Raw genomic sequence first — 53,970 nt, forward strand, 5'->3', positions numbered from 1 at the left:
CGACCGTCACCTGGAGTTGTGGGAGCTGAACTGTAAAGTTCACCGCCGCGGCATCGAGCTGATTAAAGCCGGTACCCGCTGCTGTGATATCGCCCACGAGCTGAACGAAATCTTCGCCGAGCAGGATGCACTGAAATACCGCACCTTCGGCTACGGTCACTCGTTCGGTACCCTGAGCCACTACTACGGCCGTGAAGCCGGTCTGGAACTGCGTGAAGATATCGAAACCGTACTGGAGCCGGGCATGGTGGTATCCATGGAGCCGATGATCATGCTGCCAGAGGGCCTGCCAGGTGCCGGTGGTTATCGTGAACACGACATTCTCGTCATCAGCGAAAGCGGTGTGGAAAACATCACCCGCTTCCCGTTTGGTCCCGAGCACAATATCATCAAGGGCTAATTGATTTGGGGCTCGCCGGTTCAGGCGGGCCCCTGCTGTATCAGACGCACTATCATTGACATCTTCACATCGTAATACCCCCCCATATTGGTAATAAAGAGACTGATTATTGCCAAACTACTTCTGGTGAGGCCGGTGCAAATCGGTGGAATCAGGGAATATGTAACCGGCGTAGCAATACGCGGCTCAAGAAGAGGTAGAAATTATGTTGTCTCAATCCTGGACCATGGAATGGTTCGTCTATTTGAATGTTGGCATTCTTGCCTGGTCCTTACTGGCTTACGGCTATCGGGAGTTTATTTACAAAGGTGGCCGTGGTCGCTGACCCGGGCTGCTGGTTCGGACAAATCTGAGTTAAAGGGAATTTGTGATGGAAAATTATCAATTTTTAAACTGGTCTTTGCTGTTGGGGTCTTTTGGTATTTTGATCCTGATCGGCTATCTGTCGAGCAGGGCAATCAAAGACAGCGACGCCGCCGGCTTTCTGGTGGCAGGACGCAGCCTGGGGCCTTTCGTGGGCGCGGGTACCATAGTGGCTACCGGCTTCAGCGGTTGGGGCTTCATGGGTTCCCCCGGGGTGGCTTACGAGTTTGGTTCGATAGAAGTGCTGGGTAATTTCTTCTTTGCCCCGGCCATGGTGATTGCGGTACTGTACTTTGCTCACTTTCTGCGCAAGCGTGCCGAAGAGCTGGGCAGCTGTACCATACCCGAGTATGTGTCTCAGGTGCACGGTGGCGGCACCGGCATAGAGCGTTGGGTCAAGGGCGTTGCTGCAGCCATCACCATAGTGCTGCTGCTGGTGTTCCTGACCAGCCAGATCAAGGCGGTGGGTCTGCTGGGAGCTTCCTGGCTGGGCATCAGCCTGACGGAAAGCGCCATCCTGATGATAGGGGTCATCATCCTCTATACCATGCTGGGTGGTCTGGCTGCCGTCGCCTGGACCGATACCCTGATGGTGGTGGGCATGTGCGTTGGCGCCGTGGTGATGATGGTGCAGATTTTTACCGACGTTAACCTGAGCGAGTTCGTGGAACGGCTGAACGCAGTGGACCCTGAGCTGCTCAACCCGTCTACGGCGGCGCCTTACGGCGAGAGCAAGAGCTCGGTGTTCCTGGTATTGCCCTATGCTTTCCTGTTTACTGCTGTGTTGCCTTATATGGCGGTGCGTTTCCTGGCGTTCAAACCGTCGGTGAAGATGCATCATGTAGCCATTTGGGTTGCACCTCTGGGCTGCTTGTTGAGCCTGGTGCCGATTATCGGTCTGTATGTGCGTATTGCTCATCCCGAACTGGCTGACTCGGATCAGGCCATGCCGGCCTACCTGGCGACCTTCCTGCATCCGGCGCTGGCAGGGATTATCACCCTGTTCATCCTGTTTGCCATGAAGTCCACCGCCAACTCGCTGCTGCATACGGTATCGAGCGCCGCGTCTCATGACCTGCGTACTGCACTGTTCCCCAACAGTAACGCCAGCAACCAGCGTATCCTGTGGGTCAACCGCAGCTGGGTGGCCATACTTGGTATCGTCGGCTTCCTGATGATGCTGTTTGCACCGCCCTTCATGTTGTCCTGGTTGGGTATTCTTGGCTCCGGCACCCTGTTGGCAGTGATGATAGGCCCCGTGTTTATCTCTTCCTTCTGGCAGGGCAATGCCTACGGTGCGCTGGCCGCCATGTTTACCGGCCTGGTCACCAGTGGCAGCTTCCTGCTGTTTACCGATGTGGGCTGGGTAGAAGGACCGCTGTACGGTTGTGCGGCTTCCAGTGTGGTTTATGTCACCGTCAGCCTGCTGACGAAAAAATCAGGCGCTGCCGCCATGGCGCGGAGCTACTGATAACATAACCTTGCTTGTTTAATGAAGCAGTTGCATAAAAAGCCCGGATATTCCGGGCTTTTTTTATGTGTGCCGACAATCGTCATTCCCGAGGGTGTTCCGGGCTGGTGAACATCAGAGTGCGTGGAGGCCGTGCTTGAGGTAGTCGAGCAGCATGCGAGTGGCTGAAGTAAGGCCGTTGTTGTTGTAACAAAAGCCCACCGAGACGCTGCCAAGTGTGGGGCAGGGCGGATAGGTCACGGAGGCTTGCAACCCCTCTGGTACCGTACTTTTAGCCAGTACACTAACTCCCAGACCCGCCTTGATGGCAGACTGGATCCCCAGCAGGCTGGCGCTGCTGTACACAATGCGCCAGGGCTGGTTGGCTTTGGACAGGGCATCAAGAATCGTCTTGCGATACAAGCACCCCTTGGGGTAGAGAATAAGGGGCAGTGGCTCGTCGGGGGGCAGCGTCAGGCTGGGGCTGCGCACCCAGACCAGCGGCTCCAGAATGTAGTCGACAAGCCGAGGTTGGGTCAGGCTGCTTTCTTCTATTGCCATCACCAGATCGTAGTGGCCCTTGTTGTAGTCTTGCAACAGGTTGCTGCTGATGTCACTGCTGACATCCAGCGTGACATTCGGGTAGGCCTGAGAAAAGCGCCCGAGCGTGGTCGCGAGAAAAGACACTTCAAAATCGTTGGGGATCCCCAGGCGCACCGAGCCGGTGACCTTGGGCGTGCTCAGTCGTGACACCACGGTATCATTCAAGTCCAGCATTTTTTGCGCATAACTCAACAACAGCTGGCCCCCTTCGGTCAATTGCAGGCCACTGCTGCGATGAAACAGCTGAATGCCGAGTAGTTCTTCCAGCCGCTTTACTTGCAGACTGATCGCCGGTTGCGAGCGGCCCAGGCGTTCACCGGCCGGGGTAAAGCCCCCCAGCTGATTAATGGTGACAAACGTGCGCAGCAGATCCGTGGGCAGATTCTTCATCCTGAAATCTCATCATTGTATAAACGAATGGACACAATATTAACATTAAATTAATAAATGAAAGCCCCGAATAAGAAAAACAGACGAAGTTAGTCGAGTTTTTGGCTGGTAGAGATCCAGGATGCGTCACGGGCAGGATAAGTTGTTCCCTTTGGCTGCAGCTGCCGAGCCCTTGAGAGCGGGTTTCTTGGCTGTCGGTTTCCTCACTAGGATAAATGTGCAAGGTCAGGAGGCCGTTATCGAGTACAAAGGCGTCGCAAATGAGACCATCTCAGCTCTCTTGCCCCATCATACTCGAGTTGACGCACTTTACTCCTGGGGGATGTTTATATATGAGAAATTCACTTTCGGCCCTTGCCCTGGCACTTTCAGCACTGATGCCCATCCACACCCTGGCTGAAACCAGAATGGACTTCTCCAACGAATATAATTACAGCTCGATACACGCCGAAGGTGACAGTTACTTCATCGACAAGGTCAACGAGCTGACGAATAAAGAGGTGAATATCACCCTGCACACAGGTGGTGCCCTTGGTTTCAAGTCGGCTGATCACTTCTATGCGGTAGCGGACAATGCCATCCAGATAGCCGACACCCTGGCCGGTACTCTGGGAGGAATAGATCCAATTTTTTCCCTATCGTCCTTGCCTTTTCTGGCAAGTAATGAAGATCAGGCAGAAAAGCTCTATCGGATAGCACGACCACACTATGAAAAAGTGTTCACTGATAACAATCAGGTGTTGCTGTATGCCTCTCCTTGGCCTGCCAGCGGCATCTGGGCGAAACAGGAAGTGGCTTCAAAAGATCATATTAAAAACCTGAAAATCCGTACCTATGACAAGAACGGCACTATAACCCTGCGGGAAGCCGGCGCCTCGCCGGTGAACCTGTCTTGGGCCGATGTGGTGCCCCAGTTATCGACCGGCGGTATTGAAGCCGTACTGACTTCGGCCGAAGCCGGCGCTAATGCCAGCTTTTGGGAACACCTCAATCACTATAGCGCCATCCAGTATGCCATTCCGCTCAATATGGTGCATATGAACAAGGATGAATTCGACGGACTCGATGAAGCCCAGCAAGAGGCTATTCTGGATGCGGCCAGGCTGACCGATGAACATAACTGGCAGGAAGTCCGCGCTAGGGTGGTCAAAAACTATCAGCAGCTAGTCCAGCAAGGTGTGAGCATCAAACAGCAGTTGCCTGAAGAATTCACTAGAGAACTGAATCAGGCCGCAGAAAAAGCCATCGAAAGATGGATGGAGGAAACCGGCGAGCGCGGTCAGGAAATCTTGACCCGATTCAGGCAGGAAGGCTGAGAATGGTGCGCTTTTTTTGCTTAGTAAGCCGCAAGCTCAATCAGTTGGCAGGACTGCTTGCCATGGGACTGATCCTCTACATAGCGGGTCATATTCTGCTGGAAATCGGTATGCGCCAGTTTGGCGCCTCCACCTTCGTTCTCGACGAATTTGTAGGCTATGCGGTAGCTACTCTGACCTTTCTGGGGTTGGGGTATTCGTTGGAGCGGGGGGCACTAATCCGGGTCAATGTGCTGCTGGACAGGTTACCCGAGCGGCTGCACTGGCTACCTGATTTGGCGGCAACTCTGCTGGCACTGTTTTCCTTTGTCACTCTCGCCTGGTATTGGGGCCACAATGTGTGGCGTAGCTATCAACGCGGTACTGTCAGTGTAACCCTGGCCGAAACCCCGTTGTGGCTGCCTGAAAGCATGGTGTTACTGGGAATGCTACTGCTCTGCTTGACGCTGCTTGCCCGAGCACTGAATCTGGCCGCCGGCCAAGTACCGGGCACTGACAAAAGGGCTCACTGATGGAAATTGTATTGATAGCGGCCGGAGTGATCGGCCTTATTTTTCTGGTGCTGAGCCTGGGCACTTGGGTCTTCGCCGGCCTAGTGGCGGTTGCGCTGGGATCATTGGTCTGGCTGGGTGGTCTTGATCTGGATCGCGCTGGGGTGATTTTAAGTCGTATTCTGTTTCGTGCCGGCAATTCTTGGGAGCTGTCGGCGATTCCCTTGTTTATTTTGATGGGCGAACTGATTTTCCGCTCGAATATTTCAGAGCGGCTGTTCCGAGGGCTGGAGCCCTGGGCACAGAAGGTGCCCGGCGGCATACTGCATACCAATGTATTCGGGTGTGCCATCTTTGCCGCCGTCAGCGGCTCCAGCGCCGCCACCACTGCCACCATCGGAAAAATAACCACTAACGAACTGTCTCGACGGGGCTACGATCGCAACCTGTCTATTGGCTCATTGGCGGGCGCTGGCAGCTTAGGGTTGCTTATCCCGCCCTCCATCGTGATGATAGTCTACGGCGTACAGGCCGAGGTATCGATCAGCCAGTTGTTTATGGCCGGGGTGATCCCGGGCCTGCTGATCGCTTTCTTGTACTCGGGCTATATCGCCACCGTCGCCTTGCGGAGGCCGGAGAAAGCTCCGTGCCAGCAGACTTCCGGCGTGTCTATATTATCAAGCCTCACGTTGCTGGCCCCGGTTATCATACTGATCCTGCTGGTGATGGGCTCCATCTACTCGGGAATTGCCACACCCTCTGAGGCAGCGGCGGTCGGTGTTGCCGCTACCCTGGTACTGCTGGCGGTAGAGCGGCAACTGAGCTGGTCTTTGTTCAAAGAGTCGCTTGCTACTACTGTGCTCAATTCCACCATGGTGTGCAGCATCCTCGTTGCAGCCGCTCTGCTTTCCACTGCCATGGGCTATTTGCACCTGCCTCGGGAGCTGGCCGGCTATATTGCCAGCCTAGAATTATCCCCCGTACTGCTCTTGGTAGCGTTAGCGTTCTTTTACGTGATGCTGGGTCTGTTCCTGGATGGTATTTCCATCACAGTAATGAGCCTTCCGATTACCCTGCCCATCGTCATCCAGGCTGGCTTCGATCCTATCTGGTTTGGTGTGTTCCTGGTCATCATGGTGGAGCTTGGCCAGATCACGCCACCGGTTGGCTTTAACCTGTTTGTATTGCAAGGCCTGACCGGCGAAAGTATCGGCCGCGTTGCCTACTCAGCCATCCCCTTCTTTGTATTGATGTGTTTGGCAGCTGTCATGGTCAGCATTTATCCTGAAATTGTGTTGTGGCTACCACAATACCTGTCAGGCTGAGTCAAGGGGACAGCAAGGCCATGATAAAGGTGTGAGGGGGAAGTGGGAGGAAAGAAAGGAGTGAGGAATACGTGAGATAAAGGCCGGGGCGCTGGTGCGCTACGGCCTTTTGTTACCGCAATCGGTTGGGTTGCAAGCGGGATCAGTCGTTGCTGGTCGGCTTTTTACGCTTCAGTGGTGCCATGCCGTCGGCGGAGCCCAGACCGGTGCCGGTCGGCAGGCGGTCGCTGCGATCTTTCTGTGCCTTGACCGGCTTCTTGGCTGGCTGATAGGCGTTGGGACCACCTTTGCCCTTGTAACCGTTGCCTCTGGCGGCGGGCTTGTTGGCTCCCTTGGGGCCGGACTTTCTGGCTGCGGGTTTCACACCCTTGAACTTGCCTTCCAGGCCTTCGATGGTCGCGAAGCTAATATCCTGCTGCAGGAAGCGTTCGACCCGTTTGAAGGCGTCCCAGTCTTTGGGGCCCACCAGCGACATGGCGGTGCCCTTGGCGCCGGCACGGCCGGTGCGGCCGATGCGGTGCACGTATTCTTCGGCCTGTTTGGGCATGTCGAAGTTGACCACCAGCGACACCTGCAACAAGTCCAGACCGCGGGAGGCCACATCCGTGGTGATCAGCACTTTTTGCTGGCCGCGACTGAAGCTGTCCATAATGCGGTTACGCTCCGACTGGCTCATGTCGCCACTGAGTGCCGCCGTGGTCAGCCCTTGTTCTTTCAGCAAGGCTGCCAGACGTTCGGTATCGGGCCGGGTTGCGGTAAAGATAATCGCCTGCTGATAGCTTTCGCTGGTCAGAATGTGCTGCAGCAGCGCCTGTTTGTGATCCAGGTGGTCACACAGGTAAAAGCGTTTTTCAATATCTGCGTGCTCGGCGTTGGCGGCCCCCACGGCGATGCGTTTCGGGGCTTTCAGCAGTTTATCGGCCATGTCGTTGACTTCGGCATGATCGAGGGTGGCCGAAAACATCAGGGTCTGGCGGCGGCGGTGATCGGCGGCATCGTTAATCTGGTTAAGCTCTTTGGCAAAACCCAAATCCAGCATGCGGTCGGCTTCATCCATGATCAACAGCTCCAGGCCGTTGAGCATTAATGAGCGCGCATTCAGGTGGTTGGCCAGTCGACCAGGAGTGGCCACTATGACGTGTGGTTGTCTGCGCAGCAGCTTGATCTGATCGTTGAAGTTTTCTCCACCCAGCAGCAGCGCTATGTTGATGGAGCTGCCACTGGTCAGCGAGCGTAGCTGCTCATACACCTGCTTGGCCAGCTCTCGGGTAGGCGCCAGTATCAGTGCCCGCGGGTCGCGCTTGCTCAGAGCCTTGGTTTTAATTAATCGTTGCAGTGACGGCAGCAAAAAAGCCAGGGTTTTGCCCGATCCGGTTTTGGATGATGCTATGAGATCGTGGCCAGTCAATATCACGGGAATGGCTTGGTCCTGGATCTCGGTGGGGGTGTGTAATCCCAGGTGATCCAGGGCGGCCAGCAGACGGGTGTCCAGACCAAGATCTTTAAACTGTTCGGGTTGTTGCGCCAAAGTACTGCTCCGATTGAATACAAAAAAGTAAGATAAACCAAATGAAGAAGAAAACAGCGGCTATTGTATAAGAGTTTTGCCCGCATGTATTGCCCGGCGCAGCCGAGCGGAAAAACCGCAACTATCCTGCACCAATATAGAGCCCTCTTGAGCCGATTGGCCAGGGGCCAGTGTCTTTGCAGACGATCCGAAGGCTGACAGTTCGGTGCTATATGCCCTGGGTTCCCGCCTTCGCGGGAAAGACGGCAGTAAGTTCGCGGGAGTATCATACGTAAGTCGTCACCCTCGCGAAGGGACGTCATCCTCGCGTAGGGACGTCATCCTCGCGAAGGAACGTCATCCTCGCGTAGGCGGGGACGGGGGGCCAGTGTCTTTGGTCTTTGCAGACGAGGCTACCTTTACCTCAGCTGGCTGTCTTTACTGGCGCGCCGGTTGATGCCCTCGGTGCCTTTACGTTGTTTTTCCAGTTTGGACTGGCATTCGATGCACAAACGCACTCCCGGAATGGCCTTGCGGCGAGCGTCGGGAATAGAGGCATCGCACTCTTCGCAATGGCTCAGGCTGTCGCCCGTATTAAGATGGCTTCTGGCATCTTTTACCGCATCTTCCACACTGGCATCAATCTGATCCTGTACGGCTCCGTCTCGTGACCAACCACCGGCCATAATGATATCCTCCTGTCATACCACAAAGGAATGTAAACCTTGTTGTAAATTGCTCTTAAAACATCCAAGACATTTTTGCCACGGAAGAACACGGAATGCACGGAAAAATCAAGATTAAGGTCAAAACGAACATTGAACGGCACGGCAGCGGGTAAGACCTTACAAAAAATATGCTTTTGATTATCGCTCTTCGTCCGTGGTTGCTGTGGATTCCGTGGCAAATAGGGTTTCAGGCTTGATGCTATCTCGTCTCTTCACTCTTCACCCTAACAGATACTTACTTACCCAACAGCTCACCCAGGGGTCTCAGGTTGGTCACGTGATCGCACAGTGACTTGGTGACCATCAGCAGCGGGGTGGCAATAATCAGCCCCACCGGGCCCCAGATCCACCCCCAGAATAACAGACCGACGAAGATGGCGACCGGGTTCAGGCTCGACAGATGACTGGTGAGCCAGGGGGTAAGCAGGTTGCCTTGAATGCTGGTGATCACCAAAGAGGTGCCCGCAATCATCAGGGCCATGTCCAGGGTGCCAAACTGCAAAAAAGCCGCCATGCCGGTGCCAAAGAAGATCAGTATCGGGCCCAGATAAGGAATACCACTGGCGATACCGGCCAGCAGGCCCCACAAACCGGCCTGCTCTACCCCCAGATACCAGAAGGCCAGCCAGGTAATACCCCCCACAAACACGGCGCTGAGCAGCATGACGAACAAAAAACGCCGCACCTGATGGTGAAAGTCTTCCATGATATGAGCGGCCTTGCGCATGCGCTCAAACGAAGGCCCCGAAATACGGATTACCTTGCGCCGATACAACTTGCCTACCGCCAGCAAAAAGTACACCAGCAACAGCGCAGACAGGCTTTGCGACACCATGACCAGCGCCGCCGAGGCACCCCCCATTAGATACTCCTGCACGTTAAACGGCTTTTCGACAATACGCACCATGGTCACGCCCGGTGTGCGGACTTTTTTCTCGCTGGTGCTGTCTTCAATTTGCTTGGCAGCCTCTTGTGCTTTTTCTATCAATCCGGCTTCTGCAGGTGGCGAGCGGGCGGCAGTACGCTGAAACTTGCTGATGGCCACCGGTACCTTGTCGAGCATGGCAATGGCTTCCCGTTGCAGGGGAATACTGGCACTGACCATGATGGCGAGCAGGGCCACAAGCAACACGGCTGCACTGAGAGGGCGAGGAATGCTGATTTTGTCGAACGGCGAGAGCAAGGGGTCCAGGGCATAGCTGATGAACACCGCCACAATCAGCGGCAGCAATACCGACTGTGCCCAGTCGATAAAGAAAATGCCGGCCAGTGACGCCAATATGATGAGCGAGGCATTGCGGGCGTTAAAGGCATCGATCAGAGGCGGCTGCTGATCCGTTTCTCTGCGGCTATAGGAAGCGTCCTGATGTTCTGTCATGTATTACGTCCAGGCTGTGGATTTTATCAGTGTAATCGTGTTTTGGCCGATGCGCAGCAGAGGCTGCCTGGCTCGGCCGAACGACGAAAGCGGTTGTGATCATGACCGGCACGGGCTTTGTCCGCAACATTGTGGCAGGCACCATGGAGTATTCACTCGAATCGAGGGCGGCTTTTGGCTAACATCCCAGTATAGCGTGCCAAGGAGGCATCAGAATGGCGACACCATTTGCATCACACTCAGGCTCGGTTCGGGGCCTGACCAGAGAGTTGATTGAAATTGTCTTTCCCATGTTCGAGCAGGCAAGTGCCGGCGCGATTGCGGTCGACAAGCACAGCTGTATTACCTGGATTAACAGCCGTTATGCCAAGTTGCTGGGGCTGGCCGACACCCATGGCGTGGTCGGGCGCCCGGTATTGAGTGTGATCCCTCATAGCCGTATGCCCGAGGTGGTCGACTCGGGCCGCCCCATGTTGCTGGATATTATGGAATATCACACCCAGCAGCTGGTGGTCACCCGGTTGCCTTTTTACAACGATGAGGGAGAGATCAGTGGCGCGGTCGCCTTTGTGTTATTTGATGACTTGCAGCCGCTCACGCCCCTGGTCAGCAAGTATCGCCGTTTGCATAAAGACCTGCTGGCCGCCAAGCGCGCCCTGGCCAAAACCGGACGCGGCACCCGCTATCAACTCGGTGATTTTATTGGCGCCAGCCCGGCCGTACTGGAGGTGAAGCGTCGTACCCGGTTGGCGGCGGGGCGAGATATTCCGGTGTTGCTGTTAGGTGAAACCGGCACCGGTAAAGAGGTGCTGGCGCAGTCGCTTCATGCGTTATCTGCCCGTATGGAAGGGCCCTTCGTGGGGGTGAACGTGGCGGCGATTCCCGAAAGCCTGCTGGAGGCCGAGTTTTTTGGCGTGGCCCCCGGCGCCTTTACCGGGGCCGACAAACGGATGCGCGAGGGAAAGTTTCAACGCGCTCAGGGGGGCACCCTGTTTTTGGATGAAGTGGGAGACATGCCACTGGGCCTGCAGGCAAAATTGCTGCGCGCGCTGCAAGAGCGAGAAATAGAGCCATTGGGCTCAAATCAGGTGATACCGGTGGATGTGCGCGTGATTGCCGCTACCAGCCGGGATCTGGCGGCCATGGTGGCGGAAGGACACTTTCGTTCGGATCTTTACTATCGCCTCAACGTATTGGAAATACAGATACCGCCACTGCGCGAGCGGCCCGCCGATATCGGTATATTGTGCGAATTTTTGCTGGAAGATATCTGCAGCGGGCAGGCGCGCACCGAAATTACCGATGAGGCGGTGGCACTGCTCAGCCGGCATCACTGGCCGGGTAATGTGCGCGAACTGCGTAATGTGCTGGAGCGCGCCTTTACCATGAGTGAGGGCGCCGAGGTACTGGATGTGGCCACCTTGCACCGAGTATTGCCCGAGGCCAGCTTGCCAGGCGCCGTTGAATCCGATGGCGCAGAAGCCGACGCCTTGCCAAAGGAGCCGGCTGGCAGTGACAGCGCGGCAGAGCCGGCCCCGGTTCGCCCGCTGGCGCAGGTGTTGGCCCAGGCCGAAGCCGAAGCGATTCGCGCGGCCCTGGCACAATGCCAGAATAACAGGAGTCAGGCAGCTCGGTTGTTGGGGGTGTCACGCTCGGTGTTTTACGACAAGCTGTCAAAGCTGTCCTGAAATCAGAACAGGTGTCCGATAATCAGGATGCCTGGTTCACCCCTTATTTCCTTTGTTGTCCGGTAACTCGGACGGTCTGCGATGCGACCCTGCTCGAGCCCACTCATAACTCCTTGTTTAACAAGTTATTTACATAACTGGCATGTTTGGTGCTAGCTTGTATGGGCAAGCACTTGGCAACAGCAAGTGAAGATGAGTAGCGTGCCTCGCCATTATGATTGACGAGGCCAAAGGACTGCATAAAGCAAAAGGAAACATCTATGACCATCAAGCATAAGTTGTCTAGGTTAACTCGGGCCATGGCGGGTGCCGCCCTGTGTGCCACGGTAATCAGTGCCCCTGTGGCGGCCAGCGAAAAAGTTCGCTGGCAGGTTCCCCTGGCTTTTCCTTCTCACTTGATAGGGTTGACCACGCCGGTCAAGCACTTGTCTGAATCTTTGTCGGTTATTTCGGGTGGTGACATAAAACTGCGTTATTACGAGCCCGGCGAATTGGTGCCCCCCTTTGAAATTATGGATGCCGTCAGCTCGGGCAAGTATCCCGCCGGCTATACCTGGGTAGGATACGATCAGGGCACCATTCCCGCGCTGCCCCTGTATTCGGGGGCGCCCTTCAACATGGAACCACCGGCTTATCTGGCCTGGTATTACGAAGGCGATGGCAAGGCCCTGCTGGAAGAAATTTATGCCGAGCGCAACATTCATCCCATGCTGTGCAGCATCATAGGTCCGGAAGGCGCCGGTTGGTTTAAACAACAAATTACCAGCCTGGATGATTTTGACGGCTTGCGTATTCGTTTTGCCGGCATTGGCGGCAAGGTGCTCGAAAACCTGGGCGCGTCGGTCACCATGGTGCCGGGGGCGGAAATATTCCAGGCGCTGGAACGTAATACCATAGATGCCACCGAGTTCTCTCAACCCGCCATCGACAAGATGCTGGGCCTGGATCAGATCGTCAAAAACTACATCATGCCCGGCTGGCATCAAACCCTGACCACCTCGCATCTGCTGGTGAACCAGGATGTCTGGAAGGAACTGAAACCGGAAACCCGCGCGCTCATCGAAATGGGCTGCGAGTCAGCTACCCTGAAGGGCTTTGCCCAAAGCGAATGGGCCCAGCCCACTGCGCTGCGTGACTACGAAAAAGAAGGGGTGACCGCTCAGGTGTTGCCCGAGCCGGTGTTACGCGAACTGGAAAAAGTCACCAATCAGGTGATGGATGACATGGCCGCCGAAGACGAAATGTTCAAGCGGGTACTCACCAGCCAGCGTAACTTTATGGAACATCACTCCATCTGGCACGGCAAGGGCTACCTGCCGCGCGACTTCTACCAATACGACTGATTCAGGCTGACGGCGGCGGGCTATTGTGCCCGCCATTTCAATGGCTATTTCAGTGGTATTGTTTGGAGGTTTTATGTCTCACGTTCCAACTCAACCGGGTTCGTCTAATCCGTCCCCTACGCCTGCTATCAGCACCCAAACAGAATCGCTGCCCAGCAACTGGCTGTCACAACGGCTGGACGCCTTTGTGCTGGCCGTTGGCCGGCTGAGCTCCTGGCTGTGGCTGGCCGTATTGCTGGTGGTGCTGGGTAATGTGTTCAGCCGTTTTGTACTGTCGGCAGGCTCCATTGCACTGGAGGAGTTGTCCTGGCATCTGTTTGGCATCGCCATGATGCTGACCCTGGGGTTTGCGGTGGTAAAAGACGACCACGTTCGGGTGGATGTGCTGCGGGAAAAGTTCTCGTTGCGCACTCAGGCCATGATTGAATTGCTGGGCATAGTGCTGCTGGCGCTGCCCATTATCATATTGATGGTTGATGCGCTTCTGCCCTATGCCTGGAAGGCGTATGTGTATAACGAACGCTCTCAGGCACCCAGTGGTTTACCCTATCGTTTTATTTTTAAAAGTGTGTTGCCCATCGGCCTGCTGCTGGTGGCCACGGCGCTGTTTTCGCGTGGTTTGCGCTGCATGACACTGTTGTTTGCTTTTCCCAAAGCGTTGCGGACCCCGGCCGAGCCGGGTCGGTCTGCGTCTTCCCAAATAAATTAAAGAGGTTGCTATGGAGCTGGAAACCTTATTGGTGATAGCCATGTTTGCCTCTTTTATGGGGCTGTTGCTGCTGGGTTTTCCCGTGGCCTGGGTGCTGGCGGGAACCGGGTTGTTGTTCGCCATGGTGGGCCACGTACTGGTAGAGCAATTTGATGCCAATCTCTGGTTTACCTGGAACGGCACCATAGGCGTACTGGATGCTCGCATCTTTGGCATTGTGGCCAACGAACTCATGGTGGCGCTGCCGCTGTTTATCTTCATGGGCATTATGCTCGACCGTTCCGGCATTGCCGAAAAGCTGATGCACAGCCTGGTGCGCCTGCTGGGGCCGTTGCGCGGCGGTTATGCCATTACCGTGGTCATAGTGGGCATGTTGCTGGCGGCCTCTACCGGCATAGTGGGGGCGTCTGTGGTCTTGTTGGGCATGTTGTCGCTTGGCCCCATGATGCAGGCTAATTACAGCAAGAGTCTGGCGGTGGGCACGGCCTGCTCTGTGGGTACCTTGGGGATCCTGGTGCCGCCCAGCATCATGCTGGTGTTAATGGCCGACCGGCTGGGCACGCCTGCTGCCTCGGTGGGCAAGTTGTTTATGGGAGCCTTGCTGCCCGGGGTGATGCTGGGGTTGATGTATGTGCTTTATATCGTGCTGTTGGCCTGGTGGAAAAAAGACGCAGCGCCGGCGCCCATTTACAGCGAGCGCATGGATGCCCGCGCCTGGCTGGATGTGGTGGGGGCCGTGGTGCCGCCCATGGTGTTGATCGTCGCCGTGCTGGGCTCCATTTTTATGGGGATTGCCACCACCACCGAAGCCTCGGCGGTGGGAGCGGCAGGGGCCTTGCTGATGGCCCTGCTGAGCAAGCGCCTGAACAGGGATGTATTAAAAGAATCCTTGTATCAAACCAGCCGAACCACGGCCTTTATCTTTGGCATTTTTATTGGTGCCACCGTCTTTGCGGCGGTATTGCGTGGGCTGGGCGGTGACGATGTGATCCGCGATGCCATTACCGGGCTGCCGTTTGGTACTTCCGGCATCTTGATCACCATCTTGTTCATCACCTTTTTGCTGGGCTTTTTCCTCGACTGGGTTGAGATCACCCTGATTATCTTGCCGCTGGTGGCCCCTGTAGTGTTTTCACTGGGCGTGGAGCCGGTCTGGTTTGCGGTGCTGTTTGCCTTGTGTTTGCAAACCTCGTTTTTAACCCCACCGGTCGGTTTTGCCCTGTTTTACATTAAAGGCGTGTGTCCACCGGGCATCACCACCCGCCATATCTACCTGGGCGTCTTGCCCTTTATCGCCCTGCAACTGCTGGGCCTGGTGCTGGTGTTCTGTTATGAGCCGCTGGCTACCTGGCTGCCCACACGAATTTACGGCGGCCAGTAAATGACCCAGTACATGATTCAGTTATGAAAAGGAGAAATACAGATGCGCCTAGCAGATAAAGTGGCCTTGATCACCGGGGCCGGCCAGGGAATAGGGCGGGCTATTGCCGAGCATTATGCCAAAGAAGGTGCCAAAGTAGCGGTGGCCGATCTCGACCTGGGCCGAGCCGAACAAGTGGCGCTGGCCATAGTGGCGGCGGGCGGCAATGCCATTGCCCTCGAGATGGACGTGACCGACGAAGCGGCGGTCGAACAGGGAGTTGCCCAGCTGGTTCGCCACTGGGGCCGGCTGGATATTGCGCTGGCCAATGCCGGCATTCAGCACATAGCCCCCTTGCACAAGCTGGCCTTTGCCGACTGGAGTCGGGTACTCAATGTGCACCTGGGCGGGGCCTTTCTGGTCACCCGTTCCGCTCTGCAGCAGATGTATAAAAATGGCGGTGGCACCATGCTGTTTATGGGGTCGGTGCACTCCATGGAAGCCTCGCCGCTCAAGGCGCCTTATGTGACGGCCAAGCACGGCATGCTGGGGTTGTGTCGCTCGGTGGCCCGAGAGGGGGCAGAGCATGGCGTACGCAGCAACATTATCTGCCCGGGCTTTGTGCGTACGCCTCTGGTCGACAAGCAAATTCCCGAACAGGCCAAAGAGCTGGGCATCAGTGAAGAAGAAGTGATTCGCAACGTGATGCTGAAACATACCGTGGATGGCGAATTCACCACCCTGGCCGATGTCTCCGAGGTTGCAGTGCACCTGGCGGCGTTTCCATCGGCGGCCCTCACCGGACAGTCGGTCGTGGTCAGCCACGGCTGGCATATGCAGTGATGTGAGGTGAAGAGTGAAGGGTGAGGAGTGAAGAGTGAAGAGATAAAGATAGCGCCCAGCGAAACCAAAAACGGTGTGTTTTGTAGTGTGCCGCTTTAGCTGGCACTCCCGTCTCGGCGGGATTTAAAAAACCTCCTGCTAACGCAGGGGCGAGCCTACCTCGCCGTGACGAATCATTTCAGCTTAATCGAATATCCAGTGAATATTCGCAGTGGGCTGAAATGGTGAGTATCAACTTCTCAAAGCGCCGGGCTACAGGGTGGCGCTTTTTTGCCGTCATCCAGACGAACGTCAGGGTCTCGCTTTTTGAGTGTTTGGCTGGCCTGCAATTCGATAGGGATAAAGTGTTTACAAATGCTAATGGTTGGCAATACCATTAGCATCCCTTGTTTTTACCCTCTTCGAGACCGTTTATGTTCAGAAAGTGCCTGTTGTTGCTATGTGCCTGTTTTATCACGCTGCCGGCATTGGCGGCCGAGCGCCAGATAACCGATCTGTTGGGTCGCACCGTGACCCTGCCGAGCCAGGTAGACCGCATCATTCTTTCCGAAGCCCGCCTGATGTACATACTGATGCCGCTGCAAAAGGACGACCCCTTTGCCCATGTGGTGGCCTGGTCGGACGATATGGAGCGGGCCGATCCCGATACCTACATCAAGCTTGCCGAGACCTTTCCCGATACTGTCAATACGCTGCCGCGTTTTGGCCATCCCGGCAAGGTGACCTTCGACATCGAAAAGGCTCTGACTCTGGATGCCCAGCTGGTGGTGGTCAACCAGGCCTATCATCAGCTTTGGCAGGAAAACGGCACCCTGGACAAGCTGGAGAAGGCGGGCATCGCCACCCTGTTTGTCGACTTCCGTGATGCGCCGACCGAGAACACCCTGCCCAGCATCCGTATTCTGGGTGAGGTGTTGCACAAAGAAAAAGAAGCCGAGGCGGTCAACACCTTTATTGCCGACAAAATGGCCCGGGTGGCCGAGCGCATGAAAGGGCTGACAGCAGAAGAACGCCCGCTGGTGCTGATGGAACGCGCCTCCGGCATGGGCGACTGTTGTCAGGTGTTTGGCCCCAACAACTTCGGCCATTATGTGGAGCTGGCCGGCGGCAACAACTGGGGCAGTAACAAGACCCAGGCCCTGTCGCTGGCCATCAACCCGGAAGCCCTGGTCACCGAGCCTTTCGATCTGATCATCGGCACCGGCGCCAACTGGCAAGAGGCTTATCCCGAGGCCACCAGCCTTAATCTGGGCTACAAGGCCGAGGACGAGAACCTGCAACGTGGCTTCCAGGCCCTGAGCCAGCGCGCCGGCTGGCAGGCCATAGACGCCGTTGCCAACAAGGCGTTTTACGGTATCTGGCACCAGTTCTACAACAGCCCGACCTATTTTGCCGCCATCGAAGTCATGGCCCAGTGGATGCACCCCGAGCGCATGCAGGGCATAGACGCCGAAGCGGATTTTCGTGAATTTCACGAGCGCTTTATGCCGTTCCCTTATGAAGGTCGCTTCTGGGTGAAAATGCAATGAGAACCAACGCCATCATGGCCCGTCAGGAAGACCGGCATCACTATCGTCAACACCAGGGACGGCGCCTGCAGTGGGTGGCCATCGGCGCCATGCTGCTGCTGGGACTCTTTCTGCTGGACATGACCCTGGGCCCAGGCAAACTGGGTCTGACGCAGGTGGCCGCCACCCTGATGGATCCGGATGGCGCAGATGTGAAATCCCGCTTTATCATCTGGGATATCCGCCTGCCGGTGGCGCTGATGGCGGTGCTGGTCGGCGCGGCCCTGGGCGGGGCCGGCGCCCTGATGCAGACCATTCTCAACAACCCGCTGGCCGAGCCCTTTACCCTGGGCATCTCTCATGCGGCGGCCTTTGGTGCGGCCCTGGCCATCGCCTTCGGCGCACCGCTGCTGCCCTGGGAGTGGGCTCAGGGCTACATGATTACCCTTAACGCCTTCATTTTTGCCTGTCTGAGCGCCGGGGTCATCTTTCTGGTCAGCCGCATGCGCGGCTCCACCCAGGAAACCATGATCCTAACCGGCATCGCCATCCTGTTCGTGTTCTCTGCCCTCAACGCCATGCTGCAGTTTGCGGCCAGCGCCGAAACCCTGCAGCAGATTGTGTTCTGGGCCATGGGCTCCCTTGGCCGAGCCACCTGGCCCAAGGTGGGCGTGACGGCGGCGTTGTTGCTGCTGGCCTGCGTGTTGCTGTCGCGCAGCGCCTGGCGTCTGACCGCCTTGCGCATGGGGGACGAGGCGGCGGAGGCCATGGGGGTGAACGTGACCCGCATCCGGCTGGTGGTGCTGTTGCTGTCATCCTTGCTGGCGGCGGTGGCGGTGGCCTTTGTCGGTATCATCGGCTTTGTTGGTCTGGTGGGGCCGCACATGGCGCGCATGCTGCTGGGTGAAGATCAGCGCTTCTTTCTGCCCGGTTCCATGCTGTTCGGCGCCATTCTGCTGACTATCGCCGAAATTCTCTCCAAGAGCATCATCCCCGGCATACTGCTACCCATCGGCATCACCACTTCGCTGATCGGGGTGCCGTTCTTCGTATTTTTGCTGGTGGTGGTGCGTAGAAGGAGCTGGTCATGAGCCTGATACTGGAACATCTGAGCCTGGGCTATCGCCAGGGGCTGATAGTGGACGATTTGAGTCTGACCGCCGAGGCCGGTCGGTTAAGTATGCTGCTGGGCCCCAACGGCACCGGCAAGTCGACCCTGCTCAAGGGCATTGCCGCCCTGCTGGATCCGCAGCAGGGCAGGGTGGTGCTGGACGGTCAGGATCTGGCCACCATGAGCCGCGCCCGTCGAGCCGGGCAGCTAGTGTACCTGCCCCAGACCACCCCGGTGGGCGTGCGGATCACGGTATTTGAAGCGATATTGATGGCGCTGAAGGTGCACGGCAAGGTGCGGGTGACCGATGACGATCTGGCGCTGGTTCGCGGGGTGCTGAACGAGCTGGAGATTGAGCACCTTTCGTCCCGTTATCTGGAGCAGCTGTCCGGTGGCCAGCGTCAGATGGTAGCCATCGCCCAGGCGTTGATCCGCCGGCCAAAGGTGCTGCTGCTGGACGAGCCCACCAGTGCGCTGGATCTGTACCATTCGCTGCATATCATGGCGGTATTGCGTCGCCTGACTCGGGAGCAGAACATGGTGACTCTGGTGGCCATTCACGACTTGAACCTGGCGGCCCGCTGCGCCGACGACGTGCTGGCGGTGAAGGGCGGCAAGCTGCAGGCCTTCGGCCCCTTGCACCAGTGTCTGCAAGCCGAGCTGATCCAGACGTTGTACGGAGTAGAAGCTGAAATTCTGCCCGGCCCGGACGACAGCCTGCTGATCTACCCCCGACTGGCGGGCTGATAGGCTTAATACCAATTTGAATAAACATCTGATAACGATGAGTGTCATCAATCGGCAGCGGGTCGGTGGAGCGGGCCCTTGGTCCGATATTGGCAGGCCCGTCAAAAATATCGAATGTTTAATGCGATGGGCATGAGTAAGCAGAGCCTTCAACACAAAAACGGGCCGAGTGGCCCGTTTTCTATACTTGCGGTGTGTTATTTCGCCGGTATCGGCTCAGGGGCGAGTTCGGCTTCTTGTTGTTGCCATTGTGCGGCTTCTTCCGCGCTGAGTTTAGGCGAGAACCAGCCCAGGTGGGCGTAGGTGATGCCGATCAGCGGCGATAGCCAGCAGGCAAAAGCCAGGGGGATGTAAAGCAGGTTCTCGGTATTGCCTTCGGAAATACCCAGGCCCAATGCGGTAATCACCACGGCGCCACCGGCGTTCCAGGGAATGAGGGGCGATATCAGGGTGCCGCCTTCCTCAACCGCCCGAGACAGGTTCAGCGCCGAATACCCCTTGGCCCGGTAGGCGGGGGCGAACATGCGTCCGGGCAGGGCGATGGACAGATAGGGGTCGCCGCCAATCACGTTGGTCATGGCCGAGGTGCCAATGGCGGAAGACTGAATGGCACCAAAGCTTTTGGCGCGAGTCAGAATTTTTTCCATGATCACTTCCAGGCAGCCGGTGCGCTCCAGCACGCCGCCAAACGCCAGCGCCACCAGCATCAGGGTAATTACCCAGGTCATGCTCTGTATGCCGCCGCGGTTGAGCAGGGCATCGATTTCGCGCACGCCGGTATCAATCTGATAACCGCTGAACATAAAGTTGAACGCCTGCTGCAGACCCACGTCCTGGGTCAGCATGGCGGTGGCCAGCCCCAGCATGGCGCCGGCAAACAGGGTGGGCAGGGCGGGCATTTTCTTCAGCGCCAGCAGCACGGTTATACCCAACGGCAGCAACAGGGTCCAGGACAGGTTGAAGTGCTGATCCAGGCCCTTGATGATGGCCTCGATGCGACCGAAGTTCACTTCCTGATCGCCAATCAGGCTGAAGCCGGCAAACAGATAGATGACCAGGGCAATCAGCATGGCCGGAATGGTAGTCGGCAGCATGTTGCGGATATGGTCGAACAGGTTCACTCCTGTGACAGCCGGAGCCAGGTTGGTGGTGTCCGACAGCGGCGACATTTTGTCGCCGAAGAAGGCTCCCGACACCACGGCGCCGGCGGTCCAGTACATGGGAATGTCGAAGCCGCTGCCGATGCCCATCAGCGCCAGACCCACGGTGCCTGTGGTGCCCCAGGAGGTGCCGAGTGATACCGATACCACGGCACAAATCAGCACGCTGGCAGCCAGAAACAGCTCGGGGGAGATCAGGCTCAGGCCCAGTTTGATCAGGTAAGGCACTGTGCCACTGGCAATCCAGATGCCGACGATCATGCCCACGATAATCAGTATGCCTACCGACTGCAGCCCCAGGCGCACCACGTGCATGATGCCGTCTTCCATTTCCGGCCAGCGATAGCCGCGCAACCAGCCGATAAGGGCGGTAATGGCCACGCCGATGGCGAGCGGAATATGGGGGGTGAAGTTGCCAAAATAAAACAGCTGCACGCCCAGCACGACAAAGGTCAGTGCGATGGGCAGGCAGGCCAGCAAAAAGCTGGGTTTGCGAGGGGGTGATGTGGTCATGGTTCTCTCTCCTTGAGCCTGTGAAACGGGCCGGTTGTGTTTCCGGCCAGTGCCATATATCCCGGGGGATGCTGTCAGACTAAGGCAGCCATGTATAAGAGTTATGCGGTAAATGTAAAAAATTGTAACAAGGTTGTTTCGATGGTCGCTACTAAGCAATGCTGCGTAACTTATGTGGATACTAGGGCTCACTTTTCTTTCTCGTCACCCTCGCGAAGGAACGTCATCCTCGCGCAGGTGGGGACGGGGGGCCAGTGTCTTTGCAGGAGAAGCGCAGGCTGATAAATCTGCGCCACAGGCCCTGGATTCCCGCCTTCGCGGGAATGACGACAGAACCACACCAGTTATGTGTGATTACTTAATGGTCGCTGCCAAGGCGGGCGATGAGCGCAGAAATTCCTCTTTGAGTCTTTTTTATCGCCTGGTCCAGTTCGATGGCGAGGTTGTGTGCCATCGGGCTCTGCTCCTCGGCCAGCTGTTCCAGTCGTTCCAGCACCTCGGCCAGCCGGGTCTGATCCAGCATGCGGGCGGTACCGGCCAACCGGTGCGCCAGCTGGCCCAACTCCAGGTGATCTGCTTCCGTCAGCGCCTGTTCAAGGGCCTCCTGCTCGGCCGGCAGGGTGTCGGCAAAGCGGCTCAGCATGGCGTGCAGCCGAGGGCGCCCCAGCACCCGCAGATGTTCCTGCAACAGGGGCTGCTCCAGCTCGGGCTGGACGTGTATACCCAGTGCCTGGCCCAACGCCTGCATGAGCCTGGGCCATTGCACCGGCTTGGCCACCACGGCTTTGAGTCCGGCGGCCAGGTAACGGCGAATGTCGTCGGGGCCTACGCTGGCGGTCAGGGCAATCACGGGTGTCTCCCGGTTCAGCCCCTGCGTCTGACGGCGAATGCTCTGGCTGGCTTCCAGGCCATCCATGCCGGGCAGATGCATGTCCATCAGAATAAGGTCAAAGGCCTGGTGGCGGGATAGCTCAAGTGCCTGTTCGCCGCTTTCCGCCTGACAGACCAGGTGACTGTGCTGCTCCAGCATGGTGGCAAGAATGGTCCGGTTGATGGCCACGTCTTCCACCAGCAACAGACTGAGGCTGGGCAGGGCGGCCAGCTCGGTCTCTGGTGCTGTGGCGGGTGTCCTGGTCGGTGCCAGCGGCAGGGTAAAGAAGAAGCGACTGCCCTGGCCGGGCGTGCTTTGCAGGCTCATGTTGCCGCCCATGGCCTCGATCAGCCGGATCGAGATGGCCAGCCCCAGCCCGGTGCCGCCATAACGACGACCGATACTTTCATCGGCCTGGGTAAAACGCTGAAAAATGCGGTCTTGCTGTTCGGGAGCAATGCCGATGCCATTGTCTTCTACACAGAACTGCCAGCCATCGTCCACCTCTCTGGCGCCGAGTGTGACCCGGCCGCCCTGGTCGGTGAACTTGATGGCGTTGGACAGCAGGTTGATCAGCACCTGCCGTAGCCGGCCGGGGTGACCCGAGCACCAGAGTGTGGCGTCGGGCGCGTCCAGTTGCAGTCGAATTTGCTTGGCTTCGGCGTAGCCCTGCATGATGGCGACACTGCTCTCCAGCAACTCGGCCAGGGCAAAGGGAGCCGGCGCGTCGGGCAGCGGCCCCTGCTCCAGTGCCGCATAATCGAGCACGTCGTTTAGCAGCATCAGCAGGTGCTCGGCCGAGTCTTGTAATATGTCGAGCATTTCCTGGCTGGGGCTGTTTTTCAGTGCCGGCCTGAGCAGGGTAAGGGTGCCCAGAATGCCGTTCATGGGGGTACGAAGCTCGTGGGTCATGTTGGCGATAAAACGGCTTTTGGCCATGTCGGCCGCCTCTGCCGCTTCTTTGGCCTGGCGCAAATGATGGGTACGTTTGTCTACCAGAGCTTCAAGCCGAACCTTGTCGTGTTGCAGCTCGTTCTGACGACGCTCGACCGAAAGGCGCATGGTGTTGATGGCGCCTACCAGGGTATCCAGCTCGTCGGGCCGCTGCCTGGGGGGGCGGGCCAGCGCCAGCGGGGGGCCGTCAGGCGAGCCTTCGCCAATCTGTTCCACATGACGGGCCATCCGCTCCAGATGGCGGGTCACCCGGCGCTGAAACAGCAGCATCAGGCAGAAGGCGATGGCCAGTATGGTCAGGGTCTGGCTCACTAATATGGTTCGGGCGTGGTCAATCAGCTGTTGGCGAATACTCCGCTTGCTGAAGGCAATCTCCAGCCGGCCCACTCGCTGGGGCCCCAGTACCGAGCTGGGATAGATTAAATCGAAATCGTATTCATGCACGCCCTCGGCGTCGTTATGACGGGCCAATACCAGCGGAGCCGCGAGGGCGTCACCGGTCACCGAGAGTCGGGCCATGTGTGGCATGTCGAGCATGCTCTTTAGCTGCAGCCGGGTTTGTGGCAGGTTCAGATCCCACAGACTCTGGGTCAGGCTGTCGAGGTAGCTTTGTTCGATGAGGCTGATGCGGTCGTTAAGATCCTGCCTTATCTGGCGATGGTCGAGCCAAAGTTGCAAGGCGGTGGACACCAGCGACAGGGTCAGGCTGACGGCCAGCACCAGCAGAAACAGGCGAAAACTCAGGGGGTGCCGCCGCCGATAGCGGGGCAGCAGGGTCAACAACGCCTTCATTCGGCAGGGACCAGATAACGGCGTTCAAAATAGGCGGTAATGCGGTGAATATACTGGTCGTCGGCAAGGGCTTGCAGCCGAGCCGACAGGGCCGGTAGCAAGGGCGCAAGTACCGAATTTCTGGGTAAGGCCAGGTGATAATATTCCAGGGTAAGCAAGTCGGGCAGGGGAAATACCTGCTCGGTCAGCCCGAGTTTTTGTGCCTGCAACCGGCCGGTAGACAGCCCGATAGGCATGTAGTCGATGCGGCCCAACGCCAGCTTTTGAAAGTTTTGTTCGCCGGTCGACACTCGCTCTACATGAGGGTGACGGGAGGCGGTCCGGTCGAAATCGTCACCGAAGCTGTCGCCAAACAGCAAGCCCAGGGTCTTGCCGGACAGGCTCAAGGGCGGCGACTTGTCGTGGCCGATCTGGGTAAAAAGCACCACGGGATCGGCAACGATGGGGGTATCGGTGAATATGAAGTCCCGTTCCCGTTGGCGGGTTTTGTAGGCGGCTACAATCAGGTCTACCTTGCCCTGGCGTGCCGCCAGCTGGCAGCGTTCCCAGTTGCCGAATACCTGCATGTTTATCGAGTAGCCGTGCTCGGCCAACAGCTTGCGGGCCAGATGGGGCGCAATGCCGGTCAACTCGCCATTTTGCTCCCACGACAGCGGCGGATACATGGGGTGGCCGCAGGCGGTGAGTGTGCGCACCTTGGCTTGAGGCTGAGCCAGGGACGGCAGCGCCGGCAACAGGGCAAACAGCAGAGCCAGGATCAGTGGCATGGCACCGACCTGGGGGTAAAGACGTAACCGGCACCGTGCACTGTGAGAATGATTCTGGGATTGGCCGGGTCATCTTTCAGCTTGCGCCTGAGCCGGCCCACCAGCACGTCTATGGTTCTGTCGTTGGGAGCCCATTCCCGGTTTTTGATCTGATCCAGCAGCTGATCCCGTGACAGGGTCTGGCCCGAATGATGCAAAAAGGCACGCAACAGCTGGTATTCGCCGTGGGTGAGCGGCGTGGGCTGGTCGCGTTCATCGAGCAGCACCCGCCGGTCCAGATCGATGCGCCAGTCATCAAACCGATGAATGTTGTCGGGAGGAGCGGCGACGTTTCGCGGCGCGGCGGCCCGCACCCGGCGCACCAGGTTCTTGGCCCGGGCCAGCAGCTCGCGGGGGTTGAAGGGTTTACACACATAGTCGTCGGCACCGCATTCCAGGCCGATAATGCGTTCTATGTCATCCTGGCGGCCGGTCACCAGTATGATGCCCACCTCGGAGCCGGCTCGCAGCTCTCGGGTCAGGGTCAGACCATCCTTGCCCGGCAGCCTGATGTCCAGCAGGATCAGATCGATATCTTGCCTGCTCAAAATCTGCTCGGCTTCTTCCGCACTGCGGGCTGCAAACACCTGGTGCTGCTCTACCCTGAAATACTCCACCAGGCACTCCCGCATGATGTCGTCGTCTTCCACAATCAAGATGCGGATATCCATATCGTATGTTCTCATTGTCATTGGGGATTGCATACATCCGTTAGCCGGGCAACTTCTAACACCGCCGATGCAGCAGTGTCAATGTTGCCGCCTGTTCCCCCTGCCGTTCTCCATGAGTCGCTAACGAAAGTCCGTTTTGCCGTTTGTGACAGTTTAACCGCCTTTTGTCGGAGGATACATGGTCAGGGTACGGACGAAAACGGACCGCGCTTCCGTTACGGCCATGTCGGGCAAAGGGCTTCATGATGTCTTGTTTTGGCATGTGAGTGTCTTAAACAGCAATGTTGCCAGGGGGGAACGGATGTTTACTGTCGGTACCCGAGCAGGGGTACCGATATGGCTGCCTGTTGCGGTTTTATAATGCCTGGCCAAGTGCCGGCGTTGACTCCCGTTCAGTAAAAAGGATGCTGATTTATGTGCGCAATTCATGGAAACAGAGGTGTTGTCTATACCGGTCCGGGCAAGGTCGAGGTGCAATCCATTGCCTTCCCCGAACTGGCCATCGGTAATCGAGCCTGTCACCACGGGGTGATCCTCAAGGTGGTATCGACCAACATCTGCGGCAGTGACCAGCATATGGTGCGTGGGCGAACCACAGCCGAAGCCGGTCTGGTGCTGGGCCACGAAATCACCGGGCAAATCATTGAATGCGGCCGTGATGTCGAGTTCCTCAAGGTGGGTGATATCGTTTCCGTGCCCTTCAACATCGCCTGTGGCCGTTGCCGTAGCTGCAAGGAAGGCAAGACCGGTATCTGCCTGAACGTCAACCCGGCTCGTCCCGGCGCCGCCTACGGTTATGTAGACATGGGTGGCTGGGTTGGTGGTCAGTCCGAGTATGTCATGGTGCCTTATGCAGACTTCAACCTGCTCAAGTTTCCGGACCAGGACCAGGCGATGGAAAAAATCCGCGATCTGACTCTGTTGTCCGACATCTTACCCACCGGTTTTCACGGCTGCGTGACCGCCGGCGTGGGCCCCGGCTCCACCGTCTATATTGCCGGTGCCGGTCCGGTCGGCCTGGCCGCCGCCGCCGCGGCCCAGTTGCTGGGAGCGGCCTGCGTCATCGTCGGCGACATGATCCCGGAGCGTCTGGCCCAGGCCCGCAGCTTTGGCTGCGAAACCATCGATCTGCGCGAAGAAGGCTCCATGGAAGACAAGATTGAACAGATCCTGGGGGAGCGCGAGGTGGATGCCTTCGTCGACTGTGTCGGCTTCGAGGCCCACGGTTGCGGTTGTGACCATGGCAAAGAGCAACCGGCCGCCGTGCTGAACTCGGCCATGGCCCTGACCCGTGCCGGTGGCCAGATTGGTATTCCGGGCCTGTACGTTACCGAAGATCCGGGTGCCGTGGACGAGGCTGCCCGCCAGGGGGCCCTGAGCATGCGCTTCGGCCTGGGCTGGGCCAAGTCCCACTCCTTCCATACCGGTCAGTGCCCGGTGATGAAGTATCACAGACCCCTGATGCAGGCGATTTTGTTCGACAAGATAAAAATCGCCGATGCGGTCAATGTGCAGGTGATTACTCTGGATCAGGCGGTGCAGGGGTATGCCGACTTTGACGGTGGCGTATCGAAGAAGTTTGTGATCGACCCCCATGGCATGGTGCCGGCATAAAGGATAGAGTTGACTGGTTCATGCCTTCCACCCTGGGGTGGAGGGCATGTTTTGGTTGATAAAATATACCCGGCCAGGAGCGGCCGGCAGGACAGTACTGTTCATGGTGGTGGATACAGACCCGCCGCCATGACCGTTTTAACAAGGTTGATGATATGGATGAGACTCAAGCAGGCGTTCTAGACACTATCGAAGAGATAGTGACGTCGACAAAACACAAACCCGGCGCGCTGTTGCCCATCCTGCATCGAATTCAGGACCAGTTCGGCTATATCCCCGATGCCGCCATTGCGGTGATAGCAACCCATTTACGCAGCACCGCAGCCGATGTGCACGGTGTGATCAGCTTCTATCACTTTTTCCGCAGCGAAAAACCGGGCCGCCATGTGGTCGAGGTCTGCCGGGCCGAGGCCTGTCAGGCCCAGGGAGGTCGTGAGTTCGAACGCCATGTGCGGGAGACACTGAATATCGACTATGGCCAGACCACCCCGAGTCAGGACATCAGCCTGAAGCCGGTGTATTGCCTGGGCAACTGCGCCACCGGCCCCTCCATCAGGGTAGGGGACAAGATCAAGGGGCGCATGAACCCGGCCAAGTTCGATCGTCTGGTAGACGAGCTGACCACCTTCAAACTGGAGCTGAAATAATGACGCTGCGAGTTTATGTACCCTATGAAACCACGGCCCTGTCTCTGGGCGCCGACGAGGTCGCGACCCTGATCCGGCGTGAGGCCGAACGGCGCGGCCAGGATATTGAAGTGATCCGTAATGGCTCCCGAGGCCTGTTCTGGCTGGAGCCGCTGGTGGAAGTTGCCACCGATGACGGCCGTTATGCCTTTGGTCCGGTCGAGCTGGACGATGTGGCCTCCCTGTTCGACGCCGGCTTCGAGCGCGGTCAGGTCGAGCATCCATTGGCCCTGGGCCTGACCGATGACATTCCCTATCTGAAAAACCAGCAGCGGGTGACTTTCTCCCGCATCGGCATCACGGATCCGGTGTCGCTGGACGACTACCGTGAGCTGGACGGTTTCAAGGGCCTGGAAAAAGCGGTGACGCTGTCGCCCCAGGAACTGGTCGACTACGTGAAAGAGTCCGGCCTGCGCGGCCGGGGTGGGGCGGCCTTTCCCACCGGTATCAAGTGGCAGACGGTGCTGGATGCGCCGGGTGAACAGAAATACATCGTCTGCAATGCCGATGAAGGTGACTCCGGCTCCTTTGCCGACCGCATGGTGATGGAGTCCGATCCCTACATGCTGATTGAGGGCATGATCATCAGCGGTCTGGCGGTGGGGGCGACCCAGGGCTACATCTACCTGCGGGAAGAATACCCGCTGGCCCATGAATTGTTGAATATCGCCATCGAGCGGGCCTACGCCGCCGGCCTGCTGGGCGAGAATGTCGCCGGCAGTGGCCGCGGTTTCGAGCTGGAAGTGCGACTCGGCGCCGGCGCCTACATCTGCGGCGAAGAAACCTCCTTGCTCGAAAGTCTGGAAGGCAAGCGCGGCATGGTGCGTGCCAAGCCACCACTGCCGGCCATTGTCGGTCTGTTTGGTCAGCCGACCGTGGTCAACAACGTGCTCTCTTTGGCCGCCATTCCCGCCATCCTGAGCGAAGGCGCCGACCATTACGCCAGCTACGGCTACGAGCGTTCCAAGGGCACACTGCCGTTTCAGCTGGCCGGTAACCTCAAGCGGGGCGGCCTGGTCGAACTGGCGTTCGGCCAGCGTCTGCATGATCTGATTTATGAATTTGGCGGCGGTACCCGCAGCGGCCGACCGGTACGCGCGGTACAGGTGGGCGGCCCCCTGGGTGCCTATCTGTCGCCGGAGCAGTTTGATGTACTACTGGACTACGAGTCCTTCAGTAAAATCGGCGCCGTGCTCGGTCACGGGGGCGTGGTGGTGTTTGACGACACGGTCAACATGGCCGAGCAGGCGCGGTTTTCGATGGAGTTCTGTGTTGAAGAGTCCTGCGGCAAGTGTACCCCCTGCCGAATTGGCTCGGTGCGCGGCGTCGAGGTGATCGACAAGATCATCGCCAACGACAACAGAGCCGCCAATATCGAATTGCTGGAAGACCTGTGCGAGACCATGATCCAGGGCTCCCTGTGCGCCATGGGCGGCATGACGCCGTTTCCGGTGCAGAGCGCACTCCAGTATTTTCCCGAAGATTTCAACGACTCGAAGGGGGCGTAAAAGATGATTGAACATTTTTATCCCGAGAAGGATTACGGGACGCCAGCCCGGCTGTCGGAAAAACTGGTCACCCTGAACATAGACGGCGTTGACGTTACCGTGCCCGAAGGCACCTCAGTGATGCACGCCGCCGCTCGGGCCGACATCAATATTCCCAAATTGTGCGCCACCGACAACATGGAAGCCTTTGGCTCCTGTCGGCTGTGCACGGTAGAAATTGAAGGGCGGCGTGGTTATCCCGCCTCCTGCACCACCCCGGTCGAGCCGGGCATGGTGGTACTCAGCCAGACCCAGGCGCTGGCCAAACTGCGCCGCAACGTGATGGAGCTGTATATCTCCGATCACCCCCTCGACTGCCTGACCTGCCCGGCCAACGGCGACTGCGAACTGCAGGACATGGCTGGCGCCGTGGGCCTGCGCGAGGTGCGCTACGGCTTCGACGGCGAGAACCACCTGGATGCGGCCAAGGACGAGAGCAACCCCTATTTCAGCTTCGATCCCAGCAAGTGCATCGCCTGCTCCCGTTGTGTGCGGGCCTGCGGCGAGGTGCAGGGCACCTTCGCCCTGACCATAGAAGGCCGGGGTTTCGACTCCAAGGTCTCCGCCGGCAAGAACACCAATTTCGTTGAATCGGACTGCGTATCCTGCGGCGCCTGCGTGCAGGCCTGCCCGACCTCGACCCTGATGGAAAAATCGGTAATCGATCATGGTCAGCCCGAGCACAGCGTGATCACCACCTGCGCCTATTGTGGCGTGGGCTGTTCGTTCAAGGCGGAAATGAAAGGCACTCAGGTTATTCGCATGACCCCCTGGAAGGGCGGCAGCGCCAACCATGGTCATTCCTGCGTCAAGGGTCGCTTCGCCTTCGGCTATGCCACTCACAAAGACCGACTGACCAAGCCCATGATCCGGGAGTCCATCGACCAGCCCTGGAACGAAGTCAGCTGGGAAGAAGCCATCGCCTTTTCCGCTCGCCGTTTGCGCGAGGTGCAGGAGAAACATGGCCGCAAGAGCGTGGGCGGTATTACCTCGTCCCGTTGTACCAACGAAGAAACCTATCTGGTGCAGAAGCTGATCCGTGCGGCGCTGGGCAACAACAACACCGACACCTGTGCCCGGGTCTGCCACAGCCCCACCGGCTATGGCCTCAAGATGACCCTGGGCGAGTCGGCGGGCACCCAGGACTTCGACTCCGTGATGGAAGCCGATTGCATCATGGTGATTGGCGCCAACCCCACCGACGCCCACCCGGTGTTCGGCTCCATGATGCGCAAACGTCTGCGCGAAGGGGCCAGCCTGATCGTGGCCGACCCCCGTGAGATTGACCTGCTGGACACCCCCCATGCGGGGGAGGGCATTCATCTGCCTTTGCGCCCGGGAACCAACGTGGCCCTGATCAACGCCCTGGCACACGTCATCGTCACCGAAGGACTGGAAGACGAAGCCTTTGTGGCCGAGCGCTGTGAGCCGGAAGATTACCGCGCCTGGCGTGAATTTGTTGCCGAAGAGCGCCATGCTCCCGAGCAAATGGCGGACGTGATTGGCGTGCCGGCCGAGGCTCTTCGCCGAGCGGCGCGTCAGTATGCCACCGCCGGTAATAGTGCTATCTATTATGGTCTGGGTGTGACCGAACACAGCCAGGGTTCGACCATGGTGATGGGCATCGCCAACCTGGCCATGGCCACCGGCAACATCGGCCGGCCCGGGGTGGGGGTCAACCCGTTGCGGGGCCAGAATAACGTCCAGGGCTCTTGCGACATGGGTTCTTTCCCCCACGAGCTGCCCGGTTATCAGCCGGTTAACAACGACCAGATCCGCGGCCGGTTCGAGGCGGCGTGGGGCGTGAGCCTGGACGCCGAGCCCGGGCTGCGTATTCCGCACATGTTCGATGCCGCCATCGCCGGCGACTTCAAGGCCATGTATGTGCAGGGTGAAGACATCGCCCAGTCGGATCCCAACACCCATCATGTGGAGGCGGCGCTGCGCTCGCTGGAGCTGCTGATTGTGCAGGATCTCTTCCTCAACGAGACCGCCAAGTTCGCTCATGTGATCTTGCCCGGCTCCACCTTTTTGGAAAAGAACGGCACCTTCACCAACGCCGAGCGCCGCATCAACCGGGTGCGCAAGGTGATGCCACCACTGGCGGGCAAGGAAGACTGGGAAGTCACCATGGCGCTGGCCAATGCCCTCGGCTACCCCATGCATTACGATCATCCTTCCGAGATAATGGATGAAATTGCCAGCCTGACACCCTCGTTCACCAACGTCAGCTTCGACAAGCTGGACGAGCTGGGCAGCATACAGTGGCCTTGTAACGACGAGCACCCGGAAGGGATGCCGATCATGCACGGCGACAGCTTCCCCATCGGCCTGGGACGCATGGTGGTAACCGAGTTCATCCCCACCACCGAGAAGGTGTCGGAAAGCTATCCGTTGCTGCTGACCACGGGGCGTATTCTCAGTCAGTACAACGTGGGGGCCCAGACCCGGCGCACCGACAACAACGTCTGGCACAGCGAGGACGTGCTGGAGATCCACCCGCATGACGCCCAATTGCGGCAGATAGCGGACGGCCAGCCGGTGACCATCGCCAGCCGTACCGGCAATACGGTGCTGAAGGCCAGGTTGAGCAAGCGCATGCAACCGGGGGTGGTGTATACCACCTTCCACTTCCCGCACAGCGGCGCCAACGTGATCACCACCGACAACTCCGACTGGGCCACCAACTGCCCGGAGTACAAGGTAACGGCGGTGCAGGTACTGGGCACGGATGCCCATGCCCTGTCGGACTGGCAGCAGAAGTTCTACACCTTTACCCGCGAGCAGCTGGAGCACCTTGAGGCCGGCAGTGAGCAGGGCAGTCGGTAAGTCTCCGTTATAGTTTGAACGGACATCAGAATAGGGGGCGGCTGCCAGACAGCCGCCCCCTTTTTTATGCCGACATTCCCGATGATTTTCCATCCACGTTCCCGCGATCTCTCTGCCGTCATTCCCGCGAAGGAACGTCATCCTCGCATAGGAACGTCATCCTCGCGAAGGCGGGGACGGGGACGGGGACGGGAATCCAGTGACCTTTGCCGTGAATTTTCGTTCCCGCTCGTCATTCTTGCGAAGGAACGTCACCTTCGTGTAGGCGGGGGCCAGTTCCTTTGCAGGCGTCTCGCAGGCTGACAGTTCTGCACCACAAGCCCTGGGTTCCCGTCCCCGCCTTCGCGAGGATGACGTTCCTGCGCGGGAATGACGGTAAAACCATACTTTTATGCGGTATTACTTATCCCCCTTGATCTCGCTGATGACATATCCACATGACTCTCTAAACCCGTAGTTAGCCTTTTAAATGTCGCATACAGACAAAAAAATGTCGTACCAATGTTCGTTTGATGAACTATGTTATATAAAGTTTAAATTGATTAACTGTTCAATCAATGGCCGCTAATCAGTTATCAACAATCGGTGGCTGCCGTCAGGCAAGCCGGATTATGTTCGCAACGGAGTACACACAGACCATAAATACCAAGGGAAGATACAAGCTAATTTGACGATGTATCATGGAATCGACACAAGAGGATGTTACTCATGGAAATGCTGTTATCTGTTGCTATTGTTTTTACCCTGCTGGCGACGGTGGTGATCCTGCTGCGCTACGGGAACCTTCGTTGCAAGGGCGATATGCCTACCTCCTTGTTCACCTTTATCGCCATCCTGTTTACCTCGGGCCTGGATGTGGGCCTGATCATGTTTCCGCTGACCGAGTTTCCGGTTTATGCCAGCGAAGCCGAATACGGGTTCACCAATCCCCTGGCCATCGAGTTCGGCTTCTGGGGCTTTCTGGTATGGGGCTTCTATTTTCTGACTACCTTTTACTTTGTGCTGATCGAGCCCAGGGTCCGGCTGTTCGAGCTGCCCCTGGTCAAGTTTGTCAATAACATGGTGATCATTGGCACCTGCGCCTTCACCGGCTTCCTGTTTCTCAGCTATCTGCCCACTTATATCGAAGGCATAACGCCGGTCATGACCTATGGCCTGGTGGCGCTGGTGGTGCTGGCGGCGGTCTGGTCCAGCTCGGACGTGCGTTATGTCAAACTGCTGAGTGTGGCCTCGACCTGGCTGTTTATCGCCCTGATTGCCGCCATGTGGCTGAATACCGGAGCCGGTGTGCAGGGACTCGGCAGTACCATGGCCGGCATCGGTGGGTATTTTTCCAATATCCATCAATTTGTGGCGCCCATTACCGACTACCATGCCTTCTACCTGTTCTGGTGGTTCTCCTGGAGCATCATGATCGGCCAGTTCGTGGCCCGGTTTTCTGGTGGGCTCAAGGCCTGGCAGCTGTGTGTTTCCATGCTGGTGGTGCCGTCCATTCCCATCGCCATCTGGTTTTCCGTCCTCTATCTGCACTTCGAACAGAGCCTGGCCATCGGCGGCCTGCTGAACCTGGCGATGGTGGTGGTGGGCGTTATCTTCGTGATTAACTCTCTGGACTCGCTGATCCGCCTTTATACCACCAACCTGCGCATCGAGGCGGAAAAGCTGGGAGCGGTGCGTTATGTGGTCTTTAACTGGACGCTGATGTTCGGGCTGGTGCTGTTGTTCCAGTTCACGCCGCTGAAGATAGAGTGGATAGGGCTGGTGGTGATCGGCCTCTATGCCCTGATCACCGTGCAGCTCTGGCGCCGGCGCCGTCAGCTGGGTAATTTGGGGCAGGAGTCTTCTTCTTTGAATGCCGCCGCCGACAAGGCTTAATCACCACACTTGCCGTTATATTCCCATCTGCAACAGGCCGCCGAATGGCGGCCTTTACCCTCGCCAAGGAACGTCATCCTCTCGTCGCGGGGACGGGAACCCAGAGCAGGTGGCACTCAACGGTCAGGCTGGGCGTGGTTTGCAGAAAGCACTGGACCCCCGCCTTCGCGAGGGTGACGGCATACGCGTCGTTCCCGCCAAGGAACGTCATCCTCGCGTCGGCGGGGACGGGAACCCAGAGCAGGCGGCACTCAACGGTCAGGCCGAGCGTGGTTTGCAGAAAGCACTGGACCCCCGCCTTCGCGAGGGTGACGGTATATGCGTCGTTCCTTAGCGGAGATGACAGCCTTAACCCCTAATGCTGCCATCGCCAGACTGGCGGGCTCGACCCGCAGGCAGGAAGCCTTTACATTATCATCAGTATTTCGTCGCCGTGCCTGGCGAACCCATCGGCCGGGAGGGCCAAACATGAGATCGTCACCCAATCAATTACTGGCCCGGGTTTCCGTCGCCCATCTGATCAGTCACCTGTATATCATGACGGTACCGGCCATGCTGCCATTGCTCCCCGGCGCCATGCAGGTCAGCTTTTTAGAATTGGGGGTGGCTATCGGCGTGTTCAATATAGTATCGGCGCTGGTGCAGGCACCGCTGGGATTTCTGGTCGACCGATTGGGGGCCAAGCGGATGCTGATGGCGGCGCTGGCGCTGGGCAGTGCCAGCTTTGGACTGGTCGCCCTGCTGCCCAGCTATTTCTGGCTGCTGGTCGCCATGGGCCTGGCGGGGTTGGCCAACGGCGTTTATCACCCCGCAGACTATTCGCTGCTGTCGCGTGGCATGCCATCCGAGAGGATGGGCCGCGCCTTTTCGGTTCATACCTTCGCGGGGTTTTTAGGCGGTGCACTCGCGCCTCCTTTGATGGTGGGCGTGGCCCTGGCCTGGGATCCGCGCTGGTCTTTTGCCATTGCCGCACTGGCGGGGGGCATGGCACTGGTTTTTGTCGCTACCGGTTCCGCCTTGCAGGCGTCTGAAAAGTCGGTGGGTGTCGGCAGTATCAAGTCAGGCAGTGCACAGGCCCGGCCTCTCTCCACACCCATTGCCACCCTGGCGTTATTGACGCTGCTGTTTACCATGCTCAGCCTGAGCACAGGCGCGATAGAGAGATTTTCCGTCTCGGCGCTGGTTCAGGGCTTCGATGTTGCATTACCGGCGGCCAACCTGGCGCTGACCAGCTTTCTGTTTGCCAGTGCCTTCGGTGTGTTGGCGGGCGGTGTGCTGGCCGATAAAACGGAACGGCATGGTGATGTGGCGGCGCTGGCCTTCGCCCTGGCCGCCGTGCTGGTGGTAATGGTCATTATGGTGTCGCTGCCGCCACTGCTGCTGGCCATGGTGCTGGCCCTGGCCGGTTTTCTGACCGGCATGGTGGCGCCCTCGCGAGACATGCTGGTGCGTGCCGCCTCTCCCGAGGGGGCAGAAGGGCGCACTTTTGGCATCGTTTCGACCGGCTTCAACTTTGGTGGGGTTATCGGCCCCGTTCTGTTCGGTTTTCTGCTGGACTGGGGGCTGGCCAGTGGCGTCTTGTGGTCGGCCGTCGGGTTTATGGTGATCACGACTTTCATCGTGCTGTATCAGGAGCGGCGGCAGCGGGTACGGGCCGCCGTGTCTGCCGGATAAACAAAAAAGCCTGAGCCCACAACCCGGGCTCAGGCAAAATGAGTGGACCTGTCGTACCTCCCCTCAACCAACTAGAATGCGATTGCCACATGGCCCTGGGGCACGCTGCAGCAGCTCAGTACATACCCCTCGGCGATGTCTTCCTCCGTGATGCCGCCGTTGTGCTCCATGGTGACGTCGCCTTTCACCACCTGTACCTTGCAGGTGCCACAAATGCCCATGCCACAGGCCTTGGGAATGTGCAGGCCCACCTGGGCGGCGGCGCTGTGCAGGGTTTCGCCCGGCATGATATCTACCTGCAAATCGCTGTCCTGAAACGACACCGTCAGCCGGTCTTCGGTACGCTCCAGCTCTTCGGCCTGCTCGACGGCATCGCGGACCTGCTCCTCGACGCCTTCGGCCACCTCCACCGGGGTCTCGCCGAAGCTTTCCTCATGGTAGTGCTCCATCGGAAAACCGCTGTTTTCCAACAAGGTGCGTACCGCACGCATATAGGGGGCGGGGCCACAGCAGAATATCTCCCGCTCCATGAAGTCCGGGGCGATCAGGGCGAGCATGGAGCCATTAAGATACCCCTTGAAGCCACTCCAGGTTTCGCCAATATCGGTTCGCTCGCAGATCAGGCTCAAGTGGATGTTGTTCAGCCGCGAGTCCATGTGCTGCAGCTCCCGGTAGAACACCAGATCCTTGGGGGTGCGGGCGCTGTGTATAAAGTGAATATCCACGTCGGCATTGGTATCGAACCACCAGCGGGCCATGGACATCACAGGGGTAATGCCCACGCCGCCGGAAAGCAGCAGCACCTTCTCGCTGGGGTAGTCGATACAGTTGAAGTTGCCGACCGGGCCATGTACCGCCAGCGCATCTCCTTCATTCAGGTTGTCGTGCAGCCAGTTGGAGACCTGACCGCCGGGTACCCGCTTGACGGTAATGGAGAAACTGTAAGGCACGGAAGGCGACGAGGCGATGGTGTAGCTGCGCATCACCGTCTCTCCCTCTATTTCCAGCTCCAGGGTCACAAACTGACCGGGCTTGAAGAAGAACAGCAGGGGGCTTTCCGCCATAAAGCAGAAAGTCCTGACGTCCCAGGTTTCCTGTATGACCCGGACGCACCGTACCGGATGGCGTCCGTTGCTCCACGTTTGGGTATTGATGGGTGAGATAAAATCCTGATTCATCGCTGCTCTCCGACTGGGCTGTGCCAGATTGTCCTTAATAGCGACATTCTTGTGCACTTTGGCCGTTGGCAATTGCCCAAAAACGACATGAAGATGTCTGCCAGCCCCGCTTTTGAATATTCGCCGACGCATATTGGCAAGGGCGATGGCGGCAAGGTCGGAAACCATATACAACCGAGTCGTTTTCAGACAATCAGCTCGAGGAGACTTTGGTGATGATGGAGCCTACGGTGGGGTTCCCGCTTTGGTGGCAGGGACACACGGCTCAATTTCAACAGCAAAGGAAGCAGCATTCATGGAGCAGATCAACACCGCATTGTTAGGCACAACCCCCGGCTTGGGTGATGCAGTGCAGATGTTGCAGCAGCGTCGTCCCGGTTATTCACTCCCCCAGGCGTTTTATAACAGCCCCGACGTCTTTGCCGCCGACATGGAGCAGATCTATGGCAAGGAATGGCTCTTTGTCGGCCTGACCTGCGAGATCCCCAAAGAAGGTAATTACATCACTCTGGAAGTGGGTAACAACCCCATTACCATAGTGCGCAACAAGCAAGGCGTTCAGGCTTTCCATAATGTCTGTCGACACAGGGGCTCGCGGCTGTGCACCGAGAAGAAGGGCAAGGTGGCCAAGCTGGTCTGCCCTTATCACCAGTGGACCTACGAGCTGGATGGCAACCTGATTTATGCCGGCACCGACATGGGGGACAGCTTCAACAAGGCCGACTTCCCGCTGAAGCAGGTGCATACCCGTACCGCCGGCGGTTATATTTTCATCAGCCTGGCCGACAATCCGCCGGTCATCGATGACTTTCTGGCGTCGCTGGAGCACTACCTCGAGCCCTACGATCTGGAAAACGCCAAGGTGGCGGTGCAGTCGGAAATCGTCGAGGATGCCAACTGGAAACTGGTGCTCGAGAACAACCGCGAGTGTTACCACTGCAACGGCTCTCACCCCGAGTTGCTCAACAGCCTGCTGGAGTTCGATGACACCACGGACCCCCGTGCCACCGACAGCTTCAAGGCGCACGTGGCGCGTATGGCCGAGCAGTGGGATGCGGAGAAGATTCCCCATCAGCATGTGTCGTTCGGATTGCGTAACCGCATGGTGCGCATGCCGCTGGCCGAAGGCAAGGTGGCCATGACCATAGACGGTAGCCAGGCCTGCGAGAAAACCCTGGGCCGGATCATCAACCGGGAACTGGGCTCGCTGCGCATCCTGCATCTGCCCAACTCCTGGAACCATTGCCAGAGTGATCACATCGTCACCTTCCAGGTGGTGCCCCTGGGCCCCCAGAAGACCAAGGTGATCACCAAGTGGGTGGTACACAAGGACGCGGTGGAAGGGGTGCACTACGACGTGGAAAAACTGCGCCGGGTATGGGACGCCACCAATGCCCAGGACAGAACCCTGGCCGAAAATAACCAGCGTGGTGTCAACTCCGTCGCCTACGAACCCGGACCTTATTCGCCCACCTACGAATTCGGGGTGGTGAACTTCGTCGACTGGTATGCGGACAGCTTTATCCAGAATGCCGGCGGCCAGACCCTGGCCGTCACGTTACCCGAGTAAGGTCAACTCAAAGGGGGAGCCACTGGCTCCCCCTCGTCATTCCCGCGCAGGAACGTCATTCCCGCGCAGGAACGTCATTCCCGCGCAGGAACGTCATTCCCGCGAAGGAACGTCATCCTCGCGAAGGCGGGGACGGGAATCCAGTGACCTTTGCGATGGTTCTCTTCTCCGTCATCTTCGCGCAGGCGGGGACTCACTTCATGCAGGCGTTCAGCACGTCCTGTACCTCGGGGTGCAACAGCTTCTGCTTGACCCGCAAGGACGCCAGCCGCTCCTGCCAGACTTTCCGCTCCGGACCAGACAATAGCTCGCCCAGTCTGTGACGGCACTCCGCCAGTGACAGCTGCTTGCCCCCATCAAGCCCCCATGCCTGCAACTGGGCACGAAAATCGTCCTGATCGATCAGTTCCGTAATCATCATGGTGTTGTTCTCCTCGGTTCAGCATAACGATAGCCTAGCAGTTGCCCGGCGTGCGGCAACGGGTCATCGGCTTGGGTGTCGCTTTCGGAACAGTTGCCGACTGACAGGGCGCACAAACACAACTGGATGTCGTATTGGGAAAGCTGTATCGGGGGGATAGCTGTTGTTATAGGGGCCGGTTTTTGCCCATAACGACGGCTTTCGCCGTTATTGGCAAACTCTGCACCGGCAAGCGCAGGACCTTCAGGACTTTAGGCCCGCGCTGCCGTTAGATGTTTATTAACCCGACGGAGACCTTGTCCTATGTTAGCCAAAGATGGACTTTTGAAAGGAATGAGCCCGGCGGCGACGATCAGTTCCATGATTATCGTTACCTTGTTTGTGGTGGGCGGCGCCTGGTACCCCGATGCGGCTGCCAACCTGTTTGACAGCGTATCGGGATACCTCATCAATCACTTCAAATGGTATTACATTGCCATTCTGTCGTTGATGCTGGTGTTTTGTGTGGTACTGGCCTTCAGCCGATTTGGCAGTCTGCGCTTGGGAAGCAATGATTCCCGACCGGAATACAGCCTGTTTTCCTGGTTTGCCATGTTGTTCAGTGCCGGTATGGGCATTGGCCTGGTGTTCTGGTCGATTGCCGAGCCCATCTACCATTTTCAGAGCAACCCCTTTATTGCCGAGGGCATGACGCCGGAAGCAGCCGAAGTGGCCATGCGACTGACCTTCTTTCACTGGGGGCTGCACCCCTGGGCCATTTATGTGGTGGTGGGGCTGACTCTGGCCTATTTTTCCTACCGCAAGCAGTTACCTCTGACCATTCGCTCCGCGCTCTATCCCTTGATAGGTCAGCGCATCTACGGCTGGATGGGGCACACAGTGGATATTCTGGCGGTATTCGGCACCATCTTCGGGGTGGCAACCTCCCTCGGCCTGGGCGTGGCCCAGATCAACACCGGTCTGAACCAGCTGTTCGGCATGGAAGTCAGTACCAGCAGTCAGCTGATACTGATAGTGGTGATTTCGCTGATTGCCACCCTGTCGGTACTGTCCGGGCTGGGACGGGGCGTGAAATGGCTGTCGGTTGCCAACATGTGGTTTACCGCCGCCATTTTGCTGTTCCTGCTGTGCTACGGTCCTACCCGTTACCTGCTGCAGAGTTATGTGCAGGGCATTGGTGACTACCTGACCCATGTGGTGGCGCTCAGTACCTGGACCGATGCCAGTCAGGACAGCCAGTGGCAGTCCTGGTGGACCGTGTTCTACTGGGCCTGGTGGATGTCCTGGTCACCCTTCGTCGGCATGTTTATCGCCCGCATCTCCAAGGGCCGTACCATTCGCGAGTTTATCTGTGGCGTGCTGCTGGTGCCGACCCTGCTGGGCATGCTCTGGCTGACCATGTTCGGCAGTACCGCGCTTTATCTGGAGCTGACCCATACGGTGACCAATGCGGCCGGTGAAGTGGTAGCGGCCGTGGGGCAGGCCGGCATAGTGGCCGCGGTGGGCGAAAACGTCACTTCGGCTCTGTATGAGACTTTATCTCAGTTGGACGGTGGCATCATGGGCACCCTGGCTGCGGTATTGTCGACCCTGCTGGTGGCGCTCTATTTCATCACCTCTGCCGACTCCGGCACCCTGGTGGTGACTACCATACTGTCGCTGGGTAACGAACATCCGCCCCGCAGTCAGCGGGTATTGTGGAGCATGGCGGTGGCGGCAGTAGCGGCCATACTGATGCTGGCCGGCGGCCTCAAGGCGCTGCAGACCGCAGCCATTATTGCCGCCTTTCCCTTCTCGTTCGTCATCCTGGTAATGATGTGGGGCCTGTATCGGGCTCTGCATCAGGAAGTGCCCGAAACCCACCCGGTGACGGTCGATTCTCCGGTCGCTATAGAAGCACAGGTGAAAGTGCCACCGGCATCCTGAACCTGATAGCAGACGGTAACCAAAGGGGCGAAAGCCCCTTTTTTCATACTTTTTTGCAGTGCATCAGAGCCGGTCAGGCATAGTGTCGGCCATTTGAGCGTTCTTGATTGTGAAGGCAATAAACTCAGCGAAAGTCTTCGATAAACGTCAGTATGTAACAGGATTCATTTGTATTTCGAGGGTTTGAAAAAGTTAAAAAACGACTGCATATTCCTAAGTTGTATAATGGAAGTATCTGTATTGTATTGATTTTTTGTTCATTGCGGAGGAGGGATAATACCAAGGCAGGGTGAAAATGATGGAATTATCATGGCTTCATCACACATTGGCACCGAACAGATGAAAATACCCATGATGAGGTTTACGAAATCGCACTTATGGTATATGTTTCGCTGATGTGGGTATTTGTTTATTAAATGTTTACAATTCGTTGCATTATCGGGGCAAGAACAAGCGGAAACCCGATACATTTACAGGGAGTAAGCGCAATGACTCAAACACAACGTGTTGGTTTCCTGTTGGTGGACAATTTCACCATGATCTCCTTGGCTTCGGCCATTGAGCCCTTGCGTATGGCCAATCAACTGTCGGGCCAGCCTCTATATGAATGGGTCATGCTGACCGAAACCGGGGCACCGGTACGGGCCAGTGACCATATACTGGTCACCCCGGATCACAGCATTCAGGATTGTGGTCATCTGGACATGATGATCCTCTGCGGTGGAGTAGGGGTCGTCAATGCTCGCAGCCGTAACCTGCGAGTCTGGCTGCAGACACTGGCCAGACGCCGGATCAAGCTCGGTGCCGTTTGTACCGGCAGTTACCTGCTGGCCGATGCCGGTGTACTGGCCGGTTATCGCTGTACCCTGCACTGGGAGTACATGGCCTCGTTCAAGGAAGCCTTTCCCCAGCTGGAAACCAGCAACGCTCTCTATTGCGTCGACCGGGATCGTCTGACCTGCAGCGGCGGCACTGTGCCGATGGACATGATGCTGCACCTGATCGAGAAGGAACATTCCAGCGCCCTGAGCACCGCCATTTGCGATATGTTTCTGTGTGAGCGTATTCGCGAGGGGCAGGAAGAGCAGCGAGTACCACTGCGGCACATTGTGGGGACGGCCCAGCCCAAACTGGCCGAAGTGGTGGCACTGATGGAAGCCAATCTGGAAGAGCCGATCACCCTGGACGAACTGGCCAGTTATGTGGACCTGTCCCGGCGTCAGGTGGAGCGACTGTTTCAGCGCCATGTGCAATGCTCTCCCTCCCGCTATTACCTCAACCTGAGGCTGGGAAGAGCCCGGCAGTTGTTGCGCCAGACCTCGTTCTCGATCATCGACATCGCCACCGCCTGCGGTTTTGTGTCGACGCCTCATTTCAGCAAGTGCTACCGGGAGAATTTCGGGGTGCCGCCACGAGACGACCGCTGTAGCCGCTCTGCTCCCAAATCACTCACCCCGGAGATCTCCGACTTGCTCAAGCACATTCAGCTGGAATCCGCCAAGGGGGAACCGACCTTTGCTTCAGTGACACTGTAACTTTTCTCTTTCTTTAAAAGGCTCCTAATGGAGCCTTTTTGTGCCTGCTAAATCGCACTGTATTTGTGCCGTCATCCTCGCGCAGGAACGTCATCCTCGCGAATGCGGGGATCCAGAGCTGGTGGCACCATTCTCGATAATGGTTGCTGGTCTGCCAGGGTCACTGGGCTCCCGCCTTCGCGGGAGTGACCAAAAATCAGAAGTCAGTACTGTATTTATGCCGTCATCCTCGCGAAGGCGGGGATCCAGGGCAGGGAGCACAGTTCTCGATAATGGCTGCTGGTCTGCAAAGGTCGCTGCAACATCACGCAGCGTTAAATGATATCGGTCCACAGATCCCGCCAGCCTGGGTTTTGTTCTTCAATCAACCTTAGCTTCCAGCTACGGTTCCATTTCTTGAGTTGTTTCTCGCGGGTAATCGCCGCGTACATATCGGCATGGAATTCGAAGTACACCAATAGGTGTAACCCGTGGCGAGCGCTAAACCCAGCCACCTCTTGCTGTTTGTGTTGCCATATACGCTGTACCAGGTTGCTGGTCACGCCGATATACAGGGTGCCGTTTCTACAGTTGGTAAGCATATAGACGGCAGGCTGCTTGGACATTGTGATGACCTTGTCAGTGGTTGACCCCCAAGTTTAGGCTCAGAAGCATTAACAGGCCTCCCGCCATTGCGTCTTTCTGCTCGTTTACATCAACCCTCCATTTAGAATCTTGTCACTCCTGTGAAGGGGGCCTGGTCTCGATAATGGTTGTTGGCCTGCAAAGGTCACTGGGCTCCCGTCCCCGCCTGCGCGAGGATGACGTTCCTTCGCGGGAGCGACCAGAAATCAGAAGTCAGTACTGTATTTATGCCGTCATCCTCGCGAAGGCGGGGATCCAGGGCAGGTGGCACCATTCTCGATAATGGCATTGGGTCTGCAGAGATCACAGGCATCCAGTAACGGCGGGGCCTGGCAGTTTTCGGTATCTGTCGTCAGAAGTGACGTTTTTGGCTATGTGGTCGTCGTTTTTAGCCAGCGTGCGAACAAAGCCCCGGGCTAGACTGCCCTTGAATCCGGTGGACACCCTACCACCAGCCACATTTACTCAAGGAAGGTCTGGCTATGCAACATGCAGCTGAACTACATAAACAAGCGGTCGTCATCGACGGCCTGATTATCGCCAACTGGGGGCGGGAACTGTTTGAGGACATGCGTCGTGGCGGGCTAACGGCTGCCAACTGCACCGTGTCGGTATGGGAAGGGTTTCAGGACACGGTCGACAATATTGCCGCCTTCAACCGCTATTTCCAGGAGCACGCCGACCTGATCCGTCCGGTACGTACCACGGCCGACATCCTCAAGGCCAAGGAAGAAGGCCGCACCGGCGTGATCCTGGGGTTTCAGAATGCCCATGCCTTCGAAGACCAGCTGGGCTATGTGGAAATATTCAAGCAGCTGGGCGTGGGCATAGTGCAGATGGCCTACAACACCCAGAACCTGGTGGGCACCGGTTGTTACGAGCGCGACGGTGGTCTGTCCGGCTTTGGCCGTGAAGTCGTGGCCGAAATGAACCGGGTCGGCATCATGTGCGATTTGTCTCACGTTGGCGCCCAGACCTCCAAGGAAGTGATCCTCGAATCCGGCAAGCCGGTGTGCTATTCCCACTGCCTGCCGGCCGGGTTGAAAGATCACCCGCGCAACAAGTCCGATGAAGAGCTGCGTTTTATCGCCGATCATGGCGGTTTTGTCGGCGTGACCATGTTCGCCCCTTTCCTGAAAAACGGCATCAACTCCACCATCGACGATTATGTTGAAGCCATCGCCTATGTGATGGAGCTGGTAGGCGAAGACTCCATCGGCATAGGGACCGACTTTACCCAGGGCCATGATCAGAATTTCTTCGAGTGGCTGACCCACGACAAGGGCTATGCCCGCCGCCTGACCCGTTTTGGCGAAATCATCAACCCCGAGGGTATCCGTACCATCGGCGAATTCCCCAACCTGACCGAAGCTCTGTTGCGTCACGGCTTTTCTCCGCGCCAGGTAGAAAAAGTCATGGGCGGTAACTGGATGCGTGTGCTGAAAGACGTCTGGGGCGAATAAACCATCATAGGTAAACAAAGGAGAATCACAATGTCAGTACATGCACCCGAAATGCCCATTGAAGTGAACGCCGAATCCGGCATCTGGACCACAGACGCGCTGCCCATGCTGTATGTGCCGCGCCACTTCTTCGTCAACAACCACATGGCGATAGAAGAAGAACTGGGCCCGGAACGCTATGCCGAAATCCTGTACAAGGCCGGCTACAAGTCTGCCTGGCACTGGTGCGAGAAAGAAGCCGAGTGTCACGGCCTTAGTGGTGATGCGGTATTCGAGCATTACATGAAGCGCCTGTCGCAGCGGGGCTGGGGTCTGTTCACCATTGAAAGTCTGGATATCGCCGCCGGCACCGCCAAGGTTCGGCTGGATCATTCCGCCTTCGTTTATCAGTACGGCAAGGTGGATCGCATGGTGGACTACATGTTTACCGGCTGGTTTGCCGGCGCGGTAGACCAGATAGCAGAAAGCCAGGGGCTGGCGGTGCGCACGGTTGCTCGCCAGACCCAGAGCGGCGCCCAGACCGGCTGTGATTACGGCCTGTTCGAAGTCAGCCCGCTGTAGTTCATGCCGTCCTCCTCGCGCAGGAACGTCATTCCCGCGAATAAACGTCATCCCCGCGAAGGCGGGGATCCAGGGCAGGGAGCACACTTCTCGATAATGGTTGTTGGTCTGCCAAGGTCACTGGGCTCCCGCCTTCGCGGGAGTGACGAGGGGGGAGGCGGGAGTGACGAAGGGGAGACGGGAGTGACGAGTGAGGTTTGGGAGTGACGAATGAGGGGGCGGGAGTAGCGCCTCGCTAGTGGCACCAGGGTATTAATTTTCGGCGGGCCGGTTGCCGGCCGCCAAGCAAGTTAGCAGAGGGATCTACGATGGGACAATTTGACGCCTTATTTCAACCCATGAATATCAACAAGCTCACCATTCGTAACCGGGTGGTGAGTACGGCCCATGCCGAAGTGCATGCCACCGACGGCGGTATGACCACAGAACGTTACGTCAAATATTACGAAGAAAAGGCCAAGGGCGGTCTGGGACTGGCCATCTGCGGCGGCTCCAGTGTGGTGTCCATCGATAGTCCCCAGGAGTGGTGGAGCTCGGTCAACCTGAGTTCCGATCGCATTATCCCTTACTTTAAAGATTTGTCTGAAGCCATGCACAAGCATGGTGCCAAGATCATGATTCAGATCACCCACATGGGCCGTCGTTCCCGTTGGGATGGTTATAACTGGAGCACACTGCTCAGCCCGAGCGGCCTCCGTGAACCAATCCACCGTGCCACTAATAAAACGATTGAGCCGGAAGAAATCCAGCGCATCATCGGCGATTTTGCCCAGGCGGCTCGCCGTGCCAAGGAAGGCGGTCTGGACGGCGTGGAAATTTCCGCCGTACACCAGCACCTGATCGATCAGTTCTGGAGCCCACGGGTTAACAAGCGAACCGACGAGTGGGGCGGCAGCTTCGAAAATCGCATGCGCTTCGGCCTGGAAGTGATCAAGGCGGTGCGTGCCGAGGTTGGTCCCGACTTTGCGGTGGGGATGCGCATGTGTGGTGACGAGTTCCACGTGGACGGCCTGAACCACGAAGACATGAAACAGATCGCCAAGTATTACGACGACACCGGCCTGCTGGACTTCTTCGGTGTGATCGGCTCAGGGGCGGACACCCACGCCACGCTGGCCAACGCGATCCCCAACATGAGTTACCCGCCAGAGCCTTTCCTGCACCTGGCAGCAGGCATCAAGGAAGTGGTCTCGGTACCGGTGATCCACGCCCAGAACATCAAGGATCCCACCCAGGCCCAGCGTATCATCGAAGGCGGTTATGTCGACTTCGTAGGCATGACCCGGGCGTTCATGGCCGACCCCCACCTGATCGCCAAGGTCAAGCTGGGCCAGGTTGATCAGATTCGCCAATGCGTGGGTGCCAACTACTGTATCGACCGTCAGTATCAGGGGCTGGATGTGTTGTGTATTCAGAACGCCGCCATGGCCCGTGAAAGCACCATGCCCCATATCATTGAGCCCAGCAGCGGGCCCAAGCGTAAGGTGGTGGTGGTGGGTGGCGGCCCTGCCGGTATGGAAGCGGCCCGGGTTAGTGCCGAGCGCGGCCATGAGGTGGTGCTGTTCGAGAAAGCGCCCGAGCTGGGCGGACAAATCACCCTGGCGGCGAAGGCGCCCCAGCGGGATCAGATTGCCGGCATCACCCGCTGGTTCGCCATGGAGTTGCCGCGCCTGAAGGTGGATGTGCGCCTGAATACGGCGGCCGACGTGGCGAGCATCATGGCGGAAAATCCGGATGTGGTGATTCTGGCGGTGGGTGGAGCTCCCTTCATCGAGCAAAACCCGGAATGGGGCGCAGAAGAAGGGCTGGTGGTCAGCAGTTGGGACATCCTCTCGGGCAAGGTCGAGCCGGGCAAGAATGTGCTGATCTACGACCCCATTTGTGAATTCACCGGCATGTCCACGGCCGATTATCTGGCCGCCAAGGGCAGTCTGGTAGAGCTGGTCACCGACGACACCAAGCCGGGGGTGGCTGTGGGGGGCACCACTTTCCCCACCTATTACCGTTCGCTGTACGAGCGCGACGTGATCATGACGTCTGACCTGTCCATGAACAAGGTGTACCGGGAAGGGGACAAGCTGGTAGCGGTGCTCGAAAATGAGTACAGCCACCAGCAGGAAGAGCGGGTAGTGGATCAAATCGTGGTGGAAAACGGTATTCGCCCCGACGAGAAACTCTACTGGGAAATGAAGGCCGATTCCGTCAACAAGGGCCAGATCGATATTGAAGCCCTTTATGCGGCCAAGCCTCAACCCAGCCTGTCTCACGGCGGTCAGGGATACCTGCTGTATCGCATTGGTGACTGCGTATCCCAGCGCAACACCCATGCCGCCATCTATGACGCCCTGCGCCTGTGCAAGGACTTCTGATTTGAAAGGTGCCGGAGCCTGCTCCGGCGCCATGAGGTAAGCCGCTATGTTTGAGCCTGTGATCCCCTATCTGTTATTACTCGCCTTCGCCCTGGCCGTAGCCGGGGCGGTGCGGCGTGTTCGTCTCTGGCGTCAGGGCCAGTCCAGCCCGGTTTCGTTCTGGCGAGGGCTGGCTGCCATGCCGAGACGTTATCTGGTTGACCTGCACCATGTGGTGGCCCGCGACAGCTATATGTCCAACACCCACGTTGCCACCGGCGGCGGCTTTGTGCTGGCGCTGGTGCTGGTAGTGCTGGTGCATGGTGTGGGTTTGAAAACCGCCTGGCTGACCTGGCCGCTGCTGGCTGCCAGCCTGTTGATGATGACAGGCGCGTTTTTTGTGTGGAAGCGCCGTGCCAAGCCGGCCGCCGAGCTGCCCCATTCCCGTCTTTCCCGGGGGCCCTGGCAGCGTCTGCCCAAGAGCCTGATGGCCTTTTCTATCGGCTTCTTTGTGGCGACTCTGCCGGCCGCCGGCATCTTGCCCGACGGCACCGGCAGCACGCTGCTGGCCCTGTTGTTGCTGGCCGCCTGTATCTGGGGCCTGGGCGAGATGGTGTTCGGCATGACCTGGGGCGGCCCCATGAAGCACGCCTTCGCCGGCGCCCTGCATCTGGCGTTTCATCCTCGTCCGGCCCGTTTCGATGGTGGCCGCGACACCGGTATCAAGGCGCTGGATTTGAGTGACGCCAAGCTGGGAGTGGAAAAGGTTACCGACTTCAAGTGGAACCAGCTATTGGGCTTCGACGCCTGCGTGCAGTGTGGTCGTTGCGAAAGCAAGTGTCCCGCCTTTGCCGCCGGCCAACCCCTTAACCCGAAGAAGCTGATCCAGGACATGGTGACCAGCCTGGCCGCCCAGGAGGAAGTGAACTACCAGGGTAGCCCTCACCCGGGCCAGGAACAGGCCGCCCGCACCGGCTGCCCCGACCTGCCGCTGGTAGAAAGCATTCTCGACAGCCAGACCCTGTGGTCCTGCACCACCTGCCGGGCCTGCGTGGAAGAATGCCCCATGATGATAGAGCACGTGGATGCGGTGGTAGACATGCGCCGTTACCTGACCATGGAGCGCGGTGAAACCCCGGGCAAGGGCCAGGAAGTGCTGGAAAACCTGATCGCCACCGACAACCCGGGCGGCCTGTCTCCGGCCAGCCGCAGCCACTGGGCGGCGGACTTGTCGATTCCTCTGCTCAAGCAAACCAAAGCAACCGACATTATGTTCTGGGTCGGTGACGGTGCCTTCGACATGCGCAACCAGCGTACCCTACGGGCACTGGTCAAGCTGCTCAAGGCGGCGAATGTGAACTTCGCCTTCCTCGGTGACGAGGAGCTGGACTCCGGTGATCTGGCCCGCCGCCTGGGCGATGAAGCCACCTTTCAGCGGCTGGCCAAGACCAATATCCAAACCCTGAGCAAGTATCAGTTCAATCGCATCGTCACCGCGGATCCCCATGCCTTGCAGTGCCTGGGCACCGAATATGCGGAGCTGGGCGGGGACTACCAGGTGGTGCACCACACCGAGCTGCTGGCTGAACTGCACCAGCAGGGGCAGTTGCAATTTACGGCCAACGGCAATGCGCGCATGACTTACCACGATCCCTGTTATCTGGGTCGCTACAACGGTGTCTATGACGCCCCCCGTTACCTGATCGATCAGCTCGGTTACGAGCGTACCGAGATGGAACGCAGCGGCTTCCGCTCTCGCTGTTGCGGCGGCGGCGGCGGTGCACCGATCACGGATATTCCGGGTGAACGCCGTATTGCCGACATGCGCATGGACGACGCCAGGGCGGTGAACGCCGACTTGATGGCGGTGGCCTGCCCGCAATGTACCCACATGATGGAAGGGGTAGTAGAGCCGCGCCCCGAAGTGAAGGATATTGCCGAGCTGCTGCTGGAGGCGCTGATCGTGCCCGCATCGCCGCAAACAGCGCAGCTAAAAGTGCAGCAGCCAGAGGAGGAACTTGCTCATGTCTGAATTGAATCGTCGTGATCCGCGCCTGAGCTGGATACTGCGTAACCGGCTTCACCCTCAACATGGTGAGCAGAGTGGCGAGCCCACCCGGGGCCCGACCGGTTTGCTGCGCAAGAACCCCAGGCCCCAGTGGCAAGAGGGCCCCAGCGGCCTGCGCCGACTGGAGCGCCTGAACATGGGCGGGGCGGCCGGCATTACCCAGTTGAACTCGAAGAAACGCAACGAGCAGCCGGTGTTACCGCTGCATCAGGTGGTGGAGCCTCAGGCGTATATCGCCGTCTGGTTGCAGACCAGCGGCGGTCGCCTGACCAGCCACTGCAAGGATGTGTTGGGCCAGGCCCAACAGCTGGCGGTGGCTCGGGAGCAGCCAACGGCGGTACTGGGCGTGCTCTGTGGCGAACTGAAGGACAGCATAGAGGGGGCCGGAGTCGATCGGCTGTTGCAGGTGCAGGGGCCGGAATACGACGGCTATCAGCCGGAGGCCTGGAGCCAGTTGTGCAGTCAGGTGGACGCATCTGTGCAACCCCTGTACTGGCTGCTGGCCGACAGTGGCGAGTCTGCCGAGCTGGGCCGCCGACTGGGCGTGGCCCTGGGCGAGCGTCCGGCCACCGGGGTATGGAAGCTGGAAGCCGACAGTTTGCTGGCGAGAAACGGCGCCGGCAATCGGGATATCAGCCGCCCCTGGTCGCGCATCATGCTGTTGCTGGAAGAATGTGCTCTGCCGTGCGGCGAGTATCGCTTTGATGCCAGCCCGCTCGAACTGGAACAGAAGCTGGCACTGTCGGCGCCCACCGGCTCCCGACTGGACGATCTGGGGCGGGTGGCGGTGGATCCCGCCGAAATTCCCATGGCCGAAGCCGAGTTTATTCTGTCGGCGGGTAACGGTATTCATGACTGGGACCAGTTTCATCAGGCCGCCGCCTTGCTCGGCGCCTCGGAAGGGGCCAGCCGGGTGGCGGTAGACGACGGCTTTATGCCCCGCAGCCGTCAGGTGGGGGCGACCGGTACCTGGGTGAGTGCCCGGGTTTATATCGCGGTGGGAATTTCCGGTGCTGTGCAGCACCTGCAGGGCATCGGCAAATGTGAAAAGGTGGTCGCCATCAATAAAGATGCCGACTGTGACATGGTCAAACGGGCCAGCCTGGCCGCCATTGGCGACAGCAGTGAAATACTGTCTGCGCTGATGAAGCTGGTTGAAGCCCAATCTCTCCAGGAGGTGAGTGATGCAGCCTGATACCCTGAATATTGCCGTGCTGATCTCTCAGGGCCAGCATCCGGTATCCGGGCGCGCGCGTCGCGCCCATCAAGACGCCTGCGCCCTGGAGCTGGCGATGTCTTTGAACGAGTCGCTGCCCCAGCCGCTGAACAGCAAGGTGAGCGCCATTCACGCCGGCGATCCCAAGCAGGAAGCCCTGCGCGATTACCTCGGCATGGGCATCGACGGCCTGACGGTGTTGAACCAGACGGAAGAAGACGATGCCCTGGCGGTGCTGACCCCTTATCTGAGTGAACAGCAGCCGGATATTCTGCTGACCGGGGTGCGTGCCGAGTATGGCGAAGGCTCCGGCCTGCTGCCTTACCTGCTGGCCGAACGCTTGGGCTGGCCCCTGGTAACCGGCATCGCCGCTATAGAAAGTATCGAACATGGCGAAGCCAGCCTGCTGCAGGCCCTGCCCAGAGGCCAGCGCCGACGCATCAAGGTCAAGCTGCCCTTCGTCGCCAGCGTAGAAAGTGCCGCCGCCGAGCCCCGGCAAATCGCCTTTGCCAAGGCCAGACGCGGCAACATAATACGGCTGACCCCGACCACCGAGGTCGATCAGGAGCGGACTGAATGGACGCTATCGGCGGCCAAATCCCGGCCCAAACGCCTCAAGGTATCGACCGCCAAAACTGCCGCCGACCGCCTGAAGCAGGCCACGGCCAAGGCCCAGGGCGGCAAGGGCCAGATCATCCGCGATGATCCCCAGGCCGCCGCCAAGGCCATCTACGACCTGCTGGTAGAAGAGGGCGTATTGCGCAAGTAAAATGAATAAGGTTTGTCTTGGGGAAGACAATGCAAAACGCCGGCAAAAGCCGGCGTTTTTTTAATAGTTTGTCATTCTCGCGAAGGAACGTCATCCTCGCGAAGGCGGGGATCCAGGGCAGACAGCACCAAATCTGGCCCCGATCACCATTATTCCCAAAAAATCCGATACCCAAAACTACCACCCAAACCTCGACCTCACCCAGCCAAAGAGTCGAACTATTTGGCTGCCCTGCAAAGGTCGGACAAAGGGCCAGCTCCACCGACTCGCTCAAGCACATCCATGTGACGCTCAGCACATGACATCCCTGTCATGTGATGGTCGGTGGAGCAGATCCCTTTGTCCTCCCTGATGCTGCGGAGCCGCCAGTTGACGTCGTCCATACCCGCGGATTTCCCATCGTCATCCTCGCATAGGAACGTCATCCTCGCGAGGGCGAGGGCGAGGGCGGGGACGGGAATCCAGAGCAGACAGCACCAAGCCTGGCCCCGTGCACCGTCACCCCCCAAAAAGCCGACATCCGAAAACACCATCAAACCTCAGCTGAGCAGATTTCTTTATCCTCCCTGATAACAGGGAATGGCCAGCGGCCCGCATGGGCTTGAACGTGTTGGTGGAGAGGTATTTTGAACGAGTGGGGAAAGAGGATAACGCTGGTGGAGTCGTTTGTTATATTTTTGCCAGCCATTTATACATGACTAAAGCGTCTACGTAACCTTGCGAAGGGTGCTTGAATGCTTTTGGTAATTGGCCGACCGTTTCAAATCCGAGTTTGTTCCATAAACGAACGGCACCCTCATTGCTTGAGGCTACAAAATTAAACTGCATGGCTTTGTAGCCTAATTCAAGAGCCACTTCTTGAGAATGCTCACACATCGAAGTGGCCAGACCTTTACCTCTCGCCATAGATGAAACCATATAGCCACAGTTACAGACATGATTTCCAGGGCCAGCTTGATTGGTTTTGAGATAGTAAGTACCAAGAATGTTGCCGTCATCCTCAAAAACAAAGACCTTTCTTGGTGTCTCCAGCCAAATTTTTTCAGCCTCATTCTTAGTCGTTGCTGGATCATATGCGTATGTTTCACCAGCAGAAACTACTTCACTGAAAATAGCCCAGATGCTTTCCCAATCTGCTTTTGTTGCTTCTCGAATGTTCATAGCTCAACTTCTCTAAGAAAACATAACGCTTGGTTTAGGAGTATGGCGGGTGCTAAATGGGGCTAGATGAGTGCGCCCAGCATGGGTATGAACTAATGAGATGAAAGTCCTCTGTAGGAAGATCACTATCTCTAGCGATTTATAATCGATATTAGATGCGAACTACTAGCGAATGGCAAGGGCAGCTCCGCGAGCGTCTGTCTGAAGGAAGTCGGTCGCAAAACTGTGAGCTGATGAACAAGAACATTATATGAGGCGTAGGTTGAAGGCGAGGTTTGGGCTCGCTCACTGAATCTACGCAGAGTACGAATGGCGCTCATATAGTTGGCAGAGCGGGTCCTTTGCCCGAAGTGCCAGACCTCTGTCGTCTGCAGACATAAGCTTCATTCAGAGTCTCCTTGGTCACCTAACGCCGCATTAAGATATGAGCAATGCTACCATCAAATATAAATCATTACGCCATAAACAAGGAACCCAACCTTATTTAAAGTAAAACTTATCTGCACTGCCCTTGCCAAAATACTTTTCATATTCCTGTGCAGCATAAGAATCCATCATGCCTGAGATGTAATCAGTAACTAGACGAGTCTTGCAGTCAGTGATTGAACGCAACTCTGGTGGTAGCAAGATATTGTCTTTGTTGTATTTTTCATCAGAGTATACCCCAAATAGGCCCCGAATAATCTGCTCACCTCGGCGCTCATAAAGTTGAATATCCTTTTTGCGGAGTATTGCCTTAAACAACAGCTTTTTAAGCCCTTCAGCCAATTTAGCATGTTGTTTGTAACCTAAACAACCATTAACTAAACCAATGTCAGAGCATAGAGTATTAACTATTTTTGACGTCAGTTCTTTCTTCAGAATAATTGCATACTCTTCAGATGTTCCACTTCGACTAGCTTTCATTGCGACAGTTTGTACATCTTTCGAAATCTCGACCATCGTTGGATATGCATCTTTAAATTTTTCGCTAATACTAAATTCATGAACTATCTCACCTAAGCTAATCATGCCAAAGCTTAATGCGTCTTCTAAATCATGTGCCGCATAAGCAATTTCGTCAGCTAAATCCATTATTTCCGCATCGATACTCTTAGTGACACTAATATCGTTACGATCTAGTTCAGCTTTCAGAAAGGCATAATCGGCGTCATATAAAAATTTATTGCTGTTCTGACTCTTATTAAAGAAATATTTAGTAACAGCCATTAGAGTACGTACATTTAAGTTTAGCCCTTGATACGCATAATGCTTCATTTCTAAAGTACGTAAAATTCGGAATGCTTGAGCATTCCCCTCGTAACCACCGCAACCTAGACTTAAGCTATTCAGTACAACTTCGCCATAATGCCCAAAAGGTGGATTACCAATATCATGTGCAAGTGATGCCGTTTCGGTTACAACCGTATGTTCTAGTTTTAGGTCATAAGCGATAGAACGAGCTATTTGTGCTACCTCTAGACTATGAGTGAGACGATTTCGATTAAATTTATTAGCATCAACACCAAGAAGCTGCATCTTTCCTTGTAGACGTCTGAAAGATGATGAATATAAAACTCTTGCATAATCACGCATCAAGTCATGACGATTTTCTGAACGACCATCCTCGTGTTCATAGACTCTATACTCTAGTCTAGAAATTATCTCTTCCTGAGCTTTTGCATAATCAATTACTTCATTATCGTACATGTTTTTCTCTTGTTAGTTTTTGATCAGTTAACTTTGGCGTATAACGCTAAGCTAAGCGGGGAATTACAGTTAGGCTAAGCACGAGAAAACTGTAATTTTCCGTTTAAGCATCTTGTTGAACTAAGCCGCTTCGCGGCAGAAAAATGGCGCTCCCTATCATACTGATCTCAGAGCCCTACCAGAGTGGTA

At 57.5% G+C, this 53,970-nt stretch carries 41 protein-coding genes; 28 read left to right on the top strand and 13 right to left on the bottom strand.

The features are described 5' to 3' along the window. The coding region (locus ACN0VL_RS11425; RefSeq protein ID WP_417617467.1) for a M24 family metallopeptidase at positions 1-400 on the top strand (400 nt) is incomplete at its 5' end. A gap of 370 nt (positions 401-770) precedes the next feature. Continuing rightward, a complete protein-coding gene (locus ACN0VL_RS11430) occupies positions 771-2,234 on the top strand; it encodes a sodium:solute symporter family protein (protein ID WP_417617469.1) in 1,464 nt (487 codons plus the stop codon). A 114-nt stretch (positions 2,235-2,348) separates the two neighbouring features. On the opposite strand, the gene ACN0VL_RS11435 is transcribed toward ACN0VL_RS11430, so the two are convergent. Further along, the gene (locus tag ACN0VL_RS11435; protein ID WP_417617471.1) at positions 2,349-3,206 is read right to left on the bottom strand and encodes a LysR family transcriptional regulator; all 858 of its coding nucleotides are present in this window, start codon (positions 3,204-3,206) and stop codon (positions 2,349-2,351) included. Between the two features lie 332 nt (positions 3,207-3,538). Between ACN0VL_RS11435 and ACN0VL_RS11440 the strand changes: the two genes are divergently transcribed. The 3 genes from ACN0VL_RS11440 to ACN0VL_RS11450 are packed head-to-tail and all read left to right on the top strand — an operon-like array spanning position 3,539 to position 6,338. Next, positions 3,539-4,522, top strand: a complete 984-nt coding sequence (locus tag ACN0VL_RS11440; RefSeq protein ID WP_417617473.1) for a TRAP transporter substrate-binding protein — start codon at positions 3,539-3,541, stop codon at positions 4,520-4,522. Positions 4,523-4,524: 2 nt separating this feature from the next. Beyond that, the gene (locus tag ACN0VL_RS11445; RefSeq protein ID WP_417617475.1) at positions 4,525-5,034 is read left to right on the top strand and encodes a TRAP transporter small permease subunit; all 510 of its coding nucleotides are present in this window, start codon (positions 4,525-4,527) and stop codon (positions 5,032-5,034) included. Continuing rightward, complete coding sequence (locus tag ACN0VL_RS11450; protein WP_417617477.1) at positions 5,034-6,338, top strand: TRAP transporter large permease; 1,305 nt, start codon at positions 5,034-5,036, stop codon at positions 6,336-6,338. Before ACN0VL_RS11445 ends, ACN0VL_RS11450 begins: the two co-directional genes overlap by 1 nt. Positions 6,339-6,480: 142 nt before the next feature. On the opposite strand, the gene ACN0VL_RS11455 is transcribed toward ACN0VL_RS11450, so the two are convergent. The 3 genes from ACN0VL_RS11455 to ACN0VL_RS11465 form a co-directional block, all read right to left on the bottom strand. Further along, positions 6,481-7,866, bottom strand: coding sequence for a DEAD/DEAH box helicase (locus ACN0VL_RS11455; RefSeq protein WP_417617479.1), 1,386 nt, complete (start codon positions 7,864-7,866; stop codon positions 6,481-6,483). A 398-nt stretch (positions 7,867-8,264) separates the two neighbouring features. Continuing rightward, positions 8,265-8,531, bottom strand: a complete 267-nt coding sequence (locus ACN0VL_RS11460; RefSeq protein ID WP_417617481.1) for a DksA/TraR family C4-type zinc finger protein — start codon at positions 8,529-8,531, stop codon at positions 8,265-8,267. A gap of 277 nt (positions 8,532-8,808) precedes the next feature. Then, the gene (locus ACN0VL_RS11465; protein WP_417617483.1) at positions 8,809-9,951 is read right to left on the bottom strand and encodes an AI-2E family transporter; all 1,143 of its coding nucleotides are present in this window, start codon (positions 9,949-9,951) and stop codon (positions 8,809-8,811) included. A gap of 215 nt (positions 9,952-10,166) precedes the next feature. On the opposite strand from ACN0VL_RS11465, the gene ACN0VL_RS11470 reads away from it, so the two are divergent. The 8 genes from ACN0VL_RS11470 to ACN0VL_RS11505 all read left to right on the top strand — a co-directional run bounded on the left by ACN0VL_RS11470 (position 10,167) and on the right by ACN0VL_RS11505 (position 19,260). Further along, entirely contained in the window at positions 10,167-11,639 is a 1,473-nt protein-coding gene (locus ACN0VL_RS11470) for a sigma-54 interaction domain-containing protein (RefSeq protein WP_417617485.1), read from the top strand. A 260-nt stretch (positions 11,640-11,899) separates the two neighbouring features. Next, the gene (locus ACN0VL_RS11475; protein WP_417617487.1) at positions 11,900-12,982 is read left to right on the top strand and encodes a TRAP transporter substrate-binding protein; all 1,083 of its coding nucleotides are present in this window, start codon (positions 11,900-11,902) and stop codon (positions 12,980-12,982) included. A gap of 73 nt (positions 12,983-13,055) precedes the next feature. After that, entirely contained in the window at positions 13,056-13,691 is a 636-nt protein-coding gene (locus ACN0VL_RS11480; RefSeq protein WP_417617489.1) for a TRAP transporter small permease subunit, read from the top strand. A gap of 10 nt (positions 13,692-13,701) precedes the next feature. Beyond that, entirely contained in the window at positions 13,702-15,072 is a 1,371-nt protein-coding gene (locus tag ACN0VL_RS11485) for a TRAP transporter large permease (protein ID WP_417617491.1), read from the top strand. Between the two features lie 42 nt (positions 15,073-15,114). Then, a complete protein-coding gene (locus ACN0VL_RS11490; protein WP_417617493.1) occupies positions 15,115-15,894 on the top strand; it encodes a 3-hydroxybutyrate dehydrogenase in 780 nt (259 codons plus the stop codon). Between the two features lie 413 nt (positions 15,895-16,307). Beyond that, positions 16,308-17,423: an ABC transporter substrate-binding protein gene (locus tag ACN0VL_RS11495; RefSeq protein ID WP_417617495.1), complete on the top strand. Its 1,116-nt coding sequence runs from the start codon at positions 16,308-16,310 to the stop codon at positions 17,421-17,423. Next, a complete protein-coding gene (locus tag ACN0VL_RS11500; RefSeq protein WP_417617497.1) occupies positions 17,420-18,493 on the top strand; it encodes a FecCD family ABC transporter permease in 1,074 nt (357 codons plus the stop codon). The genes ACN0VL_RS11495 and ACN0VL_RS11500 overlap by 4 nt, the downstream gene beginning before the upstream one ends. Next, positions 18,490-19,260 (top strand): ABC transporter ATP-binding protein, encoded by a 771-nt coding sequence (locus ACN0VL_RS11505; RefSeq protein WP_417617499.1) that lies wholly within the window; start codon positions 18,490-18,492, stop codon positions 19,258-19,260. Before ACN0VL_RS11500 ends, ACN0VL_RS11505 begins: the two co-directional genes overlap by 4 nt. Positions 19,261-19,457: 197 nt before the next feature. Here ACN0VL_RS11505 and nhaC read toward each other — a convergent pair whose 3' ends face one another. The 4 genes from nhaC to ACN0VL_RS11525 all read right to left on the bottom strand — a co-directional run bounded on the left by nhaC (position 19,458) and on the right by ACN0VL_RS11525 (position 25,027). After that, positions 19,458-20,933, bottom strand: a complete 1,476-nt coding sequence (nhaC, locus tag ACN0VL_RS11510) for a Na+/H+ antiporter NhaC (RefSeq protein WP_417617501.1) — start codon at positions 20,931-20,933, stop codon at positions 19,458-19,460. Positions 20,934-21,291: 358 nt separating this feature from the next. Beyond that, positions 21,292-23,550, bottom strand: a complete 2,259-nt coding sequence (locus tag ACN0VL_RS11515) for an ATP-binding protein (protein WP_417617503.1) — start codon at positions 23,548-23,550, stop codon at positions 21,292-21,294. Then, entirely contained in the window at positions 23,547-24,317 is a 771-nt protein-coding gene (locus ACN0VL_RS11520; RefSeq protein WP_417617505.1) for a substrate-binding periplasmic protein, read from the bottom strand. The genes ACN0VL_RS11515 and ACN0VL_RS11520 overlap by 4 nt, the downstream gene beginning before the upstream one ends. Beyond that, positions 24,308-25,027 carry a response regulator gene (locus ACN0VL_RS11525; RefSeq protein ID WP_417617507.1) on the bottom strand — a complete coding sequence of 240 codons (720 nt, stop codon included), beginning with the start codon at positions 25,025-25,027 and terminating at the stop codon, positions 24,308-24,310. Before ACN0VL_RS11525 ends, ACN0VL_RS11520 begins: the two co-directional genes overlap by 10 nt. A 423-nt stretch (positions 25,028-25,450) precedes the next feature. Here ACN0VL_RS11525 and fdhA point away from each other — a divergent pair, with 423 nt between their 5' ends. The 6 genes from fdhA to ACN0VL_RS11555 all read left to right on the top strand — a co-directional run bounded on the left by fdhA (position 25,451) and on the right by ACN0VL_RS11555 (position 35,252). Beyond that, a complete protein-coding gene (fdhA, locus tag ACN0VL_RS11530) occupies positions 25,451-26,641 on the top strand; it encodes a formaldehyde dehydrogenase, glutathione-independent (protein ID WP_417617543.1) in 1,191 nt (396 codons plus the stop codon). A 155-nt stretch (positions 26,642-26,796) separates the two neighbouring features. Continuing rightward, positions 26,797-27,288, top strand: coding sequence for a formate dehydrogenase subunit gamma (locus tag ACN0VL_RS11535; RefSeq protein ID WP_417617508.1), 492 nt, complete (start codon positions 26,797-26,799; stop codon positions 27,286-27,288). Then, positions 27,288-28,835, top strand: coding sequence for a formate dehydrogenase beta subunit (locus ACN0VL_RS11540; protein WP_417617510.1), 1,548 nt, complete (start codon positions 27,288-27,290; stop codon positions 28,833-28,835). The genes ACN0VL_RS11535 and ACN0VL_RS11540 overlap by 1 nt, the downstream gene beginning before the upstream one ends. 3 nt (positions 28,836-28,838) lie before the next feature. After that, complete coding sequence (gene fdhF / locus ACN0VL_RS11545; RefSeq protein ID WP_417617512.1) at positions 28,839-31,703, top strand: formate dehydrogenase subunit alpha; 2,865 nt, start codon at positions 28,839-28,841, stop codon at positions 31,701-31,703. Between the two features lie 708 nt (positions 31,704-32,411). Continuing rightward, complete coding sequence (locus ACN0VL_RS11550) at positions 32,412-33,578, top strand: BCCT family transporter (protein ID WP_417617514.1); 1,167 nt, start codon at positions 32,412-32,414, stop codon at positions 33,576-33,578. A gap of 468 nt (positions 33,579-34,046) precedes the next feature. Then, positions 34,047-35,252 carry an MFS transporter gene (locus tag ACN0VL_RS11555; protein ID WP_417617516.1) on the top strand — a complete coding sequence of 402 codons (1,206 nt, stop codon included), beginning with the start codon at positions 34,047-34,049 and terminating at the stop codon, positions 35,250-35,252. Between the two features lie 71 nt (positions 35,253-35,323). On the opposite strand, the gene ACN0VL_RS11560 is transcribed toward ACN0VL_RS11555, so the two are convergent. After that, positions 35,324-36,430, bottom strand: a complete 1,107-nt coding sequence (locus tag ACN0VL_RS11560) for an FAD-binding oxidoreductase (protein ID WP_417617517.1) — start codon at positions 36,428-36,430, stop codon at positions 35,324-35,326. 295 nt (positions 36,431-36,725) lie between these two features. Between ACN0VL_RS11560 and ACN0VL_RS11565 the strand changes: the two genes are divergently transcribed. After that, positions 36,726-38,000 carry an aromatic ring-hydroxylating oxygenase subunit alpha gene (locus tag ACN0VL_RS11565; protein ID WP_417617518.1) on the top strand — a complete coding sequence of 425 codons (1,275 nt, stop codon included), beginning with the start codon at positions 36,726-36,728 and terminating at the stop codon, positions 37,998-38,000. A 193-nt stretch (positions 38,001-38,193) separates the two neighbouring features. Here the strand turns inward: ACN0VL_RS11565 and ACN0VL_RS11570 are convergent, their stop codons facing one another. After that, positions 38,194-38,421, bottom strand: a complete 228-nt coding sequence (locus ACN0VL_RS11570) for a hypothetical protein (protein ID WP_417617521.1) — start codon at positions 38,419-38,421, stop codon at positions 38,194-38,196. 303 nt (positions 38,422-38,724) lie between these two features. Between ACN0VL_RS11570 and ACN0VL_RS11575 the strand changes: the two genes are divergently transcribed. Next, positions 38,725-40,347 (top strand): BCCT family transporter, encoded by a 1,623-nt coding sequence (locus ACN0VL_RS11575; protein ID WP_417617523.1) that lies wholly within the window; start codon positions 38,725-38,727, stop codon positions 40,345-40,347. A 488-nt stretch (positions 40,348-40,835) separates the two neighbouring features. Beyond that, complete coding sequence (locus tag ACN0VL_RS11580) at positions 40,836-41,882, top strand: GlxA family transcriptional regulator (RefSeq protein WP_417617525.1); 1,047 nt, start codon at positions 40,836-40,838, stop codon at positions 41,880-41,882. A 314-nt stretch (positions 41,883-42,196) separates the two neighbouring features. Here the strand turns inward: ACN0VL_RS11580 and ACN0VL_RS11585 are convergent, their stop codons facing one another. Then, positions 42,197-42,487 (bottom strand): GIY-YIG nuclease family protein, encoded by a 291-nt coding sequence (locus tag ACN0VL_RS11585; RefSeq protein ID WP_417617527.1) that lies wholly within the window; start codon positions 42,485-42,487, stop codon positions 42,197-42,199. A 501-nt stretch (positions 42,488-42,988) separates the two neighbouring features. On the opposite strand from ACN0VL_RS11585, the gene ACN0VL_RS11590 reads away from it, so the two are divergent. The 6 genes from ACN0VL_RS11590 (at position 42,989) to ACN0VL_RS11615 (ending at position 50,931) form a co-directional block, all read left to right on the top strand. Next, entirely contained in the window at positions 42,989-43,969 is a 981-nt protein-coding gene (locus ACN0VL_RS11590) for a dipeptidase (protein ID WP_417617529.1), read from the top strand. A 30-nt stretch (positions 43,970-43,999) separates the two neighbouring features. Further along, a complete protein-coding gene (locus ACN0VL_RS11595; RefSeq protein ID WP_417617531.1) occupies positions 44,000-44,530 on the top strand; it encodes a DUF5943 domain-containing protein in 531 nt (176 codons plus the stop codon). A 308-nt stretch (positions 44,531-44,838) separates the two neighbouring features. Beyond that, positions 44,839-46,899, top strand: coding sequence for an FAD-dependent oxidoreductase (locus tag ACN0VL_RS11600; RefSeq protein ID WP_417617533.1), 2,061 nt, complete (start codon positions 44,839-44,841; stop codon positions 46,897-46,899). A 46-nt stretch (positions 46,900-46,945) separates the two neighbouring features. Then, positions 46,946-48,910 (top strand): (Fe-S)-binding protein, encoded by a 1,965-nt coding sequence (locus ACN0VL_RS11605; protein WP_417617534.1) that lies wholly within the window; start codon positions 46,946-46,948, stop codon positions 48,908-48,910. Then, positions 48,903-50,141, top strand: a complete 1,239-nt coding sequence (locus ACN0VL_RS11610) for an electron transfer flavoprotein subunit alpha/FixB family protein (protein WP_417617536.1) — start codon at positions 48,903-48,905, stop codon at positions 50,139-50,141. Before ACN0VL_RS11605 ends, ACN0VL_RS11610 begins: the two co-directional genes overlap by 8 nt. Continuing rightward, on the top strand, positions 50,131-50,931 hold the full coding sequence (locus ACN0VL_RS11615) for an electron transfer flavoprotein subunit beta/FixA family protein (RefSeq protein ID WP_417617538.1): 801 nt from the start codon (positions 50,131-50,133) through the stop codon (positions 50,929-50,931). Before ACN0VL_RS11610 ends, ACN0VL_RS11615 begins: the two co-directional genes overlap by 11 nt. Before the next feature lie 669 nt (positions 50,932-51,600). Here ACN0VL_RS11615 and ACN0VL_RS11620 read toward each other — a convergent pair. Both ACN0VL_RS11620 and ACN0VL_RS11625 read right to left on the bottom strand, forming a co-directional pair. After that, a complete protein-coding gene (locus tag ACN0VL_RS11620; protein ID WP_417617540.1) occupies positions 51,601-52,092 on the bottom strand; it encodes a GNAT family N-acetyltransferase in 492 nt (163 codons plus the stop codon). A gap of 480 nt (positions 52,093-52,572) precedes the next feature. Further along, complete coding sequence (locus ACN0VL_RS11625; protein WP_417617542.1) at positions 52,573-53,781, bottom strand: deoxyguanosinetriphosphate triphosphohydrolase family protein; 1,209 nt, start codon at positions 53,779-53,781, stop codon at positions 52,573-52,575. Positions 53,782-53,970: the final 189 nt, after the last annotated feature.

This window comes from Oceanisphaera sp. (genome assembly GCF_048268965.1).
Classification (GTDB): domain Bacteria; phylum Pseudomonadota; class Gammaproteobacteria; order Enterobacterales; family Aeromonadaceae; genus Oceanimonas.

What these genes read in the sequence shown, in the direction of transcription:
- ACN0VL_RS11485 (WP_417617491.1), top strand. Translation starts at nt 13,702, where the DNA reads ATGGAGCTGGAAACCTTATTGGTGATAGCCATGTTTGCCTCTTTTATG.
- ACN0VL_RS11595 (WP_417617531.1), top strand. Translation starts at nt 44,000, where the DNA reads ATGTCAGTACATGCACCCGAAATGCCCATTGAAGTGAACGCCGAATCC.
- ACN0VL_RS11605 (WP_417617534.1), top strand. Translation starts at nt 46,946, where the DNA reads ATGTTTGAGCCTGTGATCCCCTATCTGTTATTACTCGCCTTCGCCCTG.
- ACN0VL_RS11560 (WP_417617517.1), bottom strand. Translation starts at nt 36,430, where the DNA reads ATGAATCAGGATTTTATCTCACCCATCAATACCCAAACGTGGAGCAAC.
- ACN0VL_RS11460 (WP_417617481.1), bottom strand. Translation starts at nt 8,531, where the DNA reads ATGGCCGGTGGTTGGTCACGAGACGGAGCCGTACAGGATCAGATTGAT.
- ACN0VL_RS11430 (WP_417617469.1), top strand. Translation starts at nt 771, where the DNA reads ATGGAAAATTATCAATTTTTAAACTGGTCTTTGCTGTTGGGGTCTTTT.
- ACN0VL_RS11600 (WP_417617533.1), top strand. Translation starts at nt 44,839, where the DNA reads ATGGGACAATTTGACGCCTTATTTCAACCCATGAATATCAACAAGCTC.
- ACN0VL_RS11495 (WP_417617495.1), top strand. Translation starts at nt 16,308, where the DNA reads ATGTTCAGAAAGTGCCTGTTGTTGCTATGTGCCTGTTTTATCACGCTG.
- ACN0VL_RS11450 (WP_417617477.1), top strand. Translation starts at nt 5,034, where the DNA reads ATGGAAATTGTATTGATAGCGGCCGGAGTGATCGGCCTTATTTTTCTG.
- ACN0VL_RS11505 (WP_417617499.1), top strand. Translation starts at nt 18,490, where the DNA reads ATGAGCCTGATACTGGAACATCTGAGCCTGGGCTATCGCCAGGGGCTG.
- ACN0VL_RS11515 (WP_417617503.1), bottom strand. Translation starts at nt 23,550, where the DNA reads ATGAAGGCGTTGTTGACCCTGCTGCCCCGCTATCGGCGGCGGCACCCC.
- ACN0VL_RS11490 (WP_417617493.1), top strand. Translation starts at nt 15,115, where the DNA reads ATGCGCCTAGCAGATAAAGTGGCCTTGATCACCGGGGCCGGCCAGGGA.
- ACN0VL_RS11440 (WP_417617473.1), top strand. Translation starts at nt 3,539, where the DNA reads ATGAGAAATTCACTTTCGGCCCTTGCCCTGGCACTTTCAGCACTGATG.
- ACN0VL_RS11590 (WP_417617529.1), top strand. Translation starts at nt 42,989, where the DNA reads ATGCAACATGCAGCTGAACTACATAAACAAGCGGTCGTCATCGACGGC.
- ACN0VL_RS11540 (WP_417617510.1), top strand. Translation starts at nt 27,288, where the DNA reads ATGACGCTGCGAGTTTATGTACCCTATGAAACCACGGCCCTGTCTCTG.
- ACN0VL_RS11615 (WP_417617538.1), top strand. Translation starts at nt 50,131, where the DNA reads ATGCAGCCTGATACCCTGAATATTGCCGTGCTGATCTCTCAGGGCCAG.
- ACN0VL_RS11570 (WP_417617521.1), bottom strand. Translation starts at nt 38,421, where the DNA reads ATGATGATTACGGAACTGATCGATCAGGACGATTTTCGTGCCCAGTTG.
- ACN0VL_RS11435 (WP_417617471.1), bottom strand. Translation starts at nt 3,206, where the DNA reads ATGAAGAATCTGCCCACGGATCTGCTGCGCACGTTTGTCACCATTAAT.
- ACN0VL_RS11535 (WP_417617508.1), top strand. Translation starts at nt 26,797, where the DNA reads ATGGATGAGACTCAAGCAGGCGTTCTAGACACTATCGAAGAGATAGTG.
- ACN0VL_RS11525 (WP_417617507.1), bottom strand. Translation starts at nt 25,027, where the DNA reads ATGGATATCCGCATCTTGATTGTGGAAGACGACGACATCATGCGGGAG.
- ACN0VL_RS11620 (WP_417617540.1), bottom strand. Translation starts at nt 52,092, where the DNA reads ATGAACATTCGAGAAGCAACAAAAGCAGATTGGGAAAGCATCTGGGCT.
- ACN0VL_RS11575 (WP_417617523.1), top strand. Translation starts at nt 38,725, where the DNA reads ATGTTAGCCAAAGATGGACTTTTGAAAGGAATGAGCCCGGCGGCGACG.
- ACN0VL_RS11610 (WP_417617536.1), top strand. Translation starts at nt 48,903, where the DNA reads ATGTCTGAATTGAATCGTCGTGATCCGCGCCTGAGCTGGATACTGCGT.
- ACN0VL_RS11565 (WP_417617518.1), top strand. Translation starts at nt 36,726, where the DNA reads ATGGAGCAGATCAACACCGCATTGTTAGGCACAACCCCCGGCTTGGGT.
- ACN0VL_RS11625 (WP_417617542.1), bottom strand. Translation starts at nt 53,781, where the DNA reads ATGTACGATAATGAAGTAATTGATTATGCAAAAGCTCAGGAAGAGATA.
- nhaC (WP_417617501.1), bottom strand. Translation starts at nt 20,933, where the DNA reads ATGACCACATCACCCCCTCGCAAACCCAGCTTTTTGCTGGCCTGCCTG.
- ACN0VL_RS11520 (WP_417617505.1), bottom strand. Translation starts at nt 24,317, where the DNA reads ATGCCACTGATCCTGGCTCTGCTGTTTGCCCTGTTGCCGGCGCTGCCG.
- fdhF (WP_417617512.1), top strand. Translation starts at nt 28,839, where the DNA reads ATGATTGAACATTTTTATCCCGAGAAGGATTACGGGACGCCAGCCCGG.
- ACN0VL_RS11550 (WP_417617514.1), top strand. Translation starts at nt 32,412, where the DNA reads ATGGAAATGCTGTTATCTGTTGCTATTGTTTTTACCCTGCTGGCGACG.
- ACN0VL_RS11470 (WP_417617485.1), top strand. Translation starts at nt 10,167, where the DNA reads ATGGCGACACCATTTGCATCACACTCAGGCTCGGTTCGGGGCCTGACC.
- ACN0VL_RS11555 (WP_417617516.1), top strand. Translation starts at nt 34,047, where the DNA reads ATGAGATCGTCACCCAATCAATTACTGGCCCGGGTTTCCGTCGCCCAT.
- ACN0VL_RS11500 (WP_417617497.1), top strand. Translation starts at nt 17,420, where the DNA reads ATGAGAACCAACGCCATCATGGCCCGTCAGGAAGACCGGCATCACTAT.
- ACN0VL_RS11465 (WP_417617483.1), bottom strand. Translation starts at nt 9,951, where the DNA reads ATGACAGAACATCAGGACGCTTCCTATAGCCGCAGAGAAACGGATCAG.
- ACN0VL_RS11585 (WP_417617527.1), bottom strand. Translation starts at nt 42,487, where the DNA reads ATGTCCAAGCAGCCTGCCGTCTATATGCTTACCAACTGTAGAAACGGC.
- ACN0VL_RS11480 (WP_417617489.1), top strand. Translation starts at nt 13,056, where the DNA reads ATGTCTCACGTTCCAACTCAACCGGGTTCGTCTAATCCGTCCCCTACG.
- ACN0VL_RS11445 (WP_417617475.1), top strand. Translation starts at nt 4,525, where the DNA reads ATGGTGCGCTTTTTTTGCTTAGTAAGCCGCAAGCTCAATCAGTTGGCA.
- ACN0VL_RS11580 (WP_417617525.1), top strand. Translation starts at nt 40,836, where the DNA reads ATGACTCAAACACAACGTGTTGGTTTCCTGTTGGTGGACAATTTCACC.
- ACN0VL_RS11475 (WP_417617487.1), top strand. Translation starts at nt 11,900, where the DNA reads ATGACCATCAAGCATAAGTTGTCTAGGTTAACTCGGGCCATGGCGGGT.